The following is a 57,671-nucleotide window of genomic DNA, read 5'->3' on the forward strand; positions in this document are numbered from 1 at the left end:
GCTTTCTCCAAGGCCTTTTCCAAGTCCTTTATGCGCTTTTTTAACTCTGCGGTGTCTTTAGTTTTTGGCTTTTCCATAGGAGTTAAAGTTACAGCTCCTTTCTCTAATTTCTTCTTATACCGGTTAACCCAATTGGTTAGAATATAGGTGTTTGGTAATCCATACTTTTTTACAACAGCTGCTGTGGATTGATTCTGGTAGACGACCAGCTCTATCAATTTTTCTTTAAATTCTGCAGGATAATCTAACCTTGCCATTACTTCTTTGTTCATCGAAAACTTAGTTTTTTCTCAAAAACTGTAAAGTTATAGACGGATAAGACCAGGTGTATAGTAAATCCAGGATTATCAATCAATTGGTGTATAGCCAATCCAGGACGTGACAATAGCTAGAACAAGGACAATACACAATGTATTATTCTAGGACTATCGGTTATAGCAAGTCCATAGTGAGTCCATGGTAAGTCCATGTCAGGTCCATGTTTCTATATAAAAACATGGATTTTCCATTAATTTATATATAAGTTACTTTGGATTTACCTGCTCTTACATATAAGCCCGGTATAAAGCTATTACAAACAGACCATCTAATTTGCGGAGCCTATTATGGGCAATAATCGGACCTGCGAAAGCTCACTCATTATACCATAAATAATCATTTGACATTAAAATAAAAACGGGTAACTTTGCGGCTCAAAATTTTTCTCCAATGAGTCAATCAATAAAGATCAAAAACGCTTTAATTTCAGTTTATTACAAAGATGGTTTAGAACCATTAGTTCGCTTACTTGCTCAGCAAGGTGTACAATTATTCTCTACCGGAGGTACCGAACAGTTCATTAAAGACCTGAATATCCCTGTTACAGCTGTTGAAGACCTTACTGGTTATCCTTCAATTTTAGGAGGAAGAGTAAAAACATTACATCCGAAAGTTTTTGGTGGTATCTTAAACCGCAGAGGGCTTGGAGCAGATCAGGAGCAGATTGCCGAATATGAAATCCCTGAAATAGATCTTGTAATTGTTGACTTATATCCTTTCGAGGAAACGGTTAAAGCCGGTGGTTCTGAATCAGACATTATCGAAAAAATAGATATCGGTGGTATTTCACTGATCAGAGCAGCTGCAAAAAACTTCAATGATGTAGTAATTCTGGCTTCTAAAGATGATTATTCAACTTTAGAAGAACAACTTGAAGCACAAAATGGAGAAACTACATTAGCTCAGCGTAAAGCGTTCGCTAAAAAAGCATTCCATACTTCATCTCATTACGACACTGCAATTTTCAATTATTTCAATACTGAAGAGCCACTTAACGTGTTTAAGCATAGCATAAAACAAGCACAAACTTTAAGATATGGTGAGAATCCACATCAACAAGGTGTATTTTATGGAGATCTGAATGCCATGTTCACTAAACTGAATGGTAAAGAGCTTTCGTACAACAACCTGGTTGACGTAGATGCTGCTGTTGCTTTAATTGATGAATTCGAAGCACCAACTTTTGCGATCTTAAAACATACCAATGCTTGTGGTGTAGCGTCAAAACCAACTATTTTAGAAGCATGGAACGTAGCACTTGCCTGTGATCCTGTTTCCGCATTTGGTGGTGTATTGATTGCTAACAGAGAAATTGACCTTGCAACTGCAACAGAAATCAACAAATTATTCTTCGAAGTATTAATTGCCCCTTCTTATCAACCGGAAGCTGTTGAGCTTTTCCGCGCTAAAAAGAACAGGGTAATTTTACAGCGTAATGAAGTTGAACTGAGCAAAAAACAGTTTAAAACTTTATTAAACGGTGTAATTGAGCAGGATAAAGATTTAATTATCGAAGGTCCTGAGCAAATGACTGCCGTAACTGAAAAAGTGCCTACTGCACAAGAGTTACAAGATTTATACTTCGCTAACAAAATTGTAAAGCATACAAAATCAAATACAATTGTATTTGTTAAAAACGACCAATTGTTATCAAGTGGTGTTGGCCAGACTTCAAGAGTAGATGCTTTAAAGCAAGCTATTGTGAAGGCTGACGCTTTTAACTTCGACTTGAAGGGTTCTGTTATGGCTTCTGATGCGTTCTTCCCTTTCCCGGATTGCGTAGAAATTGCTGCTGAAGCTGGCATTACCGCTGTTTTACAACCTGGTGGCTCAATTAAGGATGCTGACTCTATCAATATGGCTAACGAAAAAGGAATTGCCATGGTTACTACCGGAGTACGTCACTTTAAACACTAATTTATTTATCAGCTAATACAATAAAAAGCCGTAGTTTTACATTAATATAGTACACAGAATTATTAATACTTAAATTATCACCTATAAATGGGTTTATTTAATTGGTTTACACAAGAGGTTGCTATCGATTTAGGTACGGCAAACACCTTGATTATACATAATGACAAAGTAGTAGTTGATGAGCCTTCAATAGTTGCTTTTGACAGACAAACAAATAAAATTATTGCTATTGGGAGACAAGCCATGCAAATGGAGGGTAAAACCCATGATAATATCCGTACGGTAAGACCGCTAAAGGATGGAGTAATTGCAGATTTTAACGCTGCTGAGGCCATGATCAAAGGTATGATCCGTATGTTAAATGGTGGTAAAGGCTGGATGTTCCCTTCATTAAGAATGGTTATCTGTATCCCTTCAGGTATTACCGAGGTTGAAAAACGCGCGGTAAGAGATTCGGCAGAAATTGCCGGTGCTAAAGAGGTATACCTGATCCACGAGCCTATGGCTGCTGCTGTAGGTATCGGTATTGATGTGGAAGAACCAATGGGTAATATGATTATCGATATCGGTGGTGGTACTACAGAGATTGCTGTAATTGCCTTATCAGGTATTGTATGCGATCAATCTATCCGCGTTGCGGGAGATAACTTCGACTCGGATATTGTAAACTACATTCGTCGTCAGCACAACATTATGATCGGTGATCGTACTGCTGAGAAAATTAAAATAGAAGTCGGCGCCGCTTTACCTGAATTACAGGATCCACCATCTGACTTTGCTGTTCAGGGAAGAGATTTAATGACTGGTGTACCTAAACAAATCACCGTATCTTATACTGAGATTGCACATTGCCTGGATAAATCTATTTCTAAAATTGAAGAGGCGATTCTTAAAGCATTAGAGATTACTCCTCCCGAGCTTTCTGCAGATATTTACCAGACTGGTATTTATTTAACCGGTGGCGGTGCTTTGCTTCGTGGCCTGGATAAACGTGTGGCAGCAAAAACAAAACTTCCTGTCCATGTAGCCGAAGATCCTCTTCGTGCTGTAGTACGCGGAACAGGTATCGCCTTAAAGAACATTGGCGGTTTTAAATTTTTAATGCAATAATTAAATGAATAATAGCTTAATGAAGGTTTCTAAAGAACATTAGAAACCTTCATTATTTACATCTCCCTGAATATGCGTAACCTTTGGATTTTCTTAAACAGATATAACGCATTTTTCTTTTTTATTATTTTTTTTACAGTTGGTGTTATCTTAACTATAAAAAACAACGCCTATCAACGGAGCATAACTGTAAACTCTACCAATGAGGTAGTAGGAGAAGTTTACCAAAACCTGAATGTCTTAAAGAAGTACCTTAATCTAGGTCCGGTAAATGATAGCCTTTCCGCCGAAAATGCTAAACTAAAAACGGAATTACTATCACTTCAAAATATTGACAGTGCAAAAGCAGTTACTGTTACTGACACGGCAAACAAGCCCGTGTATACTTATTTATCCGCAAGGGTAATTAAGAACTCTATTACATTGCGAAACAATGTCATCACGATCAATAAAGGAAGGGCAGATGGAATTGCTCCTGATATGGCAGTGATTTCTCCCGGACAAGGTGTAGTTGGTTTTGTGCTGGATGTTTCCGAGCACCTGGCTACGATTCGATCCCTATTACACAAAGACGCTAAAATAAGTGTTACCCTTAAAAAAAGTAATGCGCTAGGTATATTGGTATGGGGCGTCGGTAATTCTGATTTTTCAAAAGCCTTTGTAAAGGAAATCCCCAATCACTTTAAAGTAAGTCTTAAAGACACCATTGTTACTTCAGGCTTCTCACGTTTCCCTGCTGGTATTCCTGTAGGGATTGTAACCAATACTGCAGTACCGACAGGAGACAATTTCATGTCGGTGGAGGTCAAACTTTTCAATGATTTTAGTACTTTACAATATGTTTACGTGGTGAGTTACAAATATGCAGCCGAACAAAAAGAATTAGAAGCAAAGTTACCCAATGAATAGTAAGTTAATACTGGTAAATATAGTCAGGTGGTTTGTACTACTTTTAATTCAAATTCTTTTGTTAAGGAATTTGAGTTTCTACAATATGGCCACACCTTTTGTGTACATTATATTCCTCTTACTGATTCCTTTCGGCACGCCTAACCTGTTGCTCTATTTAATCGCTTTTGCAACGGGCTTAACCTTAGATGCATTTTACGACACCCTTGGTGTACATACAGCGGCATGTGTGGCCTTGGCTTTTGTAAGGATCCTATTTATTTCCGTGACCATGAATCGTGATGGCTTTGATGAACCTGAACCGACCTTAGGTAATATGGGCTTTAAATGGTTTATCATCTATGCACTGTTGTGTACTTTATCTCACCACCTGGTTTTGTTCTTTTTAGAAACTTTCAGGTTAGTAGAATTCTCTTATACATTGATGAGATGTTTTTTCAGCGTCGCATTTACTTTGTTTAGTGTTGTATTGATAGAATTTATATTCTATAATAGAAAGATGCGCTAATGGACAATCTGTTTAATCGAAAATATGTTATACAGGTATTGTTCATTGTTGTTGCTCTGATTTTACTTGGTACACTTTTTTATATACAGGTTGCGAGCGAAAAATATTTCATTGCCGCAGAGAGTAACGTGCTGAAGAAGATTTATACTTTCCCGGCGCGTGGTGTTATTTATGACCGCAATGAAAAACCACTGGCTCAAAATGAAGCGGTTTATGACCTGATGGTCATTCCAAATCAGGTGAAAGAGTTTGATACGGCTGCACTTTGCCGGATTATTGATATAGACATGAAGCGTTTTGCGCGAAATTTCAATAAAGCATCCGCCCAATCAAGGTACCAACCGAGTATTTTTGAGCGCCAGTTATCGGTACAGGTCTACGCAACCTTGTCTGAACAACTATCGCGTTTTCCAGGCTTCTTTGTCCAAAGCAGAACCATCAGGCATTATCCTGATAGCGTAGCTGCCCATTTCCTTGGATACATAAAAGAGGTATCTCCGCTCGACATTCAGAACTCTGAAGGATATTACCGATCGGGAGATTACATAGGTAAATCAGGGGTAGAAAAATCTTATGAGACCTTACTGAGGGGCGAAAGAGGGATCGTAAACATGATGTACGATGTCCGAAACGTTCCCAAAGGAAGCTATGCAGAAGGTCGATTTGATACAGCCGCAGTATCAGGAGACCGACTTATTTCATCATTAGACCTTAAGTTGCAAAAGCTTGGAGAGGACCTGATGCGCAATAAAGTCGGTAGTATCGTAGCTATAGAACCTGCGTCCGGGGAGATACTTGCTTTTGTAAGCAGTCCTACCTATGACCCCAATTTAATGGTTGGAAGAAGCCAGGGTAATAATTACATGGAGCTGCTAAAAAACCCAAATCGTGTATTTAATATTCGTCCGATACAAGGCTACTACTCTCCTGGTTCATCGTTCAAACCTCTGGATGCATTGTTAGGCCTGCAGGAAGGTGTGATTGATCCGAGTATGACATTTAACTGTCCTGGTTATTTCAAGGTTGGAGGCCATACGGTAAAATGCGAACACGTAGATGGGAACATCGCTTTAAGAATGGGTCTTGCCCGTTCTTGTAATACTTACGCCTGTTATGTGTTTCAAAAATTACTTACACAGCGTAAATATCCAAATCAGCGTGTAGCTTATGATGAATGGCAAAAAAAGGTCAGGAAATTTGGTCTTGGAGAAAAACTAGGTATTGATTTGCCTTCGGAACGTAACGGAAGATTATATGATGCCGCTTACTATTCTGGTAAATACAGCAAATACTGGAACTATGGTACCGTAATTTCACTCGCCATTGGTCAGGGGGAAATGGACGCAACTCCTTTACAAATGGCTAATATTATGGCCATCATTGCTAATCGTGGTTATTACATCAAGCCTCACCTGGTTAAAGCTATTGGAAAAAACAGGGTGATTAAAAAAGAATATGTAAAAAAGAATTACGTGGATGTGGAAGCCAGACATTTTGAACCCGTAATTGATGGGATGCAGGATGCGGTAAACGCTCCATGGGGAACGGCTATCCAATCGCGGATAGACGGTATAGTGATGTGCGGGAAAACGGGTACAGTACAAAATCCACGTGGGAAAAACCACTCAGTGTTTATTGGTTTTGCGCCAAGGGATAACCCAAAAATTGCGATTGCTGTAATTGTTGAAAATGCAGGCTATGGTAGTACTTATGCTGCGCCTATAGCCAGTTATATTGCAGAGCAATACTTAAAAGGAGAAGTTTCTAAATATAAACTTGCCCAGGTTGCGTGGATGAAGAGCCAGGTTATTTTACCTGAACCTCCAAAGCCAAAGGTAAAGCCAAAACCGAAGGGGACTGATTCGATAGAAAAGGTAACCACTCCGGTATTGCCAGATCAAAATCACACAAAAAGTAAACCTATTCAGATTACACAATGATCAATCAGCAAAGTAACAACAGGTTCTTCTTTAATGTAGACTGGGTAACTATCCTGATCTATATAGCACTGTGTGCTATTGGTTTTGTAAATATCTATGCTTCGATACCTCAAGTTGAAGAATCCACCGCTTTTAATTTTGCCTCCAATTATGGCAAGCAACTAATCTTCATCATGACAGGCTTAGTACTGGGTTTCTCCATACTATTGCTTGATGCGAAGTTTTTCAGCATCTTCTCTCCTATCATTTATGGGGTAACAATGATCTTATTGCTGGTTGTATTGGTTGTTGGACGTAATGTGGGCGGTAACCAAGCCTGGATACCAATAGGATCATTCCGCTTACAACCATCAGAGCTAGCCAAATTTGGTACAGCATTGCTACTGGCCAGATATATCAGTTCCTTTAATCCAAAGCTCAATACGTTAAAACCAGTATTGATCGCAGCTGTGATCATCGTTGTGCCTATGTGTCTGATCATGTTGCAACCCGATGCTGGCTCGATGCTGGTGTTTCTTTCCTTTATGTTCCCCTTATACCGCGAAGGTTTACCTGGTTATTTATTGATCATTTTCTGGGGAATGGTGCTTTTATTCATTCTAAACCTTTTTCTTTCTCAATGGGTACTGATTTCAATAATATTGATTCTAGGTGGATTATTCATCTACTTCAATAAGAAAAAGCATCAGCGAATGATCATGATCGGTATCATTATGATCTCTGCAATCGGCTATCTGTTTATTGCCAAATTGGTGTTTGAGAATGTTTTACAACCACATCAACGTACGCGAATTGAACTGATTCTCGGTCTTAAAACCGACCCAAAAGGTGCGGGATATAATGTGAATCAATCAAAAATAGCCATTGGCTCGGGGCAGCTTACCGGTCGTGGTTTTTTACAGGGCACACAAACCAAATATGGTTACGTACCGGAACAAAGTACCGATTTCATTTTTTCTACCATTGGAGAGGAATGGGGATTTGCTGGTTGCTTTGTAGTAATTGGACTATACATGTTTTTACTGCTCAGGATCGTCAATCTCGCAGAACGGCAACGATCTACCTTCTCACGCGTTTACGGCTACTGTGTGGCTTGTATCATCTTCTTCCACGTATTTATCAATATAGGGATGACTATAGGTATTATACCGGTAATCGGTATACCCCTACCATTTATCAGTTACGGAGGATCTTCATTATGGAGCTTTACCGTATTGCTGTTCATCTTCCTTAAGTTGGATTCGAACAGAATGGGATTCATTTAAATAGCTTTTTGCTAAGCCTTATAAACATTACTTACTCGGGAAACGTTGATTCAACAGCTCGTAAAACTGATCAACAGTACCTTGCTTGGAGGACCAGTTATTTTTCACAGCATAATTCTGCTGCAAAAAGTTATCCGCAGTTTTAAAATCAGGCATTTTATTGATCAGTTCAATCGCTTCCGCATAAGCAAGATTATAACCATTAAACAGATCTTTTATATAAAGTAGTTTTTGATTAAGATTTATAGCCTGCTTTAAATCAGTAATTGCAGTTTTATTATTTTCCTCATTCAGACTCGTCGAAAAGTTGCTTTTTCCTGCCAGCAAATCATTTAGTGTAGGTCGCACCTGATTCAGATCCGGCTCTGCAGAACGGGGAACTTCTACTATTTTATCTGCCACAGGTTCAACAGCAGGTTGTACGATTATTTTCTCTTCAACTTTCTCTGGCATTGGTTCCTCAACCGGAGCAGTCTCCACCTTCTCTGCGAATAAAACAGGCTCAGCACTAACCTCCTCCTCTACTTCGATCAATTGTTGCTGGAGCTGGCTATCTCTTAATCTTTGCTTCTGAGCAATGATCTCTTCTTCCTGTCTGCTTAAAGGTCTATCGAAAATTGCATTAACGGGCTTCTCCTCGAACTCAAACTTATCTGTTAAAGATTCTTCATTTAATAAGAACTCAAATTTTAAAGGTTCACGTTCTGGCTCCTGCTCTTCAACTTGCGGCGGAGTAACCACAACTTCAGATTCCTCTTCGTTATCGTCCTCCTCATTTTCAACAGCATATGCAGCTTCCAGTTCCTCAAGTGTTTTCTCTTTAGCCATTACGGGCTCTTTCTCCTGTATAGCAGTTACAACGGGAGTCTGGTCTTCAGTATGTTCCTGAATAGCCTTTTGAGGTTTATTGCTATTAATTTTCCTTACTATCTGAACATGATCTGATAAAAAATTTGTGTTCGCCAGAAAAAGCTCCAGTTCTAACTCATTGAGTTGACTCGGGTTTCGAGCCAAAAACTCATATTGATCCTGTAGCTCATTTAATATCTGTCCTACTTTTTTAAAAATATCCTCTTGGTTCATCATAATTTAATAACGGGAGAATTGACGATTTATGTTGGTAACTTGACATTCAAAAGTACTACAAAATTCTGATATTAGCAGGCTCTTAAATCCAATCAGGCATGTTATTCAGCGAACAAAATTACAGACGAGGAGAGTATCGAGGCAGCATTGAGGTAATTTGCGGCTCTATGTTTTCGGGTAAAACCGAAGAATTACTAAGAAGATTAAAGAGGGCGCAGATCGCTAAATTAAATATCGAGATCTTCAAACCAAAAACAGATACGCGCTATGATGAGACTGCTGTAGTTTCACACGATCTGAATTCCATCCAATCTACTCCCGTTGAAAGTTCTTCCGCAATTCTATTTCTTGATGCAAAAACTCAGGTTGTAGGTATTGATGAAGCACAGTTTTTTGACGACAACTTACCCGAAGTATGTAACAAGCTTGCCCGAAAAGGAATAAGGGTAATTGTTGCTGGTCTGGATATGGATTATATGGGTAAACCTTTTGGCCCGATCCCAGCCTTAATGGCCATTGCCGAACTGGTAACTAAAGTAAACGCCGTATGCGTAATATGTGGCAGTCCCGCTGTATATTCTTACCGTACTGTAGCCAACGCCAACAGAGTACTTTTAGGTGAGAAAGACAGTTATGAGCCTAGGTGCAGGCATTGTTATCACCTGGATGACATAGATTAGCGTGTATTTATCCGTTGGGGCAGTTGTCGCACCTCTTCCCTTTCAGATACTTTTCACAGCATACCTTTTTCTTCTTTTTCTTTTTATCTTTTTTATCCCCCTTAGCGGCTTTTTTATCCTTTTTCTTTGACATGGCCCATGATATTTATAAACAAAAAAAGGTACATACTGTTTGCCTTTTGCAATAAGTATGTACCTTATAACCAGAATAACTGGTAATAATATATTAAGCCTCGCTGGAGTAAGAAATCTGCCCTACGTGCTTATCAATCTGCCATCTGCCAGTTCCTTCTTCACCGATTACATCAAACAGTTCAAGCGCACGACGTGCTTTGTACTCTTCTTCTCTTTGCTCTCTGAAGAACCAGTTTAGAAACTCGATAGTTACGTAATCTTGTTCTTTATGGCAACGTGCGGCAATGTTTTTAATAGATTGTGTTACGCTAATCTCTTGTTCTAAAGCCTCCTCAAACACTTCACGGAACGAGTTATATTCTCCTTTAACATTTGTAATTTCAGGAGAAACAGCGTTCCCGCCCATATCCAGAACATACTTAAAGAATTTAAGTTGGTGTTGTCTCTCTTCTTCTGCCTGTGCAAAGAAATAATCAGAAGAGAAATCATAACCATTGCGGTTACACCATGAAGCCATTGATAAGTATATCGCTGATGAATGTGCTTCTTTTTTTATTTGCTGGTTTATAAGTGTCTCTACATCTGATGAGAGTAAACACTTAACACGCATAATGTCTTTCATATGATGTATGTATTAAGTTCCTATTTTCTATTACAAAAATACGGCTAACTATTTACAATACTCAAAATAAGGTTAATATGGAAAGAATCTAATTCCAGCCTAATCAGATGATTATGCGATGCAGGCGATCGTAGATGATGTGGTTCAGTTCAAGCATCACAAATGTTCCCTGAAGTAATTCCTTTAAAGCTATGATTTCCAATAGTGATAAAACATAACAGTGATCGCAAGCGCAAATAAAAAGTATCTCCAGATCCGGAGCTTTAGTATTATTTAACAACAGATCCTCAATATCAATATGGTAAACGGCCTTTTTTAATTTCAGTATATTTCTGTAATCGAAGCGGGCAAGCTTTCCTGCAAAATCAATATACCAACAATTTTCACTATCAGATTGATAGATCGCACCTGCCTTAGTGCTAAACACTTCAACGAAATCAATGGAAGATTGGACGGTTAAATTTTGCATTAGTAAATATTGATTGGCACAAAGGTGATTATTATTTAGATTTATTCCAAATCAACACAAGCTTTTTGTGAAAAATTTCATCAAAAATCCTTTAAACTTCTATTTTCCATCCCTTCTCGCCGTCATAATGATGATATCGCGGTCAACAATTTCGCCAGTATGACTGGTGGTCAGGTCTTTCTGCTGCTTAACATCAGTAACGATAAACCCTGCCGACCTAAACAATTGCTCAGCATCCGAAGCATCGTACAATTTAAACCTGTATTTGGTAAATGGTAGTTTCTCCATAAACTCCTTAGTCCCTATCGCCAGACAAAAAAGTCCGCCATGTTTTAACACTCTTTTTATTTCAGCAGCATAAGCCAACGGGTCTGCCCAAAAATAAAGCGTATTTACAGTAAAAATCTTATCAAAGAATTCATCATCAAAATTTAACTTGTCTGCAGCAGTAAGCGAAAAAGAAACCTGGCCTTTATTTACTTCGGCTTCATTTATTCTATTTGCTTCTGCTACCATGGTATCTGAAATATCTACACCATAATAACGTATACCCGAAGCCTTGGTCATTAAATCTTTTACATGCGTACCATTTCCAGGTCCAATCTCCAGCACGACATCACCTTTAGCAATATCCAGCGCCTCAATTGCACTTTTGGTCATGTTGTTATTTGTATGTGCCATACGTTCCGCAGTCATAATTCCATCCGCTCCCTCAGGCTTACCAAGCTGACCGGCTATTTCCCTCAGTTGTTGTTCAGTTAATTTACTCATATTCTGAAATTCATCTATTTATTTTTTTGTTTTTCAATGGTCAGATGGAGCCTTTGATGATTAAAATAATTATTGCTCTGTGTGCTTTAATAATTATTTTAATTATGTCGGGTTCATATACAAACTTATTATTTTTCCCTTTAAAGCGCTTATAGAAATTAGAACTATTCTAAATAAAAGAAAAGCACATTCTCAATTATAAAATTACATTGTTTTTGTGATGCAAGAACTAACTTTGCAAAAATATGGCTCAAGGTTTGATAGCATCGTTTAACGATTAGTAAACATCCCTTTGAATTGATGACCACTACACAAATAATTATGATATTAAGCCTTATTCATGGAGAACAAAGCTGAAAATCCATCCATACAAAACGCTGAAGTTAAGGCCCCGGGTAAATTAGCCCGTATGTTTTTAACTTTATATGATGTTTATAAATTCATTGCTCGTTTTTTCAAAGAGGGTTTTCTGCCCCCTTATGAGGTAAAAGAGCTGTTTCGTCAGTGTTACGAAATTGGTTACCGATCGGCACTCCTGATCTCTACCACAGGATTTATTACCGGCATTGTATTTACCAAGCAGTCGCGCCCTTCACTATCAGAATTTGGAGCAACCTCATGGTTGCCTTCGCTGGTTGGGATTGCCTTACTTAGGACATTGGCCCCTTTACTTACAGGTCTTATTGCAGCCGGAAAAGTAGGTTCCAGTATTGGCGCCGAACTCGGTTCAATGCGTGTTACTGAACAGATAGATGCTATGGAGGTTTCGGCAACGAATCCTTTCAAATTTTTAGTTTCTACCCGTGTGCTGGCCGCAACCATTACTATTCCTATCCTTACCTTTTATACTGCTATGGTGGGCATGCTGGGTGCATTGCTTAATGTTTCATTAAGTGAAGGCACTAGTGCAAGAGCCTTCTTTCAATCCTCATTGGAACAAATCACTTTCCTTGATATTACCGCCTCTACCATCAAAGCTATTCTTTTTGGTTTTACTATTGGAATGGTTGGCTGCTATCAGGGCTATAATTCATCAAAAGGAACCGAAGGTGTGGGTAAAGCAGCTAATTCGGCCGTAGTTATTGCCATGTTCCTCATATTTATAGAAGAAGTGGTTTCTGTACAATTCTTTGGTCTATTTAGAAGCTGATCTTAATAATGGAAGAAAAACCAACACTTAAAAACAGCACAAAAGTAATAGAGATCAAAGGATTGAATAAGTCGTTTGGCAATTACCATGTGCTTAAGGGGGTAGACCTTGATTTGTACAAAGGAGAGAATCTTGTTGTTCTGGGGAAATCAGGAACAGGAAAATCAGTGCTCATAAAAATCATCGTAGGTTTACTTACGCCTGATGCAGGTCAGGTAAGCGTACTCAACCAGCATGTAGATCAGATTACTTATAAGGAACTACTCGCGTTAAGATTAAAGGTAGGTTTCTCCTTTCAAAATAGCGCCTTGTACGACAGTATGACGGTAAGAGAGAACCTTGAATTCCCTTTAGTAAGAAATCAAAAAAGCCTGACTAAAAGAGAGGTGAATATGGCTGTAGAAGAAATGCTGGATGCCGTAGGTCTACTGCAAACAATTAACCAGATGCCATCAGAGCTTTCAGGTGGACAAAGAAAAAGGATCGGCATTGCCCGTACATTGATCTTACGTCCGGAAATCATGCTTTATGACGAGCCTACAGCAGGTCTGGATCCAATCACCTGTCTGGAGATCAACAACCTCATCAACGAAGTTCAGGAAAGATTTCATACCAGCTCTATTGTAATTACACATGATCTTACCTGCGCCAAAGCGGTAGGAAACAGAGTGGCCATGCTCTTAGACGGGCAGTTTCAACGTCTTGGAACATTTGAAGAAGTATTTAACACAAACGATGAAAGGGTTAAGCCTTTTTACGATTATAATTTTATTCACTAAAAGATATGCAAGTAACAGACAACCGTAAACAAATAACAGTAGGCGTATTTATACTGCTTGGCTTGGTCATATTCGTTTTAGGCGTATTTACTTTAGGAAGTCAAAGAAAAGCATTTGTAAAAAGTATTAGTGTAAATGCTGTTTTTAGCGATATCCAAGGGTTAAAAGCCGGAAACAACGTATGGTTTTCAGGGGTTAAAATCGGAACAATCAAAAAGATTCAGTTTTATGGTACTTCTCAGGTTCAGGTATTTATGAACATTGAAGAAGATGCCCACCAATACATCCATAAAAATTCAACTGCCAGCATCAGCTCCGATGGATTGATTGGAAATAAAATTGTTGTCATTTCAGGTGGCAGTACAAAATTCCCCTTTGTAGAGGATGGTGATCAATTACAGGTTGCGAATACACTTTCAACTGATGATATCATGAAAACTTTCCAGGTGAACAATAAAAACCTGGTAGATATGACTTCAGACTTTAAAGTATTAGCCAGAAACCTTGTTGAAGGTAAAGGTGCTGCAGGTGCATTGCTTGCTGATGAACAAATTGCAACTAACTTTAAAGCAATCGTTCAAAATCTGAAAACTACGACAGAATCTGCGAACAAAATGGCAGTGGAGATGAATGCCTTTACCAAAACCTTAAATACTAAAGGAGGCCTGGCTGATAAATTAATGACCGACACGGCAGTGTTTGCCAGACTTCAGGAATCGGTAAATGAACTTCAAAAAATAACTCAGTCGGCCTCGGCAATGACAGATAACCTAAACAAGGCTACAGCTAAGTTTAATAAAACTGATAATGCAGTAGGATTATTGATCAACGATCAAAACACGGCAGATCAGGTGAAGGGGATTATGCAAAATCTTGAAACCAGCAGTAAAAAACTGGATGAGAATATGGAAGCACTTCAGCATAACTTCTTGCTGAGAGGGTTCTTTAAGAAGAAAGCTAAGGCGGAAGCGGCAGCGGTAGCTCCTCAGAAATAATGAACAAAAATAACGGTCAAAAATAACCATTCTCTTCAGCGTCTGGCATCTGTTGCTGAAGGGCAACAGCGCCTAAGGCCGCTTCAGAGAAGGTAATTTTTGCTTCAAAGCATGGTGGACAAGCATGGCGGACAATCTTGAAAGGAAAGCGTGATGGCAAAGGAATTAGCCATCACGCTTTTTTAGTTAAGGGGGATTTTTAATTAATAAGCCGAAAAAGGATTATTTAATTACGGTAAAATCCTTTTTCAGCTTAATGTCTTCTGAAGAATTACCAATCATGACCTGAAATTTACCGGGTTCAACTGTCCAGTTCATATTTTTATCGAGCAGAGCCAAGTCATCGGGATGCAAAACAAATTTTACTGTTTTACTTTCTCCCGGAGCAAGAGCCATTCTTTCGAAACCTCGTAGAACAGATTCATAGGTGGTTACACTGCTCACCATATCTTTAAGATATAACTGTACCACTTCATCCCCCTTGCGTGTTCCTGTATTTTTTACATCAACAGTGATTTGAACATCTGCTTGTTGATGGATTTCTGCTGCGCTTATTTGCAGGTTGCTGAATTCAAAAGTGGTGTAACTTAATCCATATCCAAAAGGATATAGCGCACCCAGCACTCTTGTCTTTCCATTTCCATTAGGATCATCATTTTTACCCTGTCCTGCCTGAGAGCCTGGTTTAAAAGGGAAGTTCAACTCAATCTGCCCAATAGATTTAGGGTAGGTCATGGTTAACTTGCCACCAGGATTATTTTCTCCAAACAAAGTTTCTGCAACAACTGTACCTGCAGAAGGCCCCGGAAAGCCAGCCTGAAGAATGGCAGGCAAATAACGGTTTTCCCAGTTAATGGTTAGCGGCCGACCGTTTACCATCACCATTATAACCGGTTTTCCTGTTGCATGTAATGCCTGCAATAAAAGCAATTGTCGGCCCGGTAAATTTAACCCAGTCCTGGATTTACTTTCTCCAACCTGATTATCCGTTTCACCTACTACCGCAATGATGATATCAGATGTTTTAGCTTCAGCTACTGCCTGATTAATCTGCGTCTGTTCTTCCGAGGTTAGCTCGCTTGGAATGATTTCACTTTCAGGCCATTTCGCATCGATCACTTCACAACCTTTCCTATAGTTGACTTTCGCATTTTTACCGACAAAAGCTTTAATTCCGTCCAAAATAGAGACCATCGGATTATTAGATGGACCGTATCTGCTGGTGGTGTAATCTACTTCGCTTGCCAACGGTCCCGTAACAAGGATGTTCTTATACTTACTTACATCCAGGGGCAGAAGGTTCTTATCATTTTTAAGCAAAACCATGGATTCCCGGTTCAGCTGCACAGCAATTTCCTCATCCGCTTTAGTATGTACTTTTTTATCTGCCATAGCCGGATCTTTCACGTAAGGATCATCAAACAGCCCCAGTTTGAATTTCACGCTCAAAACATCACCTACACGCTCGTCTAAGGTTTTCATAGATATAGCTCCCTCCTTAACCAGTTCCCTCAAAGGCAGAATAAAATTCTCAGGCATAGTGAAGTGTGTACGGACATTCAGTCCGGCCTGGATAGATTGTCTGACTGCCTCCTTATAATTTTCAGCAACATGATGTTTACCCGAAAGGAATTCAACAGCCTCACTATCCGAAACCACATAACCATCAAAACCATATTGTTTACGCAAAAGTTCAGTAAGGAAATAATAGCTACCTGTTACCGGCTCTCCGTTCCAATCGTTATAACTACTCATAATACCCATTGGCTTTGCTTCCTGAATTACCCTTCTAAAAGGATAGAGAAATAGCTCATGCATTTCCCTGGGAGCCACATGAGGGTCGGTGCGCGCCTGACCATCGCGACCACCTTTAGGTACACTATATACTGCATAGTGCTTCAATGTAGCCGCTGTACCCTGATCCTGTATGCCCAAGGTCATCTGTTTGCCCATTTCAGCAATCAGATAAGGATCTTCTGAATAACATTCCACTACCCTCCCCCAACGCTGATCTCTGGCGACATCAAGAATAGGTGCGTAAACATTGGTGTACCCCAAAGCTTTGGCCTCGCGACCAACAATACTTCCTGCACTATAAACCAGTTTTTTGTTCCAGGTGCTACCAATATTAACCGGAGCAGGAAAAGGAGTAGCTCTATCATGGCATAACCCATGAATACCTTCATTACTAAAATCCACAGGAATCCCTAAACGGGTTTCCTCTACAAACCACTTTTGTACCGTATTAATGGCATTGGCATGTTTGCTAAAAGGGAAGGAATATTGGGTTACCGCTTTTTTATTGTATGGTAAACTATTTAGCTGCTCATCTATGTTAGCGATACCATCCTTCCAGATCTTGGTCTTCCATTCCGGCGTTGGCATTTCTTCTTTTAACACTCTACCATAACCATATAGTGTGGCGGTCTGGCAAGTCTTCTCATCCAGATTCATCTGGCTTAATAAGTCCTTTACCCGGGCATCAATAGTTTTCGATGGATCTTCGAATACATCCATTTTACCATTTTTGTTAAAATCTACCCAGCCTTTATGGTAAATACTCTTTTTTTGTGCATTGACAACTCCTGCAAAAAAAAACATGGCAATAAATCCGGAAGTTATGTGTTTCATCATGTGTTAAAAAAATTACGGCAAATACATTCAGGATACTAAATTACCTTTTATAATTGATTAGAAATTGGCTATTGGTTCAGCTATTTTGACATCGCATTAGTACGAAATTTCAGCAATCGGGTCTGATTGACAAACTCAATCAAAATTGATTATATAACAAAGCAGGGCGCTCTTTCGAACACCCTGCTTTGTTATTTATACTATATGTTTTCGGTTGCTTACCTAATTCTGCTTTAAGCTTTTTTAAGTATTCTTGTCGCACATTCAGATGCACATAATAATCCTGCTGCCATCATGATGACATCTTTAATAACTAAACGACCCGCAGCGGATAAATAAGGGAAACCATGCTCAGGACCACCCAGATTAGGAACCCAGGTTTCAGGAGTCGTAATTAAAAAACTAAGGGTTACCAGCGACATCCCAAAAGTCAATAAACCACCAACAAGTCCTAACCTGGCATTGAAAATACCGAAAAGCGTAAGTAGGCCAATAATAACAATCACTGTACCTAAGGCATATGAGAATATATAAGTTCCATTTTTTTGGTGCCATTCAGTATTTTTCTCAACTACCTCACCCTCCTTATTTTTATGGTTTTTATATTCTGGCGATTTTTCATGATAAAAGAAGCTCATAACGGGACTATTAGCTACAAATGGCACAATTCCATCAGCTTCATATTGAAAAGCCTTAAGACCGCCAATCCAGGCCAGTACAATAAAAATCGCTATCCGCATAACATTAAAGAATTGCCTTTGCGCTTTCGATAAAAAAATTAACATTTTCATTCAGATATTTTATTTACAAAATTGAATGAATATTCGCCGGGTTACAATGGACAGATATGGATATTATCTGGACAAATCTGCAACAATAGATATCCCAACCTGCTCTCGAAATGTAGTAGGTGTAACTCCAGTATGCTTTTTAAAATAGCGGCTAAAGTAATTTTCATCATCAAAGTTCAGCTCCGCAGCAATCACCTTCATGCTTTTATAAGTTAGGTGGATCTGCTTTTTGGCTTCCAGAATAACCCGATCCTGAATAAGTTGAGAAGGAGACCGCAGGTAATGTTCCTTGCACTTTTTCGAGAATGTATTCGGTGCAATTCCCAATTGTGCTGCATAAAACGCAGGGGTTCTTTCCTTTTTAAAATGTTGTTCAAGCAATAATTTGAATTGACTTACAGGATGATTTGAAAACTCGTCTTCATGGGAAGTTACACTACCTATTTTAACTTTGCTACTCAATGCCAGCATCAATTGTAGATAAGCACGCACCACAGCTTGTGAGTAGGTATCTTCAAAGCTTAACTCCGCCGACAGCTTATCAAATAGCACATGCATCTCATGATATTCCTCATCATTAAGCTGTATAAATGGCTGGGCATAAATATTATTAAACAGCAATCCATTACACGCTACTTCCTTTTTATGGTATTCGATACAATAGAAATCTCCGTGAAACAACAAGGTACGTACGTCAATCAGTTCAGTCATTTCAAAATGAATGGATTGATAAGGCGTTGTAAATAATGTAATGTTCCCACTAAAATCGTAATCGACTAAATCAACATTTACGCTTCCACTCCCCTTAAATAAAAGAATATGATAAAATTGATCCGGCGGGGTACGATTAATAATTTCGTTGTTACTTTCCTGAATGGAACACTCCTTATATAAACTTTGACTTTTCATTTTACCGGCTACAATATACTGAAATTAAAAAGGGTGGCCAAGCATTCGTATATGCCTGACCACCCAATCAATATTTTTTGCAGTTCTTGAAATAAAAATCACCGTTCTCTTCTGAGGCTGGCATAAATGCGCTGAAAAAGCGCAATGACGCCTATGCCTCCTCAGAGAAGGTAATTTTTATTTTTAAACTTTTAACTTCTGATATCTCAATAATGCTTCTAAAAAGTAATAATCAGCATAAATTAAAGGCACATCAATTTCAGATTTGTGAGGAAGACTGCCTACGGAATGTTTTAAGATAAACCCTGAATTTGTACCTGGTTTAGCTAAATAATCCTCGCCAGACAATGATTGCAACATCAACTCTGCCTGTTTAAAGTACTTATCCCCATTTTTCGCAAAAGTACTCAACTCCAATAAACCAGAAGCGGTTAAAGATCCCGCAGATGCATCACGAGGAATGTAAGATAGTTTGTTTGCGTTGTAATCGAAATCAGGCTTGTAACCTTTTTGCCCAGCATTAAAGTCCCAATATGGGATTTTATCTTTTGGCAAATTAGAATGATTGATATAAAAATCTGCAGCTTTTTGAGCAGCTTCAAGGAACCGCTTGTCTTTGGTTTCTCTGTACATCATAGTGAACCCATAAATGGCCCAGCCTTGTCCCCTGGCCCAGGTTGAATTATCTGAATAGCCCTGGTTCGTTTGCTGGTGTAACACCTTGCCATCAGGAGCATAATCTACTACGTGATAAGTACTAAAATCTGGTCTGAAATGATTCTTCATTGTATTCAAGGCATGACTTATTGCTACCTCTTTATACTTAGGATTACCCGTTAATTTAGAAACATAGCAAAGCATCTCAAGGTTCATCATATTGTCGATGATTACAGGAAATTTCCAGGTTGTTTTTTTATCCCATGAAGCTTTAGAATTCCATGATTTAATCAAACCCACTTTAGGATCAAACCGGGTCAATGCCGACTCGGCAGACTGAATCAGAATTTTATTATACAATTCTAATTTCTTAGGATCTTTTTCGAATCTGATTGCATTTCCATAAGAGCAATACATTACAAAACCTACATCATGATGTTGCGTTAAAAATTGCGCTTGTTCTAATGCCTCTGTCCACTTTGTGGCAGCAGCTTTCCACTCTGGATTCTGAGTATATTCATAAATATACCATAATCCTCCTGCAAAAAATCCTTGTGTCCAATCCCAAACATCAGTACTTCTTATGGAACCGTCTTTATTGGTGGTTCGCGGAAATTGGGTAAGATCCGTGGAAGTTTTCAGCAAATCACGGTATTGTGTTTCAGCGACAGTAAAATCTTTTTTAATTAGTTCCGTTTTAGGCGACATCCATAAAAATCCAGAAGCCGATACCATCAGGCCAAGTGCTGAAACAAGCAACAGCCTGCGTTTTTTCAGGTTAAAATTAGTGAGTTTCATTTTTTTATTTTATGTTTATGAGCTCGCAGGCTCGGTTAGCATTTTGTGGGGCGTAATTTCAGTTTAAACTCTCCAACATTGGCTGTCTCTAATATCTCTCCTATTTTCGCATCTGTACCTTTTGCAGTAAATGTAAACATAGGAGGCCCGGTCCACATTTGTTTGGGATTTACCAAAAATCTTCCTTTGGGAAAAAATACGATACCCGATCCATTATTATTAGCAGCGGTAATGGCATCAGAAAGCTCGTCATCTGGCTTTGCTCCAAAATCTACAACGTTAAAAATTTTGTATCCCTCCGGCACAAAGATTGCCTTTTCACCACAGTGATAGCCTGCATAAGAGAAATCGGGCAATAAGGATTGGCTTTTATTTTGCTTATAATTCTCAAATAATAGCGAAGGCTGTGTTTTTTGGCAAAACGCCAGACTTACATTCAGCACAAGAATTGAAAGACAACAAATAATTTTCTTCATCATAGAGAACATAATTTTTTTTTGTTGTGCTGTTGCAGACATCTAGGCTGTTGCATTTGAATTGTTGTTAAAAATAAAAATAGCCATCAATAATTACCCCAGAGTGTTCTTCCGGGATAATTATTATTTATAAGTGAGATTAGTTACCAATCTGGATTTTGAGTTTTTAGGTTCGTATTTATTCCCATTTCTTTTAAAGGAATTGGATATAACAGATGCTTATCTACGGTATTCATTCCTCCGGTTCCTCCCCAGGTTTGCGCTGAATAGCCAGTTTTTATCTCATTACCAACTGAGTTTAGGGTGCTGACATATTTACCCCAACGGATTAAGTCCAAACGACGTGTGCCTTCAAAACACAATTCACGAAAACGCTCGTCTTCAATTGCTTGTTGAAATTGTGATTTTGATAATCCCGCAGGTAAATCTGCCACCGGACTTATTGTATTAATATCTAACCCATAGCCTCTTCTTCTTACTTGGTTAACAGCCTTGTATGCTATTTCGGTTGGTCCATTTACTTGATTTTCAGCTTCAGCTAACATTAACAATACATCTGCAAAACGCAATACAGGAGCATTGATAGCTGTTTGGTTTTTGTCTTTAATTTTAGATATTTCATAAATTCGGCGCCATTTGGCACAATCTCTTCCATAACCTGTTGCGCCGGTTATAGCAGTTTCTACTCCTGTGGTACCATTATATGTAAAAGTGGTTAGCACCCAGTCGCGACGTAAATCACCTGCTCCGTATGCTTTGTATAATCTTGCTGTACCTCTTATAAATCCATAACTATACCCTATAGTGCCCTGAAAAGGTGTTGCAGTCATAGTGATTCCATTTTGACTGCCCAAACCACCAAGTTCATTATAAACCCCTGATCTATCTCCATTGAACTCAATCTCCCACATGCTTTCTTTTGTGTCATATACATCTTGTGCCTCATTTATAAAAATTTGGCTATAGGCAGTGGCTAGTGTTTGTTTAACACTTGGATTAGTGGCAGTGTAGGCATTGTATGTCCAGGCTGGATCTGGATTTATGCTGGTTTTTAAAGCATGCTCTCCGGAAGATTGTACTTTTTTTGCCCAGTTTAAGGCTTCAGCATATTTACTATTGTCATTTAATGGATAGCCAGCCATTTGCAAGCAAACTCTCGCCAAGATTCCTTCTACAACTGTTTTAGATACACGACCAGAGAATCCAAGAGCGGTAGAAGTGCTTACTTTTGTTTCAGCCTCTTTCATATCTTTCAAAACTTGTTCATACACCACTTTGGCTGGCGACTGAGATACAAAGACATCAGCTGGATTGGTGGTAGGCTCCAATTTGATAGGGACATTACCATAATATTGCACTAAAAGGAAATGGTAATACCCTCTTAAAAATAAGGCCTCGCCCAATATAATCTGACGTTTTGTTTCGTCCATTTGAGGCAAATTAATATTTGCAATTAAAGTATTAGCACGGTCAATTCCACGATAGCACATGGTCCATAGCGCAGCTACACCATCGTTTGATGCGTCATAACTATTTGTTGGAAGACCAGTTGTATTGTTTCTGGCGTAATATCCCTCATCTGTACATCCATTGTGGTTTTTGATAACATCATTTCCATAATACGCGCCTAATGGATCATAAACACCAGCTAACGCTTGTGTCAATCCATCTTCATCAGTATAATATTGTTTAATAGATATTTTGTCGATTGGTTCGGTATTTAGAAATTTTTTACACGATACCATTGTAACAGCTATTATCGATAATAAAAAAAGTAACTTTTTCATTTTTTTGATTTTTAAATTATTAAAATGATACGTTTAATCCAGCAGTGATAACACGAGCTCTTGGATAGGCTGAGTAATCAAATCCTGATGTCAAAGCAGATCTTTTAGTGTTGACTTCCGGATCTGTTCCTGAGTATTTGGTCCAGGTGACTAAGTTTTGTGCTGAAGCATAAAACCTCAAAGATTTTAACTTTAACCTGCGAATCAATTCATTCTCGAAGGTGTATCCGAAAGACACTGTTTTAAGTCTTAGATAAGAACCGTCTTCTACATTCCTACTGGTATAACCACTTGTTGCGCCTTGAGTTCCTTTAACACGAGGCAAGTCAGAATCAGGATTAGAAAATGTCCAGCGATCTTTATAACTCGCAAATTGATTTAAATAATTGCCACCACCTGCTTCAAACTTAATTCGGTTTGCATTCATAATGTCATTTCCATAAGACCATTGAAAAAAGACATTCAAATCAAATCCTTTGTAACTGAAATTGTTAGTGAATCCCCCGGTATGTTTTGGTAAACCATGACCAATTACTGTATAATCGCTGGCAGTAACCTTTCCATCACCATTAACATCTCTGTATTTTATATCTCCTGGTTGTATTAAAGGCGCTGAATTACCATTAGTGACAGTGCCTGGCTTAAGGACGTATTTGCCTGGTGTAGGTTGGTCAAACTCAGAGAGTTTATAGGTCCCTTCGGAGATTAAACCGTACATTTCACCTAGTGGACCACCTAATTTTGCAATATAACCAGGGATAGTATTAAATGGACTATCCCATGAAATATAGCTTGTTAACTCTGTTTGGTTGTCTGACAGACCAAGTACTTTACCTCTGTTGAATGAGATGTTAAAGGAAGTATTCCAATTAAAATGACGTGTTTTTATATTTACCGTGTTTAAGGTAAATTCCAATCCTTCGTTTTCTACAGAGCCTATGTTTTTATAAGCGGTTGCGAAACCTGATGAAGTAGGAAGATCAGCTCTTAGTAATAAATCTTTGGTTTTTTTTCTATAAACCTCAGTAGTTAAGTTGATGCGTTGATTAAAGAATCCTAAATCAAGTCCTAGATCTGCTTGCTCAGTAGTTTCCCATTTTAGTTTGTCATTTCCTAAATTAATTGCAACTACGGGATCTACATACTGGTTATTGAATGCATAGGCACTTCCTACAGGGTTATAATATTTAGTCAGGTAATCGAAATCACCTACCCTGTTATTTCCCGTTTGTCCGTAAGAGAATCTCAATTTACCCTCAGATAACAGGTTGCTGTTTTTGAGAAAATGTTCATTTTTAAAATTCCACGCAAGGGCGCCCGATGGGAAATACCCCCAATGGTTCTCAGCAGGAAACTTAGATGAGCCATCGGCTCTTATCGACACGGTTAAAAGGTATCTGGAATCATAATTGTAATTTACCCTTGACAGAAAAGAGCCCATTGTCCATAAAGATTGAAAAGTATCAATTCTATATCCAATGCCTTGGTCTAAGCCGTCCATAAGACCCATTCCTTCAGGTATTTTATTGGCTCCTCTTCCGTAACTTTTACCTGTTCCTTTTTGTAAAGTGAATCCTCCTAAAAGGTTTAGGTTGTGTTTTTTGTTGAATTGTTTGTTCCATGTTAAAGTATTTTCACTCAGCCAGTTGAAAGATTTAGAATAATCAATCCTACCATTAGGTCCATTGGAGCCCCGGCCTGAACTGGTGTTGCTGTTAGAAAAAAGTCGTTTTTCTCCCTCATTGTTAACAATTCCGCCAGAAGCACGAAGTTTTAAATCAGGCATAAGTTCGTATTCCAAATAAGCATTAGCTATCAAACTGCGTCCGATATTTACGTTATAAGTGTTCTTTAAATTAAGAATAGGATTTGCACGGTAATCATTAGCAGGATTAACATCATCATCAAACAGAGCGTCCAAATCCGGGTCTACTCCACCTGCTTCTACAGGTTTATAACCCCAAACAGAATACATAGTGTTCAATGTGGCACTATAAATAGTTTGTGCAGGACTGCTACCAGTTTGTTGTAAATAACTGTAATTGGTATTGATTCCTATTTTTATTTTCTTTGTTAATTGGTGATCAAGAACTAAACGGCCTTGATATCTGGTATAGTTTGAAGCAATCATAACACCATCCTGATCAATTAGAGAACCTGATAAGGCGTATTTAGTTTTTTCAGTTCCGCCATTTACAGATAGATTGTGATTCTGCATTAGGGCAGTGCGTAATACCTTATCCTGCCAATCGATGCTTTTTACAGTTTTATAATCATCCAGTGTTTTACCAGGACCCGTTAAATAAGTTTCTGTTGGACTTGGGAATGTTGTTGAAGAAACTAGTGTCGGATCCCATTCCAGTTGGAGTTTCACAAATTCGTAAGGATCCAGTAATTTATATCTTTTTATGTCTTGTTGCGTGCTGAATGAACTGCCAAAGCTAAATACAGGAGGGCCGGTTTTTCCTTTTTTGGTCGTAATTACAATTACTCCATTAGCACCTCTTGCTCCATAGATAGCTGTTGCAGAAGCATCCTTCAAAATATCTATAGATTCGATATCCTGTGGGTTAATCGCATTATTGTTCATATCTTCTATAGGAAACCCATCAATTACATACAAGGGGGAATTGGCTTGGGAAATCGAGTTGTTTCCACGGATTACAATATCTATTCCTGAACCCGGCTGTCCATCTGATGAAGTAACCTGTACACCAGCAACACGACCTGCTAGAGCTTCGTCGAATGACCTAACCGGGGCTTTGCTGAGGTCGTTCATATTTACCTGACCTACAGATCCCGTCAGATCTTTCCTTTTAACGGTTCCATAGCCTATTACAACAATATCGTTCAGCGATTTGCTGTCTTCGGCAAGACTTAAGTTAATAATGCTATTATCACCTACCACCATTTCTTTGGTTAGGTAACCGGTATAGCTAAAAGCCAGGGTACTATTTCCTTGCGAAGGAACATTGATTAAATACTTTCCATCGCTGTTAGTTGTAACACCAACTTTGCTCCCCTTAACAAGTACACTTGCACCAACCAACGGGGTGCCATCACTTTGATTTGTAACCTTACCTTCAACCCTACGCGTTTGTTGGGCAAAAGCGGAAAAGACACAAATCATACACACTACAAAGAGGTAAATCTTTCTCATACATTTAAAGTTTAAATTTGGTTTTTTGTAATAATCTAGGAGATCATTATTAACAAATTTACACAGGAAAATCCCAGCAAAAGCGGTATTTATAAGTCTATTTAAGGGGGCTGACTGATCAATTACCCAATATTTGCAGTTCTATTTTATCTAAAAAAGAACTGAACATAGAATGAAAATCTTTTAAATGTATGATTTAGGTCTCATCATCCATTTGCTTTCGATAAGCAGAAGGCAATTGGTTAAAAAGTGTTTTAAACGATTGACGAAAATGCTTTTGATCATTAAAATTCAAAGCAAAGGCTATTTCTGAAACAGACATATTGGTAGTCATCAGTAACTGCGCTGCCTTTTTTAGCTTTATAGTTTTAACAAGTTCCGCAATTGACTGTCCTGTTAATGCTTTTAACTTACGATACAATACAGACCTGCTCATGCCTATCTTTTTCACCAACACATCAATTGTAAAATCAGGTTCCATCAAATACTCATCAACAATGGTAGTAAAATCCTTTAGAAACTGTTCATCTGGAGAAGCAGTCTCTACGAATGCATTGCCTGCTGGTTGCATGATATATTCCCGGTGATATTTCTCTACCAGTTTTTTTCTTGATTCCAGCAAATGATGAATTCTGATACTCAGCACATCCGGATCAAATGGCTTTGTGATGTATGCATCAGCACCTAGTTCATATCCAGATTTCTCTGACTCAAAGGTCGCTTTTGCTGTAATGAGCAATATAGGTATATGACTTGTTAGTATATTTGATTTCATTCTTCTACAGAACTCCATACCATCCATTTCAGGCATCATCACGTCACTTATTACTACATCTATACTTTTTTGACTAGCTATTTTGATGGCCTCTGCTCCATTTTCTGCATTATAAACATTGTAAGCAACACTAAACAAGCCAGAAATAAATCGACGCAGGTCGTCATTATCATCTACGACTAAAATAGATGCACGCTTTTCATCATACGTGAAGGGGATTTCAGGCAATTGAGGCAAATCATATTGCCAAGGCATATCGGGCAGATTTACCGGACTTACAATTTCAGAACCATACATGTTATAACCAGAAGGTCTAAGTTTTTTTATAGGCAAGCTAACCTTAAAGGCACTACCATGATGTTCAACACTTTGCACTTCCACATTTCCGTGATGCATGTTTACAATGTTTTTAACCAAAGCTAGACCAATACCAGTTCCATGCCCCTGTTTAACCTGATAAAACTCGTCAAAAATCATTTTAATATGAGCATCAGGTATTCCCGATCCAGTATCCAGAACCTCAATATTAACATTATCTGAATCATTAGTTGTCACCCTTAATGTTATTGTGCCACCGTTGGGTGTAAACTTAAATGCATTAGATAAAAGATTGTAAATAACCTTTTGAAATTGCAGTCCATCAAACCAGACCATAATTACAGGATCGGTACTTTCAAAATAATAGTGAATTTCTCTTTCCCTGGCATACTCATCAAAATAAGATTTGATTTCTTCCAGATAAGGTACAATATTCTGTTGCGAAACCTGTAATGTTGTTGTCGTACTTTCACTCTTTTTAAGATCTAACAACTGGTTAATCAGCATCATCAGTGCCATTGCATTTTTATACATCACATGATGTTGCTTTTGCACATACTCATCTCCCTTTTCCAACTGTATCATTTGCTTTAAAGGACTCATGATCAATGTCAGTGGTGTTCTGAAATCGTGAGAGATATTTGTGAACAGCTGATTCAGGTATTTCATTTTTTCCTTTTCGCCTCGCTCTGCTGCCAGCTCATTACGCACTTTAAGCCGCTGCAAAGTTTGCCGTCTCATCAGAAATAAGATGGAGCATATAATTATAGCATAGATGGAATATGCCCACCATGTTTTCCAGGGTGCAGTTGCTATATGTATTTTAATGCTTGTGCCATTTTTATTCCACACCCCATCATTATTAGAAGCTTTTACTCTAAATGTATAGGTCCCGGCATCCAGATTGGTATAGGTTAGTGAATTGGTATTGCCCAAATCGTTCCAGTCTTTATCAAAACCTTCTAACTGAACAGCATACTGATTCTTTTGTGACTGAGAATAGTTTAGTGCGACAAAGGTAAAATTCAACATGTTATGGTCATGAGCCAGTTCTATTTCCTTTTCTCCATCCCAAGCGTTGATCAATTGATTATTCACCTTTATTTCGGTAATATATACGGGCGGGACATAAGTATTGGTGGTTATCTGATCGGGATTAAAGAAACAAAAACCATTGGTTCCACCAAAGTACAGCAGTCCAACTTTATTAAGCATACTTGCTCCATAATTAAACTCTTTTGAAGGTAAACCATCCGATTCATCAAAGTTCTTTATTCTACCAGATGACACCTGTAATTGGCTGAGGCCATTATTGGTACTTAACCATAAATTGTTCTTTGCATCAGGTAAAATACCATAAATAACATCATTAGGTAAGCCTTCGGATATTCCATAATGTTTGCTTTTTTTAGTCAGGAGATTATAGCTATAAAGGCCATCACCTTCAGTACCCACCCAGAGCTCGTTCCCAGATTTATTATAAATGGACAATACCGGAGGAGGTGCATTATTTTTATTGGCCTCATTAAATACTATTTGCCTGCTTTGCAAAGTATTTATATCCATTTCGACCAGACCAGCATTACTTCCTATTAAAACCTGTCCACTTTTTGAAGAGGCTGCTATCAGATAAACAATATCACCTAGGATCTTTTCATTCTGAACAATACGTATTATTTTACCCGTAACAGGATTTAATCTATTTAATCCCCCGCCAGAAGTACCAATCCATATATAACCTGTCTCGTCCTGAAATAATGAGACCACCCTATTGCTGCTAAGGTTACCTTCAATACCACTGTTGATTTTTTTAAACCGATATGGCCGAACGGATGTATTCAGATAATTTAGTCCACCATCATGTAAACCGATCCATAAGCCACCGGTTTTATCCATTAACATTGTTTTTACATTGTTAGCACTAATACTATTAGGATCTTTTTCGGAATGTGTATAATAAGTGAAGATTCCTGTCTTTTTATTATAAAAATTAATACCACCACCTTCTGTACCAATCCAAAGATTATGTGCATCATCTTCGATAATGGAGCTTACCACTTTATAGTTAAGCGTACGGTTGTTATTACCAGCTGTCACATGTTTAAACCTATTATAACTACTGCTATAATAATTTATTCCACCAAAGTAAGTGCCTACCCACATATCACCCATTTGATCTCTACATATACTATAAACAGAATTCTGGCTCAGACTGCTGTTGTTGTTTTCATCATGTTGATATCGCGTGATACTTTTATCGGTTATATTAAAAATGTATAGCCCATTATAGGTTCCTATCCATAAGTTATGACGACCATCTTCCTTTATGGATCTCACAGGATCTGTGATAAAGTTTGTCCCTATTTTATAATGTTCAAAAGCATTATTTTTCTTGTTAAGAATGGCTAGTCCACCTTTGTAACCCAGTAACAGATTCTGCTGTTTATCTAAATATAAAGAAGCTATGAAGTTCGTGTTTGTACCTGCTACTTCAGGAAGGCGATAATGTACGAAGCTATTTGATACAGGTCGGTATTGATCAACGCCCTTGTTAGTACTGACCCAGATGTTTCCGTCCGGTGTTTTTAACAAGGCCTGTATAATATCGGCAGACAAACTACCTTGCTCCTTTTCTTTATGCTGATAGAGAACCTTTGTTCCCTTTTTTATATCCAGCTTAAACAAGCCTTGTGCCGTTCCTACCCAAAGGTTTCCTTTACGATCTGGACTAAGGGATAATATATCATTTTGCTTTTGGTTACCTTTCTGCGCTAATTTATAGCGAACAAAATTATCAACTTGTGCATTATACCTATTCAGACCACTAGCTGTCCCTATCCATAAATTTCCATACTCATCTTCGCAGGACGTTCTAACCACATTATTACTAAGACTGTTTGTGTCTCTGGAATTGTATCTATACTTTACAAATCTTACTCCATCATATTTATTCAATCCATCTCTGGTTCCCAGCCACATGTAGCCCTTACGATCTTGTAAGATGCTTAATACCGAACTTTGTGAGAGCCCTTGATTTAAAGAAATGTTTATAAATTTAATATCCTCGTAAACTGTTGCTTTCTGTGCATTTATACGGATCGATATAAATAATAGCGCAACAAATATTATAAATTTTCTGAAAAGCATTTCTTTGCGGCCTCCTAATATTGCTGCCTAAAATAATCAAAAAATTTATCAAATACTTACTTTTTCAGGGTGACCGTAACTGGCTTACCACAATACTCTTGCACGGGCATTTCTACATCGATCTTCTTTGCATCAATGGTTAACCTTACCCTTTTTAATGTCGGATTCATTGTTGGATCATTCAGAGTAATTTTATATTCAGTTCCAAAGTCTTCAATCAATACAACTGTCGGATCTGATACAGAGAGGCGCATATTTTTTGCTACCAATGACTCTTTGCTACTATAAAAAACGGCCTGAACAACCTTTACATCTTGACTTTGTATGGCTTGGATTGTCGTATCATTACGTAATACCTTAAATGGCAAGTTGCTTCCTGGCAGCTTTTTTCCGCAATAAACGACATAACCATAGGAATCATTAACCGGAGTTTGGCCATGATCAACCCAAAGTCGAAGTATATTACTTGTAGCTGGCAGTTTAGAAATATTAGGTAAATTTGACTTATTGCGTTTCACCCATTCATTTTTTACATTTTTTTCATAGGTAAAATATGCTTTCTTTACATATTCGGGTAAAACAGTATAAGCAAATCCATCCTTTTGTTGCATCCATAGCGCCTTTCCCTTATCGAAAAAAGACTGAGGGCCTTTATCAATATCTATAGATTGACTTTTGCCATCCTTAACTACATACAAATTCTCTTCAAAATCTACAGATGTCTGATCAATCGTAGTATGGATATCCCCAGCTAATGAAGGGTTAAGATTACTTACTCCTGCCCCCAAAGCGATCATATAATCGCCATAAGTGAAATACGATTTGTATGCTTTAACACCATAGATGGTTTCATTCTTAATGCCATTTGGATTCCCTTTATCGTTTACTCCATTTTTAGTAGAAGCATCCATCTTTTCAAATATAAAACCTGCAACAGAATTCTCTCCTCCGTAAGTTGCCGCACCAGCAAAGTTATGTTTACTGGTATAGCCTCTCCAGTTGGTTACCGGAGTAATTTTATTCATCCCTGTTCTTGCAGTTACCCCTGGAGATGCAGTTATATCCCAGGCGCCAATAATTTTATGGTATTCATCCCCCTTTTTCATAAAAAAGGTAAGTCCATCGGCATTAAAAAAATTGTATTCATCAGCAAAACCAGTGGCTCCTTCTAATCCATCGCAGCGGGCAGAAGCCATATTAATATGAATATAATAGTCTTTAGTCCGTTTTATCAAGTCGTCATTATTAAAGAGCCAACGTGTCCCTGAATACTCACCAACTGGATAGTTTTCCATATTGATCTCCATTTTACTGATTTCCTTTTTCAATTGTAGAAGTTCTTTCTGTTCTTCTGCAGAAAAAGAATCCATCCAGTCTTTAATAACCTGGTTTATTAAAGAGGAATATCTTATGCTTTTCTTTTCCTGATTGTAATAAACCGCAGTATATCGGTCGGTGCACAGCGGAGTGTATCCATTGTAATAGTACCAATTTCCACCACGAAAGAAGTTCATCAACCAGGCGGTATTTTCGGTACTTAATTTTCGGGCCCAGGATGAACCTCTAAGAGTACTTAGCATGCCTAGCGCACTGTTCATACCATCTATTGGGTATCCCCACACCAAACTTTGTTTACCATGTCCCCATCCGGCTCCATCGACTGTAAAGCCTTCATTCCAAAAAGCTTTATCATATGTTGTTTGTGATACTGCACTGATACTTTTCTGACTCAGTTCACTTAGCAGACCGATCATAGGAATAGATTTGTACATCATTGCTGTTGGTAACAGCGGGCGGTATGCCAATGCATTACCACCTACCCACCATACATGGTTTCTAAAACGTTCTATCTGAACTACATTATCATCTGTACTATCCTGACGCAATGGTTGTGTCCAACATTGAAGCGCAAGGACTTTAAGCATATCAGATACATCCTTCAGTTGTTTGTTGTTAGTGGTATTCTCTCCTATACCATCCATTTGGGGCAGGAAGACAAAATAAATATTTACCGCAGCAGTAGGTATTGCGAAACAAGATGCATGAAAACGACTGCTCTTATTATTACGACTAATCTCCAGTCCACCATAATGTAAAATTGCCTTACAATATTTATCGGATAATGCTACATTGGCCTTTAACTCTTTAGAATGAACAGCATCAGCAATTCGCCATATACGTTGTGAAGCTTCGGTTAGAAACACACCAATCTCCTGTTGCGTATCCTGACTCGCTTTTGTAAATGCTTCCTGAGCTACATATTGTTGTTCTTTACTAACCATATCACTAAACTGGCCATGATCATCCAAACTGTTTATACATTCCTGCCAGGTCATTTTAGTTCTTAGGTGATCACGACGATACCCATTAAGGGCATAGTTTTGTCTGAATTTTTCTATTGCTGTTTCTTTCGCAGGGTCTTTAACCTGCAAGGCTTGCCTTTGATACTTATGGTAATTATCAAAGGCATATTTCCGTTCTGTTTGCTGTGCAAAGGTAGAACATACAATAACTGTAAAACATAAAACAAACAAAAGCGTTTTATTCATCATGTGATTAAGTTTTAGATTGATTATTATTTTTTAAATGGAATCACCATATTCCATGATTTGGTAGCATTTTCAAACCCACCTGGACCATCCATCGTAGCAAAGAAAAGGTACGCTGGTTTTCCATTTTCGAAAAAGATAAAGGGCCTTTCTAACTGTCCTTGTAATTCAACCTTCCCATCCTCATAGGCTACAGTTTTAGAATATGCTTTTGGGTCTTTGTCCATTACCCACTTGATGCCATCTTTGGAATGTGCCATCACACCACCACCACGTTCTCCAGTAAATTTTGCAACATGGTCCTTGAAAATAGCATGATATCCTCTTTTGTCTTTCCACAAGAAAGGATCTTCAGCCTCCCCTTGTTCTTCGACATTAAAAATTGGTTTATCATCATTCAACACGCGATAAGGTCCATTTATATTTGGAGCATAAGCCATCCCCAATGCCATGCTGGAATACTTTCCATCTGTTGTATGCGACCGTCCTTTAAAGATCATCATTACTGATCCGTCTTCCTGGAGCATGGGTGAAGGATTCGAAGTGAGGAAGCTATAGAAAGTATTCGGCCTAGTTTTCAAAATAGGCTCATCTAATCTCCTCCATGGTCCATAAGGACTATCAGAAACTGCTAATCCTACTCTTTTATTGCTCCTGCCAACAATGCACCATTTACTATCAAGTGTGAGTTGATCATATCGCGGCTCTTCAAAAGGATGCGTTGAACCCATATAGATCAGATAATATTTGTCTTTGAAGAATAGTATCCGCGGGTTGTGTGTAGAACGGCCATCCCAATATTGCGCTCCGCGGGCAGGGAGTGCAACATCCGAAAATTTGTACGGTCCTTGTGCCACATCAGCTGTTCCGTGTATAATTTCTGATGCCACCATCCAACCTGGATGGAAAGGCAATGATTTCGGAAAACGTGAGGCATAGATATGATATTTCCCCGCTTTATCCTGAACAATAGAACTACCCCAAACCCAATAGTTTTCCATTTGCATTGATGGAGCTCTGAATGCCTTTCCCAAATTTCCGAATATCTCGTTTTTGGAATTTTTCTTCAGTTCTTCCACATTTTCTATTTTTTGGCTTTTTACTGGCATGTATGTCATCAAGCCAACAAAAAGCATCATGATTTGTATATATATCTTTTTCATTATTGTTAAATAGTTTTATAAGCTTATGGTTGAACCAGCCAACTCATTTTGTGGCAGGTTAAAAACAAATGGAACTTCCTTACCCGTTTTTGCATCTTTAATACGTATGGTCATTGTTTTCTCTTTTTGCAGCGGGTCTGCTACGGAAACCACGGTTTTCCCTTTAATATTTTTCACCATTAATACACAAGCCTTATCTGCTTTAACTTCTATGGTTGGTAAAACCACTGTTCCTGGCTGATAAAAAACTGCCTGAAGTATATCTAATGACTTATGATAAGTGGCTTGCAGGTTTGCTGTATTGGCAAGAATTTGTATAGTTGCTGGATTATACTTCCGAATTTCTGAACCGGATTTTACTCCTGGTAATACAACATAAACATATTTTTCTGCTGCAGGTTTAGTCCCGTGGTTAATCCACAATTTAAATACATCTCCAGAGAGTTCATCTTTTGAATTTGAATTATTAATCTGATACCAGCTTCCTTTCTGTGTTTGTGTACTTAAGCTGATGTTTCCTCCTTGCGGAAAGTAATAGCCAATCCCATCATGCAACAGCCAGTTCTGTCCTTTTTCATTAATTTCAAGCGTTTTACCCTTTCCGATCTGAGCTTCATTTACTGAACTCAATACCGGTCCATTTAACCAGGTTTGATTAACCGTAGTTGTAATATTTTGGGCCGTGTTGCTTTTAATACCTGCACCAAGGCATACAATTTCATGATCAAAAAAGAACCATGATTTTTTTGCTTCCAGACTATCGTAATCTAAAGCATAGGCACTTGCACCATACAAACCATCAGATACTCCACCGGAAAAAGCGTTGTGACCATCTTCGCCCCAGAATATAGTCAAGGGTCTGTCAACTGCGTAATCTCTGCTGGTTACACCAGGGATTTTATCCCATTCCCATATTGGCATAATGTTGTAATATTCAGGACCACGCAGCTGTATGTTGGTTGCTCCGTCAGATAAATATCTCCCCAACAAGTTTTCTTTATTACCGGCTTCACTTCTTTTGGTTCGTGTACTTACTGTACGCACATTAAAAGAATATGATGGTCGTAAATGAAGGGTATAATCGCCAGTCCAATATTGTTTATGATAAGCTGAGACTTTATAATCCGGGCTTTTTGTGCTGTCTGTTCTGGCTATGGCTGCATTCCATTCGTCTTCATGAGCAGAGTCTATCATTTTAGCAACTTCTAAACGACTTCTTTCACCATGTTTTCTTAAAATATTCGGTCTGCTTATACCACGTCCTTCTACATTGAAATCCATATAGCTACCTCTGATTGCTTTTAGATAACTGTCTCTGTAGTATTTTGAAAATATCTCAAGTTTTTTGGCGCTCATCGCATAAGGCGTATCTCTTACATAATTGGCCAGCTTTAAGACACCAGTTATAAATACCGCCCCGTAGCTTGAAATTTGTAACTGCGGACCATGCTGCAAGTATGCATAGTCATATTGCAGACCTTCCTTTTTGTAAACAAGTTGTATAGGGTAAAAAAGCTCTTCCACAGATTTATCCAACAGGGGCTTGTCGTTGGTTAATAATGCACGGTAGAAATAGTGCAAAGCGATATCTGTTTTATTTGCGCCGGCCTGGCTTTCCACATTCCCCCTTTTCATTCTTTCTATTAATTTGGTCTGAAGACCAGCATCTAATTTCTTGTTGCCATAACGCATCAGAATAAGCAATTCGCCTAATGCCTGAGGTGTGGCGATTTCATTATGCCACCAATTGCTACTTTTAGGGTCTGCATTATACCAGAATTCTAATGCTTTAGTAATACCGGCAAATACTTTTTCATCACCATAATAGCGACTTTTCTTCTCAATATAAGCTTGTATGAGTTGCTGTACGCTTAGCAAATGATCTCCTGGCTGCCATTTAGTAATTGTATTGGCAGTATAGTCAATATCTTTCCAGCTACCATTAGCCAGTAACTTTACGAAACTCTTTTCTGCGGCTCGATCTATAGAACGTAGTGGCGACTTAAGGTCGGCCAATATTCGCGCCATTACTACATCATTTGTATTCCCGGATTGCCCCTTTACAGACTGGTATGTAAATACTGAGAATAAAAGTATAAAAGTTAAGGTTAGTTGTTTCTTCATTTGGTTTATTTAGGAGCTCTCGAGCTTATTGATACAGATTTATTTAAACACTTTATGCATTACGGATACATTCTTTCCATCTCACGACCTGTAGTTTCCATACGGTGCTTCATGATTTGGTTTTTATCTCCATAGGAACTTGTCCAGTGTGGGGTATCCAGTCCTTTTTCCCATTGTGCTAGTTTGGCCAGCATTTCTTTTGTCTTTCCTGGGTTTTTACCTGCCAGGTTTGTGGTTTCTGATAAGTCCTTAGAAAGATCGAACAGTAAAACATTTTCTTTAACCCTGATCAATTTCCAATTGCCTTCCCTCATCGCAGCAGCAATTCCTCGACGCCAATAAAGTGCTTCATGCGGTGCATTTTTATTTTTTCCGTTAATGTAAGAGATTAGATTTACGCCATCTAGTTTTTTAGTCCCTTTTTGTTTGCCTTTGCCTGCGGCTATAGAAGTTGGCAATATATCCAAAGAACTTACGGCTTTGCTATAAGTTTTATTTGGAGCAATATGTCCCGGCCAACGCATCATCATGGCTACCCTTATACCGCCTTCCCATTTCGATCCTTTCATCCCACGTAGTGGGCCATTATCCGAAGAGTTTACAGTAGCTCCACCATTGTCATTGACGAAAACAATCAGCGTATTCTTGTCCAGATTTTGTTGTTTTAAGATCTCCATTACCTTCCCTACACCATCATCCAGTGATGTCATCATAGCCGCATAAGCACGTCTGCCTGGATCTGCTATACTTGCATAACGGCCCATCAGATCTTTTTTGGCATTTATTGGTGTATGTACCGCATTATAAGAAAGATACATAAAGAACGGTTTTTTATTATTTTCCTTGATAAAATCTGTTGCTTTATCTGTTAACATGTCTGTCAGATAAGTAACCTTGCTTTCTGGAACAATTTCATTCTTGTCATGCAATGCAAGTTCATGGGATGGCTTATTTTTATAAGCAAAAAAATCTCTGTGACCTCCTATAAAGCCATAAAACTCATCAAATCCCCGGTTTAAAGGAAAGTGCTTTTTCTCTTTGCCCTGATGCCATTTACCTATTGCAATTGTCTTATAACCATTAGCTTGCATCTCACTACCGATAGTTTGTTCTGCAGGATCCATCCCAACATCGGTTAATTTATATCCAGGGGCAACCAGATTGGAAGTATTATGTTCAAAACCAAAGCGTTGCTGATAGCGCCCGGTTAGCAAACCAGCTCTTGAGGGGGCACATACCGATGCAGAGACATAAGCATCCGTAAAACGTACACCCTGTTTAGCAATAGCATCTATGTTTGGCGTGGGGATTTGGGTGCCACCATAGCAACCAAAATCTATATATCCTGCGTCGTCACTAACGATGACGATTATATTGGGTTTATCTGAAGTTTTATGCTGCGCAAAAATCGGATCTGCCAAACAAGCAATGAGCAATGCCACAATTATTAATTTCTTCATTCTATTTTAGGCTCAGTCTTCCATTAGTTGAGTGCCAATCTTTAGGAACGGCATCCTCACAAATGTCGGTCTGCATTTGTGCATAACTACTTGCAGACTGCCAGCAGATCAATAAAAAAAGGTAAAGTAAACAGCTCATATTTGGTTTTGTCTTGAAATTTGATTCTTACAAGATTCAAATATTGCATTTAAACTACAGATAAGAGGGGGGGAAACAGTTCAAATATGGGGGATTAGTTTATCTTTTGACTATATTCTTGCTTTTATGCCTTTAATTATAACGCCTGATAGGTATGATTGATGTTACCATCTTTTACGGTTACGATTCTAAACCCTGAAGGGTCTTTACCTAGTGGTCTGCCTACTGGTCCGGTAGTGACCATTTCCATTTCGCCATCTTTACCAAAAGAGTTTCTGTGGAGATGACCTGCAAAAATATGGCTCACACCATTTTCCTTATACAGCTTTAGGTATTTCTTTCTAATTGGGGTTGGGATATTAAAATACTGATCTTTCTCATCTGGATTTTCAAGAAAAAAAGGATGGTGCTGAAATACAACGATAGATTTACATCCAGATTTTTTAGCTTTTTTAAATGTCGACTCCAACCATTTATATTGCTTTTCACTCTCTTCTGTTGCTCCTGATGCATCCGAGATAAGGCCAGAATTAACTACAATAGCAAACAGGTCTCCTTTTTTGAAAGTATAATAATCAGCTCCAAACTCTTTTCGATAGGCTGCTAATATTTCAGGCGTAGGTTTATTGGCTACATCATGGTTCCCAGGGACACTATACAATTTAATTGATGGGTCTAGTTTTGCAGCAATTCGTTTATACTCTGCGATCTGTGCCGGGTCGCCCATCAGATTGACAAGGTCGCCAGTTATAATTACAAAAGCCGGGCGCAGCTGGTTTGCTGTGGCCACGGCTTTTTCAAAGTTTTCAGTTTCTTTGGCAAACTTCTGATCATTTTCAAAAAATCCAAACTGGGTATCTGTCATCTGAATAAAAACCAAAGGTTGCTTAGCTACTTTTTGTGCAGTACTTCTGGAAAAAGACAGAAGTAATAGCACTGCAACAATAATCAAACTCTTATATCTTAGAAACTTTATAGTATTCATATTTCAATTTTGTGTGTGTTTACTAAGATACTGAGAAGATTTACGTTTTATAGTACTACTTGCTTTCTTTGCTTATTTTTTTCATAAAGCTTTTGCTTTTACGTTTAATAATTTCTGCTGCCAACTCATCCATTAATACTTTATCCTGAAGCTCTTTAGATTTTGAGAACAGGTACATCCCGTTGCCACCTTCATAATAAGCTATTGGCGCATCCTCAAACGCACCATTCCTTTTAAAAGCTTCTATATAGGCCTTTAAACGACCGCTTTTTTGTTCTTTTGACGAATTTAATGCATGTGAATCAAATTCCATTTCCACGCCCATACCTAATTTTTTAGCCAAATCACAAGCTTGATCAATGCGGCTATCCGGAATTTTCTTGTTGAAAAAATGATTAGGTTGTAGCCATGCGAAATCAAATTTAAACTTTCTCCATTGATCAAAACCTTTGGCATTCCAGTAAGGTATCCAATAAAATCTCAGTCCTTTAGATCGTATATAATCGCCTAGTAGCTCCAAAATTTCTGCACAGCCATTCACGTCTTCATCTACCCAGTAAAAACCTTCCAGATTTAGATTTGTATAACCTTCCGTTTTGTACCGTTCCAGAAACTTATCAATATACCATTTACCGGCTTCGATCCGATCTTCATGTTTGGAAAAATCAAGCTCTTTCCCATTAATCTGGCCCCAATCCTTCTGATTATGTATAGGCGAAGGAATACCAACCACTAGCTTATGTTTAAACTGAAGTTTCTTCATTTTCGGCTTCTGCTCTTCAATAGCCTGATTAAGCGCTGAAAAAGCTTTATTCTGCTCGAAATTACGGTCCAGTAACCATTCCCATTCTGTTTTTCGGGCATTAAGTTTAGCATAACCAGGTGCATAGTTACGCCCCTTTCCATCCTTAAATTCTAAAAACAGAAACCCATCATAAAGCCAGTTTTTTCTCCCCTTACTATCCTCATGAATAATGTAAGGGAGGAATTCTTCTTTCGTCCATTCCATGGGACGATGCGTACCGCCCTGATAAATTAAAACCAGATCGGCAATATTGGTTTTCCCATATTGGCCCTTATCCTGTGCCGAGGCAAAATCCCCATAGCAAACCAGAAAAGCAATAAAAAATAATAATGGTTTCATTTGTGTATCTATTTATTCGTGTATGTATGTGTGTAAATTCATTATTTACACACGCTGCGCCCTTACCTAAGGGGCTAGCAGAGCGTGTGTTGAAATCGAGAAACGTAGAGCGTCCATGATCATTATTCAATACTGTTTAGGTCAATGCAGTCAAATTCGTATGCGGCAATACTGCCATTTGTTATTAGCACATACATAATCATTTTGTACCCATCCTTAGATACTTTTAGAGCTACATCACCGGTTAAATTCCCATTTGCAGCCGAAGTGATCATTGGCGATTTAAAAACCATCACCTTGGAGTAATCTGCACTCGAAGGAGGTGTAGAAAGCAATAAAGGATTAGTTACATTATACAAATAACCATTTCCGGCAAGGTTGGTACTTAAATTTACTACAGCCAGATATTTTGCATTGTTAAACTCTGCAAAATCCAGACTGTGGCTCACATTAAATCCTGACCCAGCAATATCTATCTGACTAAGCGGAGCACCGTTAGCCGCCATATAACCAATATCACCTGCCTGAGAAGAAAGGAACATTTTATCTGTGAGATTTGGCCCTTCGGAGATAACATCAGCCATGACGGTCCAGTTTTTTGAACCACCATATCTAAAAATAGTTGGAGATTGTGATACCAATGCACCATTAACTACCTGCCATCTTAAGATTGAATTATCCGAATTACTGGCTGCAACAAAAATCAAGGCATTTTTACTCAGGTCACCTTTTACAGACATCTTTCTGCCAAGCTGCTGACCGGCTACTAACCCTGGATACGCTATAAACTTGACTGGAGCCTGATCCCCTGCGCTGTTATACTTATAAATAAACAAGCTATTACCAACAGTAGTTGTGAGGTTAGAAATCAGAATATGTCCAGCCTCATCACTGGTTGCAAAGAAATTCTGAAAAGTAACAGCATTAATGCCTGTCATGTTCATTGCACCTACAACCTCTCCGGTAAAGCGGTTCAGGTATTTATTTATGGTTTCCCTTGTGTTCACTACCAAATAATCATCCGTCGCGGCAATTGAAGTGGTAAAATTATTAGTACCACTTATACCCAATTCAGTCAAACTTTTAGTCCATAACAACTTCATACTTCCCGATCGGATGCCTGAGGCTGCTTTTTGAGGACTAACGGGCTTAACCGTATATTGTACTGATCGGCCATTTTCGGCTGTTACCGTATAAACAACGGGCTTACTAAAATCCTGAGCGACAGTAATAGCTGGCGATATCGTCGCATGTGGTGTAATAACGATAGTCGGAACCTGATTTGTCAAATTCCCCCCTCCCGCTACCAGGCCTACTATTTTTTTAGATTCTACCAGAAAACCGGTAAGGTTCGCAGCGGGCAAATTAAAACTGGTAATTACTGCTTCCGAGCTTTTCCTGATCTCACCAATTAAAATATGCTTGCGATCAGTACCATCAGCAGACCTGACGATTATTTCTGTTGGTTTGGTTAAATCAACCTGATCTGGACTTCCGGAAACCGCCCTTACAGTTGTAGGATCGTTTGCTTTAACTTTCATTGAAGTAATATTGATCAGATTATTTGATTCCGCGGGGAAGTGTGTAGAAAATACAAACTTAATGGTATCCCCATAAGGGGTGGCTCTTTCAGGATTAAAGAATCCCGATCCATCAGCAAATGTGACATACACGGAATTGGCAGATCCGCTAAAATCGCCTTTATGCGCTTCCTTTTTGCAAGAGTAACCAAGTATCATGGTTAAAACCATGAACAGGAATATGATATGTTTATACATACTGTGTGCTATTATAGTGTGAAAGATAAATCAACCGCCACCTGTATCAGTTTTCCACTTAGGGTGTAGCTATAAAACAATTTAAAAGCGCCCTTGTAAGCCTGATAAGTAGGATCAAACTTTCCGATATAAGTGCTTTCGCCTTTTGCAATATTGTTTTGAATATTATAAGCCGCCGAACCTGGTGCTCCTGTAACCACAACCCTATCATTCTGAACAGCTAATCGGATTTTCATACCTGTTTCCGGTCCCGATATTTCAATCGTATTTGCAGAGACTGAAACAGGCACAATCACCTCATCAATTTTCTTAACAACAACTCCTACGTCATCTACCCCGGTTCCGTAAGCTTTGTATTTACTTTCGTAAACATTACGGAATCGAGAGAAATAGAGGAATGCGACTTTCTTTTCTTCATTTATTTTAACTGATGGACTCACCGTTTTAATGCTGATGGGCAACACATATTTTTTACCACTAAAAGTGTTTTCTCCAATATTGGTTAAACGGATATTTAAATCCTGACGCACATCTCCTTTGCCTAACTTTACCTCCCCAGAGGGAATATTAAAGTTAGTTACGGGCAATAACTCATAACCTGGATTCGAAGCTAAAAAAGTGGCAAATACCTCTTGATCAACACCCAAATTAACAGTTACTTCTGCATTTTTTTGATTTACGCCGGCTTTATAAATACCTAGTTTATAAACCGACTCGCCTAAAAGCGCGGTTTGGGTACTAAGACCTGAGCCAGGAATATATACGGTGCTGTCTACATTGACCATATCGAGCCCCTTCTCACAAGAAGTACATATGAGTACAAATAAAAGCAACATAGCTTTTAAAAATCTATATTTTTTTAACATAACGTTCGAATTAAAATTAGGTGACTGATTACCATCCCGGATTTTGCACCAAAGCAGGATTCTTGTCTATCTCGGATTGCTGAATTGGGAATAAATTCATTTTCATGCTATACACACGCTCTTCAAAAGGTACGCGTTTATAAAAGCCTAAGAAGTTAAAATTATTAGTGCTTACAGCTCCTGCATTAATATCCATACCCCACATCTTGCCACCTTCACCCCATTTACGCCTCGGATCACCATTATCTGGTGTATGTGCCAACCATCTTCTCCTCGTCGTAAAATAACGGTCTGTTTCAAACGCCAACTCTATCTGACGCTCCTTTAGGATGTGCTCACGTTGCTGAATTTTATCTCCTCTGATTTCAGGATACACTGCAAATATATTTGGCACTCCCGCACGCTGACGAATCATATTCCAATACTTTTCAATATCAGGATGACCAGAATTATGTTCGTTTAAAGCCTCTATGTAATCAAGTAAAACTGCAGCATAACGAATAAAGATCTCAGTTCTGGGACTGGTCACAAACACCCTATCACGTAGATTACTAAGGGGATCAACATTTTTAAGGCATAAATAACCAGTCCGAGGATAGAAAGTATAGGAACCTGAAGAACGGGATACTCCACCAAAATATAATTCTACCCTCCCATAACCATTTTGTTGTGCTGCAACATTATAATAATTGCGCTTATCAATATCAGCAGGTAATTGGGGAATGATACGTTTGTTATACAATATAGAGGCATAAAATCGAGGTTCACGGTTAGCATACATATTCCAGTCGCCCACCCAATGGCCCCAGGCATCACCACTGCGGATATCATCGATCATTTTTACCCGGTCCGTGGCAACATTTAGACCTTTGGGGTTCCAGTTATCACCTCCGGTTGTGGCAAAACCTTCTTCCACATATCCAGACTGTGGATCTTCTATACCACGCCCATTTTTCATCAGAAAAGCATCAACAACTCTTTGTGTAGGGCCAACACCACCAAGGTTATTAGGACCTGGTGAGGTATGAACTTCCCAGCCTAAAGGATTATAGCCCGAACGTCCCCAGATCACCTCACAATTCCAACGCTTTATAGTGATATCCCTTACCGATTTATAAGGACTAAATACAGCATCACCATTTTCATTATTTTTATATAGTTTGACATTTGCACCCGGATTATTTTCGGCAGTTTGGATAACAGCATAGCTGGCATCTGCAGCACGTTTCCACTTGCTCTCGTCATAGGTTGTACTTGTAAGTGGAGTACCGTCATGATTTTTAAAAGAGGCATAATCAGTATTCCCATTCCACTGCGGACTTGCAGCCATAGTAAGCACCTGGGCTTTTACCGCGCGGCAAACTATTTTGTTTGGTTTCCCAAGCCACTGTTTATCTCCCTGCCAATCTAAAGGTAAATCAACCTCAGCTTCTTCCATCAAGCCAACAATATAACTTACACATTCATCGTAGGGAGAACGAGGAATAGCTCCCCAATCCGTATCAAGAGGCATTTCCTTTTTAATCAATACTGCTGGCCCATATTGTTTAATCAATAACCAGTAATAATACCCTCTTAAAAATTTAACTTCTCCTTTGTATTGAGCTTTCAATTGGGCACTTAATTCAGGATTCTTATCTACATTATTCTCGAATATAAACGAGGCCCTGATGGCTTTATAATAATTTGGCCATTTGTTATAAAAACCTGAATTTGAGTTCCAGTTACCCAGGTTAATATTATAAGTATTATACACATTCCATGTTAAATCTATTTCATCAGAGCAACCAAGCCATGGATCATCCTGGTATAAATTTGCTGCCGGTATTTGCGAATACACATTGTATAAAAATGCTTCTGTCTCTTTACGGGAGCTCCAGATCATCGCATCCGTTTTCATATCATCTGGTTGTTTTTCCAGGAACTTTTTACAACCGGTTACTGTCATTAAGCTAAGCATTGACAGTATTATATATATCTTTATATTGTTATTCATCTCGTCTGAATTTAGATTTTAACCCTGATACCAAAATTGATTTTACGCTGTAACGGATAATTCCCGGGTCCCGCCAATTCAGGATCCCACATTGTCCATGGGGCAAAAACGGCCACGTTATTAGCCAATGCGTACAATCTCAAACTTTTTAGTCTGATATGTGATAGTAGTTTTGAACCAAATGTATAACCTACCTCAACATCTGATAGACGAAGATATTTTCCATTGTAAATAGTTTTCGTAGATCTTTGCCAGTTATTAGAAGAGGTCCCATTAAATAAACGTGGATAAAGTGCATCCTGGCTTGGATTATCAACCGTCCAACGATCTAAAGCTTCCAGAAACAAATTCCGCTTACCAACACCTTCAGCGAATGGGATATAGTCGCCACCCAAGCTATAGCTTACACGTCCCTGCCCTCTAAAAAATACACCTATATCAAATCCCTTATAGTCGGTTTGAAAACCAAAACCATAATTAATTTCAGGAAGATTAGAATAACCAATGGGAACTTCATCATCTATACTTACTTTACCATCTCCATTGATATCCTGATACTTAATATCTCCCGGACGCACTACCCCAAACTCCTGAACCGGACTATTAGCTATATCTGCTTCACTATTAAAATACCCCTGAGCAATCAATCCAAAAACCTGACCATATTTATGACCAGTACGCATTCTGTAAGCATAATTTTTCATAGCCTCGTCCTGTTCAAGGATCTTATCACGTGCATAAGTAAAGTTTCCATATATGCGAACCCCTGCATCACCAAAGCGTTGATTAAGTTCTAAAGTACCATCTACGCCACGGTTAACCATTACCCCCATATTTGCAAACGGCTGAGAGTTGTAACCGGTTATAGCTGGTAATGACGTACGTTGCAATAAGATGTCTGTTCTTTTCTCATGGAAATAATCTACCTCCAGCGAAAGGGCATTTTTAAACATTTTTAACTCAAAACCAATGTTGCGTTTTAAACCCTTCTCCCAGGTTAAATTGGTTACGCCTATACGGTTTTCTCCAGTACCACCATAACTGGTACCATTCTCACCAAACGCATACCCACCTAGTCCGCTGCCATAAATAGACAAATACCCATAGCGTTCGTTATTTGGTAATGCTTCCGATCCCACTAAACCTATTGAGCCTTTTATTTTGAAAAGATCTACAATTCCTTTTATGTCATTGAAAAAGGATTCATTGGAAACGATCCAGCCCGCCGCAACTGCAGGGAACCACCCAAAGCGTTTTTCTTTAGGAAAGTTCTCTGAACCATTATACCCCACATTAAACTCGGCAAAATACCGATCGTCATAATCATAGGTGGCCCTGCTTGCAATCCCTTGTCTGCGAAAAGGAAGAGATAAAATAGCTGAACCGGCACTACCATTAATAAAATCACGCTGGTAATACATCATCATTCCACTTACATGATGTTTATCACCAAAAGCTTTATTGTATAAAAGCTGAGCTTTCATCTCTTTAGCCCTGTTACTGCCTAATGCTGTAGAATAGCCTAAAAACTCTGATCCAACTGTAACTTCTTTAAAAAGCAAATTGCCTGTTAGCGGATCCCTACCCTGCACTCCATAAGTTGAACTATTTTTCCTTCTGTTAATAGTTGTATTGTTATTGGCATCAAAGGAATAAGACATCCTGAATTTCAGCCCGTCCAGAATTGATTTCAAATCCTGATTCAGTGAAATCTGACTGGTAAACTGATTTCTAAACTCTGTATTAAATCCAGAACCCATAAGCCTTTCTACCGGATTTGATTCTCCCACTTGTGTTGGTGCCGCCCAGCCCATAATGTCCTTTCCATTTAAGTCTTTTCCAATAGGTATTCTAACCGGATTAGAAATGGGTGTAGCCAAGTAAGACCAATAGAACAATTCCCCCGCTGGAGTAAAAGTTGAAGAGTAAATTGTCCCTCCTGTTCCAGGAGTTCTTAAATCGGTAAGATTGCCGCCAACTTCAAGTTCAAGAACCGTTGTTTTAGAAAGACTGATATCCACATTAGAACGAAAGTTATAGCGTTGAAGATTAAGGTTGGATTTATAATCAATGTCCGGATTATTTTTAAGGTTCCCGTTTTCATTGATGTAACCCAATCCCACAAAATAACGGGCCACCTGACCACCACCACGTACATTTAGTGTAGTATTGGCATTATAAGAATACTTCCTGTAAGTCTCGTCAAACCAGTTCACATTAGGATACAGATACGGATCAACTCCATTTCTTGTGTTTTCAATGTATTCCTTTGAATAGTTTTCTCTGCCCAATGCTTCATTATAGAGCATTGCATAATCAGGTCCACTCAAAAATTTAGGTAATTTAGGTAAGTCCGACAATCCGTACTCCGTTTTAACCTCTATAACTGGTGCCTGTGCAATCCCTCTTCGTGTGGTTACTAAAACGACTCCATTTGCGGCTCTTACTCCGTAAACTGCTGTAGCTGAAGCGTCCTTTAAAATAGAAACGGATTCTACCTCTTCAACCGAAATATCAGACATATCACGTTCTACTCCATCAACTAAAATTAAAGGCGAACGATTTGCACTAAAAGTGGAAATACCTCGAATCCATAAGCTTCCCCCATCTCTTCCAAGCTCACCTGAACGCTGAACTACCACTGCTCCTGCCATTTTACCAGCCAGGGCGTTGGTTAAGGAACGAACCGGAACTTTAAGATCGTCCATTTTAACAGTGGAAATTGCACCAATCACACTTGCCTTCCTTTGAACCCCCATACCCACTACCATTACTTCATCCAGATCGCTCAATTTCTCTTTCAACACCACGTCAATGGCCGTTTTGGTTTGCACCGTGACCTCCTGTTCCAAATAACCCACCATCGAGAATTTAAGCACGTCACCTGGTTTTGCATCAATGGCATAATAGCCTTCCGTATTGGTTGTAGCCCCTTTTGTTGAACCAACAACCACTACACTTACCCCCGGAAGCGGCTGCCCATTCACATCGATCACTTTCCCCTTAATGTCGACCATTACCGGAGCTGTTATAGTTGCCACCTTTTGCCCGACAACATCTTTAAATTTAACGATGATAATTTTGTCCTGAATAGTATATGACAACGGTTGATTGCTAAAAATATCCTGCAATACAGCATTCAAGTTTTTATCAGTCACATCTATAGTTAATGGCTTTGCTCTCTCCAAAATCTCATTGCTATAAATAAAGTAAAAACCAGTTTGCTTTCTGATTTCTTTAAATATCATTTTGAGGTTCGTATTCCGCTGGGTAATACTAACTTTTTGGCCAAAAGAAGCAGCATTAACGTGCATAGTTAATATTAAAAGGAGGATTCCCGTTAACTTCATAACGCGTAAAGCTTTTGAGACAGAGAATAACCGGTATTTTCTGTTTAGGTAAAAAACAGGGCACAAAGCGCCCTTAAAATGTAGATTTTGTTTCATACATTTGATTGTTTGGGTTTTGGTTTACGTTTAATCTATTTGAAAATATTCCAGGGTTAGCCCAAACATTCAGAGCATTTCGGCTGCAATCCGGAATGCTTTTTTTGTGGCTACCCTTTTCAGATTAATCAGGTAGAATTTGAGTTCATACGTTTGGTTTTTTATTTGGTTTTATGGTTAATTACTGTAATTTTTTGTCCATCTATTTCAAACTTCAGCCCACAGGTTTGCTCCAATGCCTTTAATATTCTTGAAACATTTACATTACGTGGAATAACACCTGTGAAAGAAACATCTGTTCTTGACCCTGAATAAGTTACATCCACATCATACCAGCGCTCAATTTGTCGCAGCACTTTATCTATATCTGTGTTATCAAATTGAAAAACCTGATTTTTCCAGGCTACAACAGCATCTATATCAGCATTATTCAAAACATTCATTTCTCCAGCCTTTAACTGAACCTGTTGTCCAGGCGTAATGAAAGTCTCCCTGGCTCCAGATTTAACACTCACTTTTCCTTCTAAAAGAGTGGTTTCCATATTTCGCTCATTCGAATAAGCCATCACATTAAAATGTGTGCCATACACCTTCACAATTTGCTCATTACTTCGTACACTAAAAGGCTGCTTTTTATTAGGAGAAACCTCAAAATAAGCTTCGCCAATAAGTTCTACCTTACGTTCTGTTAAATTAGTAAAGCTCACAGGGAATTTAACAGATGACTCAGAGTTTAACCAAACACGTGTGCCATCAGGCAAATTGATGATATGTTGTCCTCCCCTTGGAGTTGTAATTGTGTTATAAGCTGGCGCCCCGGAATTATCGGACTGAGCATCATTAACGGTATATACCAATTGGCCATCTGCCGCTTTGGTGATTACAATACCTGATTGGGTTGCCAGTTGCCCGTCAACAGCATCAGTTAAAGAGATTTTTGACCCATCTGCCAATGTTAAAATTGCCTTATTGCTACCTGGTATGATGTCATTATCAGCATAGTAATCTTTTGTAAGGTGTTTTTCTTTAACTGATGAATAAAAATAAAAACCAACACTAAATGCGATAAGAATGACCGCAGCAGCAGCAGCAGCATACTTATACCAATTTCCCGACTTCAGTGTTTCACGTTCCAATTGATCAATACGGGCGTCAATACCTTGCTTCAAACGATCGTTAATTATCTCCTCTTTATGGGTATGATTCCAGTCAGAAGAACCTGCCTCTTTATGATACCACAGGTTTAACTGCACCTCTTCTTCAGGAGTGGTTTCACCCTCATGGTGGCGGTTCAGTAAATCCTGGATATCTTGTTTATTCATTTTGTATTAGCCTTATACTTATGTGTATCATGAAATGGCAGTTGGTAGACACCCAAAAGATAAAATAACCACAAAACACTGATAATCAATTGATTTATTTATCAAAAAAGAAATAAGAAAGCATAAGAGAAAGTAAACTCCCCGATCTTTCGTCCAGAACTAAACGAAAAAGATTTAAAGAACGGTTGATTTGTTTCTTGACAGTTTTATCGGATATATTTAATCGCTCAGCTATTTCTTTATGACTCATTTGTTCAATTCTGCTCAAAATAAATATCTCTCTCATTTTTGGTGGCAGCTTTGCAATTTCTGAATGGATAACACCATCAAGTTCTTTCATATCAATATGTTCGTTCAACAGATCACTACCTTCTTCAAAAAAACAATGAATAGAAGAAAGATAATTGTGTCTATATAAATTAGCCCGAATATACCCGAGTCCTCTAAACCGGATAGCTCCATGCAAATAAGAGGAAAGCGAATTGATGTTGATTAATAGCTGTCGTCGCTGCCAAAGTGATACAAAAACTTCCTGAACAATGTCCTGCGCTTCATCTTCATCTCTAACAACCTTGCCCGCATAAACGAACAGCTTTTTCCAATATCGGCTATAAATCTGATCAAAAGCCTCACGGTCATCCTGCAGGATCAATTCCATTAATTGCTGATCTGTAAGTCTGTTTGTTTGAGCTGAAGTCATTACATAACCTTTTTTATAAAACTAATACAATATCCTAAAGCAGACAAGATTAATTAATAAATTTTATGTTAATCTTCCCTTTACTATATTTATCTATTAAAATCTACCTAACACTTTACCCACGTACGCATAAAAAAGCCAAAGACTTATTATCACAAAAAGACAAATCAACATTTGATCAACTAAAAAATTAAAAATAAAATCATATTTAAGCTCTTTCACGCACTAGTATTTGTATCTACTGCTTATGCCCTTTTTGAGATGATTCATCAAACGATTTACTAAACCCACAAACACGTGCCTTTTTGTGAAGGATATCTGTAGAATGTGTGATATTTTCTTAACGTTTGAGGCAGAGGCCTATATAAAAAACCAGGACCGGCCAATTAAATGGCCAGCCCTGGTTCAAAGAAATCAATTTTTAATTCTGGTGGGATTTAGCCATCTCTTCATAAAAGCCACTCCCTCGCCCACAACAGCTTCGTGTCCACCTTCATGCAAGGTTAGCGCTATTCTTTCCCGCATATTCAGTTTTTGATAGTGGACTTTTGACCGCTCATATTCTTCAACAACCTGTGGCCAATGTGCAATATTATCTTTCTTTCCATGCTGGATCATTAAAGGCCTCGGGGCGATCATAGAAACAACATCACAATCAGAAAATGCTGTCAACCAACCCGAAAGAAATACATACTCTTCAGTTGTTGAAATGAAGCTACTGTAACGTTCGTCAGGTATGACCATTTTATTTCTTCTTTCATTAAACCAGGCCGATACCACACCTGCTTTGATGCGAGGTTCAAGCGGCATCCAGAACATCGTGGCCATACCACCTAAAGATACGCCCCACATCCCCACACACGCTGCATCTATCCTTGGATCAGCCAGTACCACATCCAGCAAATGCTGCACACGTGCCAGCTCCAATCCTGGCAGGCCAACGCCAGCCATATTGCCTAAACGTTGTATGTGGTTCCTGCGTTCTATAGACCTCATATTTAAAGGTGCCAATACGGCAAAACCTGCATCAAGCAGTGCTTTTGCGTAAGCATGATAACTTGGTCCGTCTTCAAAAGGTGTTTCCGGTCCGCTACCTATGCCATGTTGCGCAATTATAATAGGTACCGGTCGATCTTTACTGGTGCCTTTAGGAAAGGCCAAAATTGCCTCTGCCGTAACAGCCCCTAATGGAAGCTTCAGCCATTCTGCCTGAACCCCGTTTACCACATATGGTGTTTTCTGTAAGGGTCCGCTTTTGGTCAGTACCGGAGGTTTTATCACCTCTTCCCATTTCCTTCTGTTTGGCTCAACACTGCGTTTCAGCGCGTCTGCACTACTGTAATCCCTGTTCCAGAGTTTTGATGCCCGGGATTCATATTCATTGACAATATAATCTATAAAGTAATCCCTTAGCTGGATTTCGTAAGCATTAATGCGCTGTTCATCTTCGGCAGTGCTCAGTGTTTTCCTTTCCTGCCCGATAGCCAGGCAGGAAAAGTATAGAAAAAAACAACCCATTACACCCGATTTCATTTTTAATTTACCCATCCCGGATTTTGTTTTAGCTTTTCGTTTAAAGTAATCTCGTTCAGATTGATCGGGTTCAGATAATCTCTATCCACCCTAAACCCATAACCAGCAGGAAGCGCATTCTGGTAAGGATCGATAAACCCATTTGCATCCACTGGCAAGACTGGTTTAATGGCAAACTGGGATGCTTTCGCACCTTTAGGCCGTTTTCCAACAATCAATTCATCAGCGGCGGCCCAACGTGCGATGTCATCCCACCGGTAATCCTCCATCGCTAGCTCAACTTTACGCTCTCTCCTGATTTCATTGAGTACTGGTGATAAAGCCGGGAAGTCCCAGTTCGGATCAGGTTCAATGTTAGACAGGACTAAGTTAGGCATCCCGATTCTGTCTCTCAGTTTTTTAATTGTTTTGTCAATATCAGTCTGGGTAATCTGCCCCAATTCTGCCTTAGCTTCAATATAATTCAATAAAACTTCCGCATACCGGTATTGGATGGAAGGCGTTTCTTCAAAATTCTGATGATGATAGGCTACAACAGGATTATAATCTTTACGCCGCACATAACCTGTTGCCGAAGAATACGTTCCATTAGAATACAATTTAGCATAGGCTTCCTGCCACCTTCTCACTCCTCCTGCTGCGTCAATGTACCATGCAGAGCCAGGACTGAAAATAGTTTGTACAAACCTGGGGTCCCTGCCTTCCATCTCAAGCGTGATGTTATCGTAACCTTTAAACATCGCGCTCTTTGAAATAGGCTTGCCGTCAAGGCATAAATAAGCATCAGCCAGCTCCTTTGTTAATCCATAACCCTCGGGCGTCTCCAACCTGTAAAGTTTGCTATGGCTGTGAATTCCGAGACTGACGTTCATCTTTGTCCAGAACATGACCTCTTTGTTTGTGGAATAATCGCGAAGTGCAAACAGATCACTATAATCCGCATTCGGCTTTCCCGTTGAGTAAATGTCGTATAACCCCGAGGCGATTACTTTCTCTGCCGCTGCTATCGCTTTGCTGAAATATTTCTCCGGGTTGGCCGAGGCAACGCCAAATGCTGTACCATTATGATACTTTTCCCAGGTTCCCTCATATAAAGCGACTCTCGACTGGAACATCAGCGCAATCCATTTGTTTATCCTGCTGTGGCCGTTCCCTTTTTCTTCAGAAAGGTGCAGTACAGCCTGATCAAGATCATTGATAATATGATCAGCAATGATGTTTCTTGGTGTTCTCTCCCCATAAAGCTCGGGCGAACTGGTATTCAGCACCTTATCTATCCAGAACACATCACCAAAGCTCTTTACCAGGTTGAAATAGAACATTGCCCGGAAAAAGTGTGCTTCGCCCAGATATTGTTTGTAATCTTTAAAATCAGCCTCACATTTCTGGTAATTCTCAAAAAAATAATTGATACTTCTTACGTTACCATAATTCAGCGACTGCCCATTGGCTACACTCCTGTTACCTTCCAGACGTTGATTAATGGAGCTTTCATTGATGTAAATATCAGTCGCAACATCTCCCCTTCCTTTATCCATAATGGGAAAGAGGCTCCGGTCATAAAATTGGTTGAGATAAATTTTCAAATCATTTGGTGTTTTAAAAAACACGGGCTCTGTTATAGCATCCAGCGGATATCTTTCTAAAAATCCTTTTTTACAAGACAGGAACGACAGGCACACAATCGCAATAGTCATTATATATTTTAATCGATTCATGGTTTCTAAGTTTAAAACGATAAATTAACGCCTAGTGAAAACATCTGGTTAATGGGATAGATCTCTCCCATATCTCTATCTCCGTTTCCGTCTCTCTGACTTACAGCAACAGATGTTTCCGGTTCATACATTTTAGGCAGCTTGGAAAAAGTCAACAGGTTCTCAGCAGATACATAGAACCGGGCTCGCTGAATTAACAAGCGCTTCAACAAAGCTGGAGGAACCGTATAACCAATCTGGAGGTTCTTTAGTCTTAAATAGGCGGCATTTAATACATACCGGCTCTGATCCTGGACATTTTTACCCCTTTCCGTGAAAGAGAAATAGGGCTTTGGAAAGTAAGCATCGGTATTTGGCCCCAGCATATTGGTTTCATCAGCAGGTCTCCAGTAATCCAGCATTTTCCCTCCTGAAAATATTGCGGAACTGTTTGGAGAACCCATTATTCCCCAGAAATACTCAGAGTTGCTATGCGGCAAAAATTCCCGTCGGCCTATTCCCTGCCAAAACATATTAAAATCCAGATTTTTCCATTTGAACCCAGCTGTTATTCCAAAATTATAACGTGGGCTGGTATTCGCAATAATAGACAAATCTCCATGGTCATCAAGGGTCTCGCGACCTTTATTGATGACTCCATTGTTATCCAGGTCTTTGTAGATAATATCGCCGGGTCCCCATGTACTACCATAAAGGGACTGGTTCGGCATGGCTTCACCAGGATTCTGAATAATCCTGTCAGTCGTAAATCCCCATACATCTCCATGAACTTTACCTTTATGCCAGCCAGAAATCGCGCCTACCGCATTCAGATACTCCAAAATTGTGGTTTTACTATCCCCGAGTGTGAACTTAGCATTATAAGAAAAATTGTCTGAAATTCTGTCCTGCCATGCCAGGGACAATTCAAAACCCTTGGTTGATAATTTAGCGTTATTCATAAGAGGAACACCGGTACCCAACACCGAAGGAACCTGAGGCGTTACACCAATCATATCAGAAGTGACTCTATTGTACCAGTCAAACACTATATTTAATCTGTTCTTGAAAAATCCTGCCTCCACTCCAAAGTTCAGGGTTGTAATGGTTTCCCAGGTAAGCTTGTCACTTACAATACGTGGAATCTGCGCATACAGGGGAACTTCATTGTTAATCAGGTATCCTGGGTTAGCAAAATTATCTGCATTCCTTCGATAAGCAATTGGTATCGTAGACAGGTAAAGGTAATTATCAACGTTTTGATTCCCTAAAGCGCCGTAAGACCCTCTCAGCTTAAGCGTATTTACATAAGGCTCAATAGTATTCCAGAAATTCTCTTTTGACACATTATATCCTGCAGAAAAGGAAGGGAAAAAACCCCATCTTAAATCAGGCGCAAACCTTGACGAGCCATTGTACCGGGCACTAAATTCCAATAGGTATTTTTCATCAAAATTATAATTTATCCTTCCAAAAATACCTTCAGTAGCTGAATGGCTCTTAAATTCTTCTAATTTCATATCACCAAGTGCCGTCCTGATGGAGGGAACTTCTTCGGTGATCAGGTTCATTTTCGAACCTTGCAATATATGATTGTACTGCAAGTCCCTTTCATAGCCCACAAGCCCCTTTATATAATGTTTAGCCAGTTGTTTCTCATAGGATGAAAACGCGCTAATTAAATTATATTCGCCCAGAACGGTGTTAGCGCCATAACCCGCCACTGATTCCCCGATATTCCCGATTGTTCCGTTCGGAACAGGTACCGGAACAGGTTTAGGATTCTGACTGCCCACACCCCATTGATAATTATATTTGTAGGATATATTTGTTTTCCATCCTTTAATGGGTTCAAGCTCAGCACCAATATTCATCCACAGGTCATGATTTTCAGTTACGATCCTGCCACCTTTTTCCAGGGCAAGAATAATGGGATTAGCAATAGAGCCGTCAACATTGTACTTTGGCATGGTAGGCCAGAAGTTTGTAAACTGTGACCAGGTATAAGTTCTCGGCAAACCAACAACTCCAAGGGGAACGTCTGTTTTGTCCCTTGCATATTTCGTGCTAAAATTAAAGGACATCCAGTTGTTTACCTGAGTAGTTAAGTTTGCTAAAATATTATATCTTTTGTAACCATCATCTCCCCAGCTATAAGCTCCAGGCTGGTCGAACAAACCTGCATTGACGTAATATTGACTTTTCTCTCCTCCTCCACTTAAATTCACATTGTGTTTCTGATGCAGGGCATATTTTTTATAATATTCTTTTGTCCAGTTGTAATTCGCATTCCCATCCCAGCGTCCCCTCCATTGGCTTACCGGCGGATTGGCCCTGTTGTATTCATCTTTATAAGTTCCGTTGATGTAGCCTTTGATTCTTTCCACTTGCTCAGCCGGAAAAACTGGTGCGACCTTGGCATTTGCTGCGGCCTGATTAAACGCTGTAGCGTAGATCAGCGAGCTCTCCATACCAGGGATATAAATGGGCGCAGAAAAGGAAGTATTATTGGAGTACTCCACTCTCACCGGCTGATTCTTAGCCCCGCGTTTTGTGGTGATCAAAACCACTCCAAACGCAGCCCTTGAACCGTAAACTGCGCCGGCAGAGGCATCCTTCAGGACAGAAACGCTCTCGATCGTCTGCGGATCGAGGTAATTTATATTTGCTTCTACTCCATCTACCAAAATCAATGGACGTGCATTTGATGAAATAGAACCCACTCCTCTGATTTGAAAGGATTGAGTTGCCCCGGGCTCACCTCCAAAACTATTCAATGAGATATTTAAATTTGGAGAAAGTCCCTGTAACAGCAAGGCAACATTGGGTGCAGGACGGTTTTCAAGCTGTTCGCCTGAAACAACATCAATCGCCGCCGTCAGATTGATCTTTTTCTGTGTTCCATAACCAACAACTACAACTTCGCTTAGCTTGCTGTTGTCTTCCAGCATGACAATATTCAACTGAACCCTCCCGTTTAACGGAACTTCCTGGGCAGTAAAGCCAATAAAACTAAATAAAAGCGTGGCATTTTCTTCCCCAACTGATAGCCGGAAAGCGCCATTGCTGTCCGTAATAGTACCCTGTTTGGTATGCTTCACTTTGATGCTCACCCCAATCAGGGGGCCACCTTTTTCATCCACTACCCGCCCGCTTATAGTTACGGCAACAATTTGATCCCCTACCGTCTTAGGCTTCTCTTCATCCCGTTTTCTGACCATTATTGTCTTATCGGAAATTTTATAAATCAGGGGTAATCCTTCAAAACAGATAGCTAAGGCCGCCTCAATGGAGACATTGCTGACATTAATGTTGATTTTGTTTTTATTTAAATCGTAGCCTTTAGAAAAAAACACATAATCAGTTTGCTTTTCAATACTTTTGAAAATCTTTTCCAATGACGCATTTTTAGCGTTCAGGCTGACTTGACTAAAGCCTTTAGCACTTACCTGCATCAGTGCAATAATCATAAAGAAGGTGGTCAAATTAATTACCATGATTATCTTTCGGGTTAATGACCGCCATGCACAGGGCATAGCAGGAATAAAAGCAATAAATTTCATACTTTTGTTATTTCTGGGTTAATAATGAATTAGGTCGCTATTTAATTTATTTCTCCTCATAAGAGGACAGAGGTTAATCCAGACTTACTCCGCAAAGGTGCTTCAACACCTTTGCGGTTCTTTTACCTCTTCGATGATGTAATTATTTCTCCATTTTTTTTCAGGTTAGTTTAGTAATCGGTTTAGTAATTGGTTTAGTTAATATTTTTTATGGGGTTATGATCATTTTTTTACCTTCCATTTTAAAATTGACCTTGGCAAATGCAAGCATATCTAAAACCTTGGAAAGGCTCATGTTACGGTAAACTTTCCCTGTAAATGTTTCAGAGGGCAATTCTCCGGCTTTGTATACCACATCTACATCGTACCACCTGGACAACTGCAGCATAACTGACTGAAGATCGGCCTGATCAAAACTAAAGTAGCCATTTTTCCATGCCACAGCTTCTTCCGTGTCTATTTTTTTTACGTTAAAATTATTTGCTGTTAGAGATGCTTGCTGACCTGGTTTTAGCAGAACTGATGTATGTCCGTCAGTCACCCTTACCTTTCCTTCCACCAGCGTGGTTAGAATTGCTTTTTCGTCACCATATGAATTGATATTAAAATGGGTACCCAGTACTTCTACATTTTGAGTTGGGGTACTCACCAGAAAAGCAACGCGATCTCCATTAGGCAATTGTTGGCTATTCACTTCAAAATATCCTTCACCTGTGAGCTCAACACGTCTTATTGTTTCGGTAAACCGGACAGGGTACTTTAAGGAAGAAGCAGCATTGAGCCAAACCTTCGTTCCATCTGGTAAAGTGATCTTAAACTGGCCACCCCGTGGAGTAGAAATCTGATTATAACTTATTGAAGTAGTTTTGTTGCTAGCATGAACAGCCGCTTCATAAACCACTTGTCCATCCTTTGTTTTACGTATAGTTATACCGGCCACTTCAGCTATACTTCCTGTCCGGGCCTCATCCAATTTTACAACAGTTCCATCTGCTAGTGTCAGGAGTGCCTTATTACTGCCTGGCGCGACATCATTCACAACGGCTCGCATACTGGCTGTGTTATTGCCTTTCTGTTCCTGTTTCTTGCTAATGTACAGT

At 39.0% G+C, this 57,671-nt stretch carries 40 protein-coding genes (1 of these 40 running past the window's edge); 10 read left to right on the plus strand and 30 right to left on the minus strand.

The annotated features are described in order from the left end of the window. Positions 1 to 272: transposase (locus B9A18_RS20935; RefSeq protein ID WP_144009572.1), on the minus strand; the 272-nt coding region annotated here is incomplete at its 3' end. A 436-nt stretch (positions 273 to 708) separates the two neighbouring features. Between B9A18_RS20935 and purH the strand changes: the two genes are divergently transcribed. The 6 genes from purH (at position 709) to rodA (ending at position 7,967) form a co-directional block, all read left to right on the plus strand. After that, a complete protein-coding gene (gene purH, locus B9A18_RS20940; protein ID WP_084291509.1) occupies positions 709 to 2,235 on the plus strand; it encodes a bifunctional phosphoribosylaminoimidazolecarboxamide formyltransferase/IMP cyclohydrolase in 1,527 nt (508 codons plus the stop codon). Positions 2,236 to 2,322: 87 nt separating this feature from the next. Next, the gene (locus B9A18_RS20945) at positions 2,323 to 3,345 is read left to right on the plus strand and encodes a rod shape-determining protein (protein ID WP_084291510.1); all 1,023 of its coding nucleotides are present in this window, start codon (positions 2,323 to 2,325) and stop codon (positions 3,343 to 3,345) included. A 72-nt stretch (positions 3,346 to 3,417) separates the two neighbouring features. Beyond that, positions 3,418 to 4,254 carry a rod shape-determining protein MreC gene (gene mreC / locus B9A18_RS20950; RefSeq protein WP_084291511.1) on the plus strand — a complete coding sequence of 279 codons (837 nt, stop codon included), beginning with the start codon at positions 3,418 to 3,420 and terminating at the stop codon, positions 4,252 to 4,254. Further along, on the plus strand, positions 4,247 to 4,762 hold the full coding sequence (locus B9A18_RS20955; protein ID WP_084291512.1) for a rod shape-determining protein MreD: 516 nt from the start codon (positions 4,247 to 4,249) through the stop codon (positions 4,760 to 4,762). Before mreC ends, B9A18_RS20955 begins: the two co-directional genes overlap by 8 nt. Next, on the plus strand, positions 4,762 to 6,702 hold the full coding sequence (mrdA, locus tag B9A18_RS20960) for a penicillin-binding protein 2 (RefSeq protein WP_084291513.1): 1,941 nt from the start codon (positions 4,762 to 4,764) through the stop codon (positions 6,700 to 6,702). The genes B9A18_RS20955 and mrdA overlap by 1 nt, the downstream gene beginning before the upstream one ends. Continuing rightward, the gene (gene rodA / locus B9A18_RS20965) at positions 6,699 to 7,967 is read left to right on the plus strand and encodes a rod shape-determining protein RodA (RefSeq protein ID WP_084291514.1); all 1,269 of its coding nucleotides are present in this window, start codon (positions 6,699 to 6,701) and stop codon (positions 7,965 to 7,967) included. The genes mrdA and rodA overlap by 4 nt, the downstream gene beginning before the upstream one ends. 27 nt (positions 7,968 to 7,994) lie before the next feature. Here rodA and B9A18_RS20970 read toward each other — a convergent pair whose 3' ends face one another. Then, positions 7,995 to 9,053 carry a hypothetical protein gene (locus B9A18_RS20970; RefSeq protein ID WP_084291515.1) on the minus strand — a complete coding sequence of 353 codons (1,059 nt, stop codon included), beginning with the start codon at positions 9,051 to 9,053 and terminating at the stop codon, positions 7,995 to 7,997. A gap of 98 nt (positions 9,054 to 9,151) precedes the next feature. On the opposite strand from B9A18_RS20970, the gene B9A18_RS20975 reads away from it, so the two are divergent. Continuing rightward, positions 9,152 to 9,733 carry a thymidine kinase gene (locus tag B9A18_RS20975; RefSeq protein WP_084291516.1) on the plus strand — a complete coding sequence of 194 codons (582 nt, stop codon included), beginning with the start codon at positions 9,152 to 9,154 and terminating at the stop codon, positions 9,731 to 9,733. A 7-nt stretch (positions 9,734 to 9,740) separates the two neighbouring features. Here B9A18_RS20975 and B9A18_RS25570 read toward each other — a convergent pair whose 3' ends face one another. The 4 genes from B9A18_RS25570 to B9A18_RS20990 all read right to left on the minus strand — a co-directional run bounded on the left by B9A18_RS25570 (position 9,741) and on the right by B9A18_RS20990 (position 11,730). Then, entirely contained in the window at positions 9,741 to 9,866 is a 126-nt protein-coding gene (locus B9A18_RS25570) for a hypothetical protein (RefSeq protein WP_262497678.1), read from the minus strand. Between the two features lie 93 nt (positions 9,867 to 9,959). Next, positions 9,960 to 10,490, minus strand: coding sequence for a ferritin (locus B9A18_RS20980; protein WP_084291517.1), 531 nt, complete (start codon positions 10,488 to 10,490; stop codon positions 9,960 to 9,962). Between the two features lie 103 nt (positions 10,491 to 10,593). Next, the gene (locus B9A18_RS20985; RefSeq protein ID WP_084291518.1) at positions 10,594 to 10,959 is read right to left on the minus strand and encodes a hypothetical protein; all 366 of its coding nucleotides are present in this window, start codon (positions 10,957 to 10,959) and stop codon (positions 10,594 to 10,596) included. 99 nt (positions 10,960 to 11,058) lie between these two features. Continuing rightward, positions 11,059 to 11,730: a class I SAM-dependent methyltransferase gene (locus B9A18_RS20990; protein WP_084291519.1), complete on the minus strand. Its 672-nt coding sequence runs from the start codon at positions 11,728 to 11,730 to the stop codon at positions 11,059 to 11,061. A gap of 340 nt (positions 11,731 to 12,070) precedes the next feature. On the opposite strand from B9A18_RS20990, the gene B9A18_RS20995 reads away from it, so the two are divergent. Genes B9A18_RS20995 through B9A18_RS21005 form a run of 3 tightly spaced genes read left to right on the plus strand, consistent with a single transcriptional unit; the run spans position 12,071 to position 14,654 of the window. Continuing rightward, positions 12,071 to 12,880 (plus strand): MlaE family ABC transporter permease, encoded by an 810-nt coding sequence (locus tag B9A18_RS20995; protein ID WP_084291520.1) that lies wholly within the window; start codon positions 12,071 to 12,073, stop codon positions 12,878 to 12,880. Positions 12,881 to 12,888: 8 nt separating this feature from the next. Beyond that, positions 12,889 to 13,659, plus strand: a complete 771-nt coding sequence (locus tag B9A18_RS21000; protein ID WP_084291521.1) for an ABC transporter ATP-binding protein — start codon at positions 12,889 to 12,891, stop codon at positions 13,657 to 13,659. A 5-nt stretch (positions 13,660 to 13,664) separates the two neighbouring features. Then, on the plus strand, positions 13,665 to 14,654 hold the full coding sequence (locus tag B9A18_RS21005) for an MlaD family protein (protein WP_084291522.1): 990 nt from the start codon (positions 13,665 to 13,667) through the stop codon (positions 14,652 to 14,654). 222 nt (positions 14,655 to 14,876) lie between these two features. Here B9A18_RS21005 and B9A18_RS21010 read toward each other — a convergent pair whose 3' ends face one another. The 24 genes from B9A18_RS21010 to B9A18_RS21125 form a co-directional block, all read right to left on the minus strand. Continuing rightward, positions 14,877 to 17,288 carry a glycoside hydrolase family 3 N-terminal domain-containing protein gene (locus B9A18_RS21010; protein WP_317048257.1) on the minus strand — a complete coding sequence of 804 codons (2,412 nt, stop codon included), beginning with the start codon at positions 17,286 to 17,288 and terminating at the stop codon, positions 14,877 to 14,879. Between the two features lie 233 nt (positions 17,289 to 17,521). Then, positions 17,522 to 18,079 carry a reactive chlorine resistance membrane protein RclC gene (rclC, locus tag B9A18_RS21015; RefSeq protein ID WP_084291523.1) on the minus strand — a complete coding sequence of 186 codons (558 nt, stop codon included), beginning with the start codon at positions 18,077 to 18,079 and terminating at the stop codon, positions 17,522 to 17,524. A 63-nt stretch (positions 18,080 to 18,142) separates the two neighbouring features. After that, positions 18,143 to 18,988 (minus strand): helix-turn-helix domain-containing protein, encoded by an 846-nt coding sequence (locus B9A18_RS21020; protein ID WP_084291524.1) that lies wholly within the window; start codon positions 18,986 to 18,988, stop codon positions 18,143 to 18,145. A gap of 183 nt (positions 18,989 to 19,171) precedes the next feature. After that, complete coding sequence (locus B9A18_RS21025; protein ID WP_084291525.1) at positions 19,172 to 20,443, minus strand: glycoside hydrolase family 88 protein; 1,272 nt, start codon at positions 20,441 to 20,443, stop codon at positions 19,172 to 19,174. A 35-nt stretch (positions 20,444 to 20,478) separates the two neighbouring features. After that, positions 20,479 to 20,922 (minus strand): hypothetical protein, encoded by a 444-nt coding sequence (locus B9A18_RS21030; RefSeq protein ID WP_144009573.1) that lies wholly within the window; start codon positions 20,920 to 20,922, stop codon positions 20,479 to 20,481. A 140-nt stretch (positions 20,923 to 21,062) separates the two neighbouring features. After that, positions 21,063 to 22,706 (minus strand): RagB/SusD family nutrient uptake outer membrane protein, encoded by a 1,644-nt coding sequence (locus B9A18_RS21035; RefSeq protein ID WP_084291527.1) that lies wholly within the window; start codon positions 22,704 to 22,706, stop codon positions 21,063 to 21,065. A 19-nt stretch (positions 22,707 to 22,725) separates the two neighbouring features. Continuing rightward, a complete protein-coding gene (locus B9A18_RS21040) occupies positions 22,726 to 25,866 on the minus strand; it encodes a SusC/RagA family TonB-linked outer membrane protein (RefSeq protein ID WP_235005399.1) in 3,141 nt (1,046 codons plus the stop codon). 196 nt (positions 25,867 to 26,062) lie between these two features. Beyond that, positions 26,063 to 30,106: a hybrid sensor histidine kinase/response regulator transcription factor gene (locus B9A18_RS21045; protein ID WP_084291529.1), complete on the minus strand. Its 4,044-nt coding sequence runs from the start codon at positions 30,104 to 30,106 to the stop codon at positions 26,063 to 26,065. Positions 30,107 to 30,162: 56 nt separating this feature from the next. Further along, positions 30,163 to 32,658, minus strand: coding sequence for a polysaccharide lyase family 8 super-sandwich domain-containing protein (locus B9A18_RS21050; RefSeq protein WP_200816420.1), 2,496 nt, complete (start codon positions 32,656 to 32,658; stop codon positions 30,163 to 30,165). Positions 32,659 to 32,681: 23 nt separating this feature from the next. After that, positions 32,682 to 33,818: a glycoside hydrolase family protein gene (locus B9A18_RS21055; protein WP_084291531.1), complete on the minus strand. Its 1,137-nt coding sequence runs from the start codon at positions 33,816 to 33,818 to the stop codon at positions 32,682 to 32,684. A gap of 15 nt (positions 33,819 to 33,833) precedes the next feature. After that, positions 33,834 to 35,942, minus strand: a complete 2,109-nt coding sequence (gene cslA / locus B9A18_RS21060; RefSeq protein WP_084291532.1) for a chondroitinase-AC — start codon at positions 35,940 to 35,942, stop codon at positions 33,834 to 33,836. A 59-nt stretch (positions 35,943 to 36,001) separates the two neighbouring features. Continuing rightward, positions 36,002 to 37,402: a sulfatase gene (locus B9A18_RS21065; RefSeq protein ID WP_084291533.1), complete on the minus strand. Its 1,401-nt coding sequence runs from the start codon at positions 37,400 to 37,402 to the stop codon at positions 36,002 to 36,004. Between the two features lie 275 nt (positions 37,403 to 37,677). After that, positions 37,678 to 38,526, minus strand: a complete 849-nt coding sequence (locus B9A18_RS21070) for a metallophosphoesterase (protein ID WP_084291534.1) — start codon at positions 38,524 to 38,526, stop codon at positions 37,678 to 37,680. A 55-nt stretch (positions 38,527 to 38,581) separates the two neighbouring features. After that, positions 38,582 to 39,670: a DUF4855 domain-containing protein gene (locus B9A18_RS21075; protein WP_084291535.1), complete on the minus strand. Its 1,089-nt coding sequence runs from the start codon at positions 39,668 to 39,670 to the stop codon at positions 38,582 to 38,584. Between the two features lie 122 nt (positions 39,671 to 39,792). Further along, positions 39,793 to 41,448, minus strand: coding sequence for a DUF5018 domain-containing protein (locus B9A18_RS21080; RefSeq protein ID WP_084291536.1), 1,656 nt, complete (start codon positions 41,446 to 41,448; stop codon positions 39,793 to 39,795). A gap of 11 nt (positions 41,449 to 41,459) precedes the next feature. After that, positions 41,460 to 42,314, minus strand: a complete 855-nt coding sequence (locus tag B9A18_RS21085; RefSeq protein WP_084291537.1) for a DUF1735 domain-containing protein — start codon at positions 42,312 to 42,314, stop codon at positions 41,460 to 41,462. Between the two features lie 28 nt (positions 42,315 to 42,342). After that, the gene (locus tag B9A18_RS21090; protein WP_084291538.1) at positions 42,343 to 44,310 is read right to left on the minus strand and encodes a RagB/SusD family nutrient uptake outer membrane protein; all 1,968 of its coding nucleotides are present in this window, start codon (positions 44,308 to 44,310) and stop codon (positions 42,343 to 42,345) included. A gap of 11 nt (positions 44,311 to 44,321) precedes the next feature. Beyond that, positions 44,322 to 47,756: a TonB-dependent receptor gene (locus B9A18_RS21095; RefSeq protein ID WP_084291539.1), complete on the minus strand. Its 3,435-nt coding sequence runs from the start codon at positions 47,754 to 47,756 to the stop codon at positions 44,322 to 44,324. A gap of 161 nt (positions 47,757 to 47,917) precedes the next feature. Beyond that, positions 47,918 to 49,078: a FecR family protein gene (locus tag B9A18_RS21100; protein ID WP_084291540.1), complete on the minus strand. Its 1,161-nt coding sequence runs from the start codon at positions 49,076 to 49,078 to the stop codon at positions 47,918 to 47,920. A 94-nt stretch (positions 49,079 to 49,172) separates the two neighbouring features. Beyond that, positions 49,173 to 49,778, minus strand: coding sequence for an RNA polymerase sigma-70 factor (locus B9A18_RS21105; protein ID WP_084291541.1), 606 nt, complete (start codon positions 49,776 to 49,778; stop codon positions 49,173 to 49,175). A 414-nt stretch (positions 49,779 to 50,192) separates the two neighbouring features. Further along, on the minus strand, positions 50,193 to 51,326 hold the full coding sequence (locus B9A18_RS21110) for a dienelactone hydrolase family protein (RefSeq protein WP_084291542.1): 1,134 nt from the start codon (positions 51,324 to 51,326) through the stop codon (positions 50,193 to 50,195). Continuing rightward, on the minus strand, positions 51,314 to 53,029 hold the full coding sequence (locus B9A18_RS21115) for a RagB/SusD family nutrient uptake outer membrane protein (protein ID WP_084291543.1): 1,716 nt from the start codon (positions 53,027 to 53,029) through the stop codon (positions 51,314 to 51,316). Before B9A18_RS21115 ends, B9A18_RS21110 begins: the two co-directional genes overlap by 13 nt. An 11-nt stretch (positions 53,030 to 53,040) precedes the next feature. After that, positions 53,041 to 56,571 carry a TonB-dependent receptor gene (locus B9A18_RS21120; protein WP_144009574.1) on the minus strand — a complete coding sequence of 1,177 codons (3,531 nt, stop codon included), beginning with the start codon at positions 56,569 to 56,571 and terminating at the stop codon, positions 53,041 to 53,043. Between the two features lie 208 nt (positions 56,572 to 56,779). Continuing rightward, positions 56,780 to 57,671, minus strand: the 3' portion of a protein-coding gene (locus B9A18_RS21125; protein WP_084291544.1) for a FecR family protein. Its footprint extends 260 nt past the window's final position; only the last 892 of its 1,152 coding nucleotides appear in the window; the start codon falls outside the window, past its right edge — the gene reads right to left on this strand; it ends in the stop codon at positions 56,780 to 56,782.

This window comes from Pedobacter nyackensis (assembly GCF_900176505.1).
GTDB lineage: Bacteria > Bacteroidota > Bacteroidia > Sphingobacteriales > Sphingobacteriaceae > Pedobacter > Pedobacter nyackensis.

Bases quoted from the DNA above. Each gene is read 5' to 3' on its own strand.
- purH (WP_084291509.1), top strand. From the start codon at position 709: ATGAGTCAATCAATAAAGATCAAAAACGCTTTAATTTCAGTTTATTAC.
- B9A18_RS20945 (WP_084291510.1), top strand. From the start codon at position 2,323: ATGGGTTTATTTAATTGGTTTACACAAGAGGTTGCTATCGATTTAGGT.
- mreC (WP_084291511.1), top strand. From the start codon at position 3,418: ATGCGTAACCTTTGGATTTTCTTAAACAGATATAACGCATTTTTCTTT.
- B9A18_RS20955 (WP_084291512.1), top strand. From the start codon at position 4,247: ATGAATAGTAAGTTAATACTGGTAAATATAGTCAGGTGGTTTGTACTA.
- mrdA (WP_084291513.1), top strand. From the start codon at position 4,762: ATGGACAATCTGTTTAATCGAAAATATGTTATACAGGTATTGTTCATT.
- rodA (WP_084291514.1), top strand. From the start codon at position 6,699: ATGATCAATCAGCAAAGTAACAACAGGTTCTTCTTTAATGTAGACTGG.
- B9A18_RS20970 (WP_084291515.1), bottom strand. From the start codon at position 9,053: ATGATGAACCAAGAGGATATTTTTAAAAAAGTAGGACAGATATTAAAT.
- B9A18_RS20975 (WP_084291516.1), top strand. From the start codon at position 9,152: ATGTTATTCAGCGAACAAAATTACAGACGAGGAGAGTATCGAGGCAGC.
- B9A18_RS25570 (WP_262497678.1), bottom strand. From the start codon at position 9,866: ATGTCAAAGAAAAAGGATAAAAAAGCCGCTAAGGGGGATAAAAAAGAT.
- B9A18_RS20980 (WP_084291517.1), bottom strand. From the start codon at position 10,490: ATGAAAGACATTATGCGTGTTAAGTGTTTACTCTCATCAGATGTAGAG.
- B9A18_RS20985 (WP_084291518.1), bottom strand. From the start codon at position 10,959: ATGCAAAATTTAACCGTCCAATCTTCCATTGATTTCGTTGAAGTGTTT.
- B9A18_RS20990 (WP_084291519.1), bottom strand. From the start codon at position 11,730: ATGAGTAAATTAACTGAACAACAACTGAGGGAAATAGCCGGTCAGCTT.
- B9A18_RS20995 (WP_084291520.1), top strand. From the start codon at position 12,071: ATGGAGAACAAAGCTGAAAATCCATCCATACAAAACGCTGAAGTTAAG.
- B9A18_RS21000 (WP_084291521.1), top strand. From the start codon at position 12,889: ATGGAAGAAAAACCAACACTTAAAAACAGCACAAAAGTAATAGAGATC.
- B9A18_RS21005 (WP_084291522.1), top strand. From the start codon at position 13,665: ATGCAAGTAACAGACAACCGTAAACAAATAACAGTAGGCGTATTTATA.
- B9A18_RS21010 (WP_317048257.1), bottom strand. From the start codon at position 17,288: ATGATGAAACACATAACTTCCGGATTTATTGCCATGTTTTTTTTTGCA.
- rclC (WP_084291523.1), bottom strand. From the start codon at position 18,079: ATGAAAATGTTAATTTTTTTATCGAAAGCGCAAAGGCAATTCTTTAAT.
- B9A18_RS21020 (WP_084291524.1), bottom strand. From the start codon at position 18,988: ATGAAAAGTCAAAGTTTATATAAGGAGTGTTCCATTCAGGAAAGTAAC.
- B9A18_RS21025 (WP_084291525.1), bottom strand. From the start codon at position 20,443: ATGAAACTCACTAATTTTAACCTGAAAAAACGCAGGCTGTTGCTTGTT.
- B9A18_RS21030 (WP_144009573.1), bottom strand. From the start codon at position 20,922: ATGATGAAGAAAATTATTTGTTGTCTTTCAATTCTTGTGCTGAATGTA.
- B9A18_RS21035 (WP_084291527.1), bottom strand. From the start codon at position 22,706: ATGAAAAAGTTACTTTTTTTATTATCGATAATAGCTGTTACAATGGTA.
- B9A18_RS21040 (WP_235005399.1), bottom strand. From the start codon at position 25,866: ATGAGAAAGATTTACCTCTTTGTAGTGTGTATGATTTGTGTCTTTTCC.
- B9A18_RS21045 (WP_084291529.1), bottom strand. From the start codon at position 30,106: ATGCTTTTCAGAAAATTTATAATATTTGTTGCGCTATTATTTATATCG.
- B9A18_RS21050 (WP_200816420.1), bottom strand. From the start codon at position 32,658: ATGATGAATAAAACGCTTTTGTTTGTTTTATGTTTTACAGTTATTGTA.
- B9A18_RS21055 (WP_084291531.1), bottom strand. From the start codon at position 33,818: ATGAAAAAGATATATATACAAATCATGATGCTTTTTGTTGGCTTGATG.
- cslA (WP_084291532.1), bottom strand. From the start codon at position 35,942: ATGAAGAAACAACTAACCTTAACTTTTATACTTTTATTCTCAGTATTT.
- B9A18_RS21065 (WP_084291533.1), bottom strand. From the start codon at position 37,402: ATGAAGAAATTAATAATTGTGGCATTGCTCATTGCTTGTTTGGCAGAT.
- B9A18_RS21070 (WP_084291534.1), bottom strand. From the start codon at position 38,526: ATGAATACTATAAAGTTTCTAAGATATAAGAGTTTGATTATTGTTGCA.
- B9A18_RS21075 (WP_084291535.1), bottom strand. From the start codon at position 39,670: ATGAAACCATTATTATTTTTTATTGCTTTTCTGGTTTGCTATGGGGAT.
- B9A18_RS21080 (WP_084291536.1), bottom strand. From the start codon at position 41,448: ATGTATAAACATATCATATTCCTGTTCATGGTTTTAACCATGATACTT.
- B9A18_RS21085 (WP_084291537.1), bottom strand. From the start codon at position 42,314: ATGTTAAAAAAATATAGATTTTTAAAAGCTATGTTGCTTTTATTTGTA.
- B9A18_RS21090 (WP_084291538.1), bottom strand. From the start codon at position 44,310: ATGAATAACAATATAAAGATATATATAATACTGTCAATGCTTAGCTTA.
- B9A18_RS21095 (WP_084291539.1), bottom strand. From the start codon at position 47,756: ATGAAACAAAATCTACATTTTAAGGGCGCTTTGTGCCCTGTTTTTTAC.
- B9A18_RS21100 (WP_084291540.1), bottom strand. From the start codon at position 49,078: ATGAATAAACAAGATATCCAGGATTTACTGAACCGCCACCATGAGGGT.
- B9A18_RS21105 (WP_084291541.1), bottom strand. From the start codon at position 49,778: ATGACTTCAGCTCAAACAAACAGACTTACAGATCAGCAATTAATGGAA.
- B9A18_RS21110 (WP_084291542.1), bottom strand. From the start codon at position 51,326: ATGGGTAAATTAAAAATGAAATCGGGTGTAATGGGTTGTTTTTTTCTA.
- B9A18_RS21115 (WP_084291543.1), bottom strand. From the start codon at position 53,029: ATGAATCGATTAAAATATATAATGACTATTGCGATTGTGTGCCTGTCG.
- B9A18_RS21120 (WP_144009574.1), bottom strand. From the start codon at position 56,571: ATGAAATTTATTGCTTTTATTCCTGCTATGCCCTGTGCATGGCGGTCA.